This is a genomic window from Chryseobacterium rhizosphaerae (genome assembly GCF_003385455.1).
In the GTDB taxonomy this organism is placed as follows: domain Bacteria; phylum Bacteroidota; class Bacteroidia; order Flavobacteriales; family Weeksellaceae; genus Chryseobacterium; species Chryseobacterium rhizosphaerae.
The window spans coordinates 1-45,008 of record NZ_QNUF01000036.1 but is presented as its reverse complement, the minus strand read 5'-3'; the positions used below and the strand labels follow the sequence as shown (position 1 = coordinate 45,008).

The following is a 45,008-nucleotide window of genomic DNA, read 5'->3' as shown; positions in this document are numbered from 1 at the left end:
GGCGGTCCTGTTATTACGGATAAGAATATACTCAACACTACTCCGTTATGGGTGGACAGGGGCTATACCAGTCATGAGTATTTTCCGGAAATAGGGATTATCCATATGAATGGAAGGCTCTACGATCCAATGCTTAGAAGGTTTTTGAATGCTGATGAAAATATCCAGGCTCCATTTAATACCCAAAACTACAACAGGTATGGGTATGTGATGAATAATCCGATGATGTATAATGACCCGAATGGGGAGTTTGCCTGGATTATTGCAGGAGCTATAATGGGAGCTTATTTCACAGGCGTAAAAGCGAATGGCTCATGGAATCCTACCAAGTGGGACTGGGGAGCGACCTGGGGTAAAATTGCAATGGGCGGAGCCATAGGCGCGTTTACCGGAGGTGTAGGTGCTGCTGTAGGTGCTTCTGCCGCCACCGCTGCTGCTACAGTAGGAATACAGGGAGGTGTGTTAGGCGGAGCGATTGCCGGGGCTTCAGGAGGAGCTGTGGCAGGAGCCATCAACGGATTTGCTACCTCGGTGATGTTTGGTGAAGATGTAATAGAAGGCACCGTTATGGGAGGCTTATCCGGAGCAGCGCTGGGAGGTGCTCTAGGCGGGGTTGCAGGAGGAATACAGCAGATAGCCAAAAATATACAGGCTGCTAATATAGGCGCTCCGCAGCAAACAATCTTAAAAGGTGCTCAAATTCAGCCAGGTAGAACGCAATGGACGCTGAATAATACTCCGAAAACTACCACGGTAGGAGCAACGCCCAAAACAGGAACTTTAACAATTGGGGATGTTGATTTTGGAGTTGATGAAGTGGTCGGCTACAAACTTGTCAATGAGCAGTCTGTGCCAATATTGAAGGAGGGTGCTCCAACCACCTATAAGGGTGAGTATACGAAATCCAGCTTAAAACTTGGGAGAGCAATACACAATGAATATAAAGCTCAAGAAGCGGCTCAGGGCTTGGGGTATAAAGAATACAGATTACCTAGCGGAAAACGAATTGATTTTCTCAATATTAGCAAAGGAAAAATTTACGAATTAAAACCTCTTAATCCAACACAACTGAAAGCAGGAGAAAAGCAGTTACAAATGTATTTAGAAGAACTACAGTCTCCGGCAGCAATCAAAGCAAACCCTAGATTGAAAGATATTGAATGGAAAAAAATTTTAGAAGCCTATTATAAAAAGTAACTTATGAATAGTAAAGAATTTAAGAGCTTATTTGGCTCAATTGCTAAAGAGAATGATTATTTACAAGCCTTTGGTGGTTGGTATAAAGAAAGTCCAGAATGTATAGCAGTTCTGGAATTGCAAAAATCAAAATATGGCGATTATTATATGCTTAATATAAAAATTTTCATACAAGGTTCATTTGATACAATTTATTCTCCTACAAAAGAATTGATAAAAAGTCCTATGGGAGATATTGGCAAACAGATAATTGATGATGTTTTATCTTTTGATAAACCCATGCCTGATGAGCTAAGGAGAGAGCGGCTGAAGGAACTTTTTAGTAATACTATTATACCATTTGTCAGTAATCTCATGACAAAAGCCAATATCATTGACTTAGCAAGCAAAGGAGAAATAATGCTTCTTTCATCAGTGAAAAAAGAGCTTGAAAAGCTTATGAAATAAACAATTTATATTTCATAAGGGAGCTGTCCAAAAAATTGGGCAGCTCTTTCTAAAAAGATGAAAGCTTTAAAAACATATTATAAAGAGAATTATAAATAATAGTCAAATAATATTCTTGCGACTAAAACTGATATTATTTTTGTCATAGAAAACATTGAAGATGTTTTTTTTTAATAGATTATATCGTTTCGGAAATGTTTAATTCTAATGTCAGATTAAGACACAATTTTAAAAAACATATGATATGAAAAAACAATTACTAAGCTTATGCATAGCTATAGGAACTATGACATTCGCTCAATCTACAGACGGACCAAAATTTGGTATTAAAGCAGGAGGTAACCTTTCAAGCATAACAGGAGATGACACCAAATCAAAGTTTGGATTTTATGCCGGAGCATTGGTAAATGTCCCAATTTCTGAGGCATTCAGTATTCAACCGGAGGTTGTGTACAGCCAACAGGGGGCAAAGGCAAAAGACAATTATGAAATGGCAACCTATACAATCAAGAACATGCAGCAAAACCTTAGTTATATCAATGTTCCTGTAATGGTACAATACAATGCTACTCCTGAATTTTATCTGGAAGCAGGCCCTGAGTTTGGACTCCTTGTCAATGCGCAGGCGAAAGGAGACATTAATGGTCAAACTTATAAGGCTAATAATAAAGATTCATTAAGAACTTTTAATTTTGGAGCAGGGATTGGGCTAGGATACAGATTTACACCGAACATAGGAGCCAATGTCCGTTATATCGTCGGTTTAACTGACACCTTAAAATATGGACTTGGAGAAACTTCAAGAAATACTAATTTCCAGTTAGGTCTGAATTATTACTTTTAAGAGACTAGAAAAATCCATGATGTAAATAGTAGTAAAACTTTATACTTCATTAAAGAGCTGTCCGAAAATTTGGGCAGCTCTTTCTATAATAAACTCTTATAGGGTCTTTCAGGGGCTAAAGATAAAAAACCCGCTGATCAATCAACGGGTTATGATACAAAATAATTGAGTTGAATATGAAGAAAGATAATTTTTTATCTTGTCCTGCTTTTTATAGAGTCGGAAGCACCTTCAATATCTCTTACCTTTTTCACTTTTTGATTTCCGAAGTTATAGGTAAGACTTACAGTTAGGCTTCTAGGGTATTGATTTTGATGAATGTAGTTGTAATTTCCGTTAGCCTGAAAGTCTTCAATCTTAACAATATTAGTTCTTAAAACATCATTTACGTTAACTGCAAACGTCCATTCATTCCATGTTTTCTTGATGCTGAGATCCAGGCTCATTAAACTTTTTAACATACCAAGTTCAATCTGCTGCTTATCTACGTAGAAGAAATTCACACCTAAAAACCAGGTTTTCTTTTTATCCAGACGGATGGTATTGTTGGTTTGAATCAAAAGACTTGTAGAGCTCGTTTTATTGGTATATACGATATAGTCTCCTTCCTTATTTTTGAATCGGTCCCCGGTTGTAGGATCAGTATCGAGACTTCCGTTGTTAATATTATGCTGAACTCCAATATTGAAGTTGGTCGTCAAATATTGTTTGAAAAATGACTTCTGAATTCCTACCATGGCAGACATTTCCTGTTTATCCCCAAAATTGGTTCTGATATATCTTAATACAGGGTTTTCTCCAAGATTTCCATTAGGTGATTCAGGATATCCCTGTAATGGAACCTGGGTGATTGCATCTTTAAAAAATGAATGGCTAAGAATCAGGAAGTAGGAATTTTTATACATATAGGTCAGTTCCTGATTATATGTTGAAGATGCCTTTACAAAAGGGTTGTTTTGCGTGTAATTATCATCTGTCAGGATATTTCTTACCGGATTTATTTCCCAGAAACTAGGTCTTCTCATTCTGCTTGAAAAGGAATAGGAGAGGTTGTTTTTGTCATTAATAGCATAATTAAAACTTAGATAGGGAAGTATATTGTTATAATTTCTTTTTATCCTTTTAAGATCTTCTGTAGGTGCATTGTCTGAAGTTCCCAGGCTATTGGTGATTTCATATCGGGTTCCTATTTTTCCTGAGAACTTATCCGAGAATTTTTTTTCTGCAGTAATATAAACACCATATATGTTTTCATCATAAATAAAGTGATTAGGCGCTGATTTTGAACCTACGGGATCAAAAGAGTAAGTATCGCTTTTAGAATCGTTGTCTGTTTTGGTTTTATTATAATTTCCCCCTACTGAAATGGTAAGATCGTTTTTAAACTTCTGGATATAATCTACCATTCCTGAGAAATTATTAATGATCTGAGGGAGATCCTGAAATACCTGTGTAGTTTTATCTCCTATTTCTCCGTTGATACTAGAGGCATAGGTTCTGTTGTCCGTAAACTGAAATCTTTTATAATTCAGGTAAGCAGCATTTACATTTAATTTACTGCCCAGAGAATCGGTTTTTAACTCGTAATTTAAATTTAAAGAGTTGTTGTATGATCTCGCATCTTCTTTGTTTTTTGACCAGGTATATTTTGTTTTTCCTCCATTGGTTATGGTGTTGAACAAGCTTACTGTAGAGTTATAGCTTTTATTGGCCCAGGTATTCCAGGAAAGAGCAAGATTACTGTTGTCCGTTAGCTGGTAATCAATATTGAGATAACCACCTATGTTTTTGTTTGGATCATCGATATTTCCGGTAGATTCATTGGAAGTGTCAACAGTTCCGTTTCTTAAGGTATAAGTCTGAGCCTGGATATTTTCCCCGCCGTTGAGGTTGGCGCTGATGCCCAGTTTATTCTTTCTGTAATTGGCAGAAAAGCTGGTCTGGCTTGCATTATATTTACTTTGGGTATTTGAAAATCTCATATTCCCGCTGAGACCATCGCTCATCTTTTTCTTTAAAACAATATTAATGATCCCATCTGAAGATTCTACCTGATACTCACTTCCCGGAACCGTAATAACCTCTATTTTCTGAATATTCTCGGCAGGAGTGTTTTTAAGAAACTGGACCAATGATTCAGAATCCATATTGGTTTTTCTACCGTTGATGTAGATGAGTGCATTGTTTTTACCGGCTATCTTCAGTGTCTTATCATCTGTAGAAGACAAAAGCGGAGTCTGCTTCAACAGATCAAAAGTAGTATTTCCCTTAGCAACAGGAGAAGCTGCAACATCATATACAAAACGGTCACTTTGCTTTTTAAAAACCTGTTTTGTTATGGTAACCCCTTCAATGCTTTTTGTCTTTGTCGTGTCGGTTTTCTTTTCCTGAGCAAAGGCGAAAGTTCCGAATATAAGTGCGATGGATAAGAGAGTGCGTTTCATGTTTGTTTTCTTTAAGAGTGAGTGATGTATGGTCGTGTTAAAAGCTTATGTTCTTGATTTTACAGCATCGTTCGCTGATTTCATTTCCCTTGCTTTTTTCAGTTTCTGATTCCCGAAATTGTAGGTAACCCCGATACTCAGTAGTCTTGGATAGTTGAAGTTGGTTATATTATTATATGTTCCGTTAGGTTGTATTCCGTTAACTCTATAAAAACTTTGGTTAAAAAGGTCATTGACTTCCGCCATAACAGTCCAGTCACCAATAATTTTCTTCAGACTGATATCGAAACTTTGTCTTGCCCCAATCACACCACCTTCCATTGCCACTTTACTTGCGAAAAAGTAATTGACACCTAAGAACCAGTCTTTTTTGGAAGAAAGGCGAACCGTATTATTAAGGGTAGCAGACATATTGTAGTTTTTAACATCAATAATGTAAGGTTCAAGGACTTCTGTTTCTTCAGGAGTCGGTGCCGATGTAGGATCTTCCAGTACTGCACCTTTATAAGTAACATAGCCTAAGTTGACAGAATAATTGGTCGTCCATATGTCTTTGAACCATGATTTGTTCATACCAAGCGTTAAGCTAAGCTCCCTGTTGCTTCCATAATTGGTTCTTATATATCTCAGGAATTTTGTGGTTTCCATGATCTTATTACCATTATTGTCATATATGATGTTACCATTTTCATCTTTTTTAGGAGCGGTGACCGTTCCCTGCAACGGAAGCAGATCAGAAGCAGAAGCATCTTCTACCATATTAAAACTCAAATTAGCATAGTAGGCATTCTTATACATATAATTCAGTTCCTGGTTATAGAACTTTGAAGCCAATATAAATGGATTGTTCTGGGTATAATTTGTAGGAGTGAAATATGTTCTGGAAGGGTTCAGTTCCCAAAATCTCGGTCTTCGGATTCTGCTGGAAAAAGTATAGCTTAGATTATGGTCCGAATTGATAGCATAATTTAAATTCAGATAAGGCAACAGGTTATTATAATTTCTTTCAAATCCTGTTTTGTCAAGGATATCTCCTGTACTTCTGGTCATTTCGTAACGGGCTCCCACTTTTCCGGATAACTTTTCAGTCAGCTTTCTTTCATAGTTTAAATAAATTCCTAAAATATTCTCTTTATAAATGAAATGATTGGTCTGTTTGGGATCTACTACAAAATCATCATTTTTTAGTCTTTCCTGTCTGGTATCATTATCCGTATTTGTGTGATTGTAGCTGATCCCCATCAACCAGGTTGCACCTTTAGATGTTTTTTTCAGATAATCTATATTGGCTGCATAGTTGTTGATGATTTGCGGTACAGACTGATACAGGGCTGAATATTTGTTATCAGGATCACTGTCTAATGGGAAGCTTTCATTAAAGCTGGCTTTGTCTCTGTTGAACCAAAGATAAGATACATTAGAAGTAAGCTTACTGCCCAGAGAGTCTGTCTTTATTTCATAATTTAAATTAAACGTATGATTTCTGGTCTGTGCATCCTCATTATTTACAGTTCTGTCGGTTAAGACCCCATCCTGCCAATTGGTTATATCCAGAATAGAATGGAAACTTTTATTATATCTCATATTGTAAGAGAACCCGATGCTTTGTTTCTTATTGATCTCATAATCAATATTGAATCCTCCGCCGAAGTTTTTGTTGGGATCATCATTGTATCCGAAAGACTCATTTCTAAAACTAGGATCACCGTTAGACAAGGTATACTTCTGTCTCTCTGTCCAGCTTCCCATTCTGAAATTTGAGTTTCCGGACCACTTACCCTGTCTGAAATTAAAAGAGGCACCGGCTGATGGATTATTGTAATACCCCTGTTCGTTATTCATCTTCATGGTTCCATTGTAGCCATTATTTTTATTCTTTTTCATGACAATATTGATCACTCCTTCCTTAGATTCCACCTGGAATTCACTTCCCGGAACAGTAATCACCTCAATTTTCTGAATATCTTCTGATGGAGTAGACTTCAGCATTTCAATCAATGCCTCGGAATCCATATTTGATTTTTTGTTGTTGATATAAATAATCGCATCAGACTTTCCTAAGATCTTCAGTGTTTTTCCGTCTATACTGGAAATCATTGGAGTTTGCTTCAAAAGATTGAATGTATTGGTTCCTTTAGCGATAGGGGAAGATGCTACATCGTAAACAAGACGGTCTCCCTGTTTTTTGAAAACCTGCTTCTTGATATTGACCGCTTCAATATTCTTTACTTTCAGGCTATCCTTAGATTGCTGGGCACTAACGAATCCGCTGAAAAATAGGGCTGCAATTAGAATTTGAGTTTTCATGATCATTATTTTTTAATTGGTAATAGCTTGTATGGGTTATTATTTAACATTGCAAAGATATATAATAAAAACAGTATCATGCAATACAAAGTACTTAAAAATAATATTAAATAATTGTAAACAATTGATTGTCAGTTGATAAAATTTAAATTATTTTTTTTGTTGCTTCGCCTTTCTACATGATAAGACAACCATAACAATGATTTTGTTACAGGAAAATGTAAAATTTTATGAAAAATAAATTTATTCTCTGTCGAAACGGGCCAGCTTTTTGTCTATCCAAATCGTGGCAAAAGGAAAAAATGCGGCAATTAATGCGAAGACGCTGTCTTCATCATCCCATTCATATATTTTTCTTATGGCAGGTAAAAATATCAGGTACAGTGTAAAGAAAAATCCGTGAATACTGCCGATAGTACTGATGTACACAATTGGAAATACACCTTCGGGATCAATACGTATCCAAGTCATTGCTGTGAATAGAAAAAACCATGAAATAGCTTCAGCCAGACAGATCTGCTTAAACCATCTGATTACTTTTTCCTGAGGATATTTTGAGAAAATTTTTTCGAGAAATTCCATGTCTTAAGATATGAGTGATGAATAATAAGTAATGAATGAAAGCCTGAGCTCTAATTCCTAAATCTATTTCCTGAATTGCAAAATTACTTATAAAAACTGCTTCCGTCCAAATATTCAAAAACTTCAGGGGGCAGCATAGGCCTCACATTTTTTCCGTCTTTGAGCATATTTCGGATTTCTGTCGCCGAAAGTTCTATTACCGGAGCTTTGATCAGTGAAATATTTTCATGTTGCAGATACTCAGAATCTTTCTTTTCACCTTCAAAAACTCTTGGATAAACAATAATATGATGGTTTTTAATAAGGATATCAGAGTTTTTCCACTTGTGAAGGTTATCCAGATTATCCTCTCCCATAATAAGGCTGAAAGAATACTCCGGATACTTTTCATGAAGATAGGTAAGGGTATCAATGGTATAGCTTGGTTTGGGAAGAGAAAACTCAACATTAGAGGCTCTCATATTGGGGTAGTTTTTTACCGCAAGCTGTACCATATCCAGTCTGTTATGATCGTTCAGCAGAGTTTTTTTGTCTTTAAAAGGGTTTTGGGGGCTTACCACAAACCATAATTCATCCATATCAGAATTTTCCAAAATGTAATTGGCCAGAATAAGATGTCCGATATGTATGGGATTAAAAGATCCGAAAAATAAACCGATTTTTTTCATTTTTTAAAGTAACAGGTCGCAGATAATAGGTTATAGTAATAGAATTATCAATATAGTATTTAGACTCTTTTAGGTTTTGCAGGAAATTATTATATTTTGGTTTTCTGTTCCCTGATCATCTAATCCCTGCAACTTATTAGTCTCTAAACTTTACATCTTTTATATTCAGGTAATGGGTTACATTGCCTTTCCAGTGGTTTTCTTCCAACGTGAAGGCAAGGTCAAAATTTTTATGTTTAAAATCTTCCGCAAAAGGTCCCAACTTGAAGCCTACACATTCAATATTTCGGCCTGTGGTCTCTTGCTTGATATAGAACTTAAGGTGATTGTTATCTTTTCCCATAGTCTTTACATATCCGGCAAGTTTCTGATTGGTCAGGGTGAAAATAGGTTTCATATTATGAGGTCCAAAAGGAGCCAGTTTCCGGTGGAAATTGATAAACTCTCTGTTGATTTCATTAATGTTAATCTCACAATCAATACTAATGGAAGGCTCTTTTTGATGCTCCTGTATCTTTTCAGAAACAATTCTTTCAAATTTTTCCTTGAAAGCATCAAATTTATCTTTTTCCATAGAAAGTCCGGCTGCCGCATGATGGCCACCAAATTTCAGAAAATATTCAGAACACATATCAAGAGCTTCGTGGACATCAAAATCCGAAACAGATCTTGCTGAAGCTACCATTTCTCCATTGTTTCCGTTTGTAAATACCAAAGTCGGTTTATAGTAGGTTTCAATAAGCCTTGAAGCTACAATACCAATGACTCCCTTATTCCATTCAGGATGGTAAACAATGGTAGTATGTTTAGTTTCTTGCTGAGACTCAATGATTTGATTCAAAGCAGAAAGAGTAGAGTTCATATCCAGTTCTCGCCTTTCATCGTTCAGATCCATAATATCACTGACAATTTGATTGGCGTGCTTCAGATTGTCAGAAACCATAAGCTCTACTGCAGCTTTACCATGGGATATTCTCCCTGCAGCATTAATTTTAGGAGCAATTTCAAAAACAATATTTGAAATCTCAAAATGAGAAAGTTTATCTTCAGGAATGAGTAATCTTAACCCTAAATTTCTGGTTTTTCTGAGAATTTTTAGTCCCATTTTAGCCAGTACTCTGTTTTCTCCCGTCATAGATACTATGTCGGCAGCAATGGAAATAGCAAGAAGGTCAGTAAGTTCAAATAATTCTGCTTCCGGAAGTTTATAAATGGTGTTAAGACCCTGGCAAAGCTTAAATCCTACACCACATCCTGAAAGTTCTTTGAACGGATACCTGCAGTCATTTCTCTTAGGATCCAGAACAGCTACAGCATTGGGAATTTCTTCACCGGGAAGGTGATGGTCACAAATGATAAAATCAATACCAAGATCTTTGGCATATTGTATCATATCAATAGCCTTGATCCCGCAGTCTAATGCAATAATCAATGAAAATCCATTCTCTTTGGCAAAGTCTATTCCCTCCGTAGAAATTCCATATCCTTCAGAATTTCTGTCCGGAATATAATAATCCAGGTATTTTTTCTCTACAATTTTGCTGAGGTAAAGATACATCAGAGCTACTGCTGTAGTTCCATCTACATCGTAGTCTCCATATACCAATATCTTTTCTCCATTCTCAATAGCGGTTGCAATACGCTCTACAGCTTTTTGCATATCTGCCATTAAAAAAGGATTGTGTATATCGTTAAGGTTCGGTTTGAAAAATTCTCTGGCCTTTTGATAATTGTCAATTCCTCTTAGAACAAGAAGCTTAGATTCAAAAGTACCAAAACCAAGTGACGAACTTAGTCCGTCCACAACTTCCTCATTGGGTTCGGGTTTATAAATCCATTTTTGACTCATTTCACAAAAATAAGGAAAAAAAATAGCATTCTGAAATGATGGGAAGTGAAGTTTTTACATTAATGTTGTTAAAAATTGGCTACATTTGCTGTCCAAATTTTGAATAGTTATGAAAAAAATTACTTTATGTTTAATGTTTTTAGGAACAGCGTATTCTGTCAATGCCCAGAAAATTAACTTGGGAAAAGCAGCCGGAATAGTTTCTAATGGTGCAAAAGCTCTATCGTTTACCAACGAAGACGCAATCAAATTATCTAAAGAATCTGTAGATTGGATGGATAAAAATAATCAAGTAGCAGGACCGAAAGATCCATATACTGTAAGATTGAATAAATTATTTGGAAAGCACAAATCTCAGGACGGTCTGAATCTGAATTATAAGGTGTATAAAGTGAAAGATATCAATGCTTTTGCTTGTGCAGACGGAAGTGTACGTGTGTTTTCTTCATTAATGGATATCATGTCAGATAATGAATTATTAGCTGTAATCGGTCATGAAATCGGTCACGTGAAAAATCAGGATACAAAAGATGCTATGAAATCTGCCTATCTGAAAGCAGCTGCATTGGATGCCGCGTCTTCAGCATCTTCACAAGTTGCTACTCTTAATGATAGCCAGGTTGGAAAAATGGCTAATGCATTTTTAGATGCTTCTCACAGTAAGAAACAAGAATCTGAAGCCGATACCTATTCATATGACTTCATGAAGACCAATAAATATGATGTTGTAGGAGCATATACAGCTTTTAAGAAGCTAGCATTGCTTTCACAGGGAAGTACACAAACCGGTTTTGAAAAAATGTTCAACTCTCATCCTGATAGCGAAAAAAGAGCACAGGCCATTAAGAAAAAAGCAGAAAAAGACGGATTATGGAAAGATCCGGGAACGGTTTCCATTCCAACGACAAAACTGACGAAATAATTATTTTATTTATTGTTAAAAAAAATACCTCAAAGAATTACTTTGAGGTATTTTTATATCAACACGAGTGTTGTTTCAGATTAAGAATACATTTGTTCTCTTAATTCTTTTACTTTTTTATCACCAAGATACTCGTCATAAGTCATTTCTCTGTCGATAATTCCTTTAGGAGTCAACTCAATGATTCTGTTACAGACTGTTGAAAGCATCTCGTGGTCATGAGAAGACAACATGATATTTCCCTTAAAGTTGGATAAGGAGTTGTTTAATGTCGTAATACTTTCAAGGTCTAAGTGGTTTGTAGGTTCGTCCAATAAAAGAATATTTGCTTTCTGAAGCATCATTCTGCTGAACATACATCTCATTTTTTCCCCTCCTGAAAGTACTTTACAAGATTTCAACGCTTCATCACCTGAGAAAAGCATTCTTCCTAAGAATCCTCTTACGAACTCTTCATGACGCTCTTCATCATTCTTTGTGAATTGTCTTAACCAGTCAACTAAACTAAGATCTTCCTGAAAGAAATTGGTGTTGTCTAAAGGCATATGAGACTGAGTGGTAGTAACTCCCCAAGCCACAGCTCCTTTGTCAGCTTCAGTATTACCAGCTAAAATTTCAAAAAATTCCGTTATTGCTAAAGAGTTTTTTGAAAGTACCGCTACTTTATCACCTTTCTTAAGGTTTAAGTCAATATTGGAGAATAATAATTCGCCGTCTTTTGTTTTTTCAAGACCTTTTACATCTAAAATCTGATCTCCGGCTTCTCTTTCCATTTCGAAAATGATAGCAGGATATCTTCTTGAAGATGGTTTAATATCATCAATATTTAATTTATCGATCATTTTCTTTCTTGCTGTAGCTTGTTTAGCTTTAGCAACGTTTGAACTGAATCGGGCAATGAAATCCTGAAGTTCCTTTTTCTTCTCTTCCGCTTTCTTATTAGCCTGAGCTCTTTGTCTTGTAGCTAGCTGAGATGCCTGATACCAGAAAGAGTAGTTACCTGTATAAAGGTTAAGTTTGGCATAATCTAAATCTCCAATGTGCGTACAAACCGTATCCAGGAAGTGACGGTCGTGAGAAACCACAATTACTGTATTTTCGTAATCCGCAAGGAAATCTTCTAACCATGAAATGGTATCAATATCAAGGTCATTCGTAGGTTCATCCAGAATCAATACATCTGGGTTACCAAAAAGAGCCTGAGCCAAAAGAACCTTTACTTTGTCTTTGTTCTCAAGTTCACTCATCATTTGCCAGTGCATATCATCTTTAACACCTACATTGGAAAGCATGGTCTGTGCATCAGATTCAGCAGTCCATCCACCCATTTCGTCATAAATTACGCCCAGTTCCCCGGCCTTAATTCCGTCTTCATCAGAGAAATCTTCTTTTGCGTATAACGCATCCATTTCCTCCTTTATCTCAAATAATTTTTTGTTTCCTCTCAAAACAGCTTCCAGAACAGTATACTGATCATAAGCAAAGTGATCCTGCTCTAAAACTGACATTCTTTTTCCCGGCTCCAGAGATACATGTCCTGTTGTTGGATCTTGCTTTCCTGTTAATATTTTAAGGAATGTAGACTTTCCTGCACCGTTTGCTCCGATGATCCCGTAGCAGTTTCCTTTGGTAAACATAATATTTACCTCGTCAAAAAGAACTCTTTTCCCGAATTGTAAAGATAAGTTAGATACTGTTAACATATAGTTTTGTAAATTTGGCGCAAAATTACGAAAAGAATTTGGGTATTTTGTAATAATATAATAGTCAAGTTTTTAAATGTATCGTATTTTTTCTATATTTCATTAACGAAATTTTAAAATGATGAAGATTGAAAAAACAGTTAGCATATTAAATAGAAGAGCCCGTTTTGAATATGAAATTCTCGAAGAATATGAAGCGGGAATGGTTTTGACGGGTACAGAAATAAAATCTTTACGTTCTTCAAAAGCATCTATAACAGAATCCTTCTGTCAGTTTATTGATGGGGAGTTATACATCATTAATATGATGATTGATGAGTATAAATTGGGAACTTTTTACAACCACAAAACAAAAAGGGAACGGAAATTGCTCTTGCACAAAAAAGAATTGCAAAAACTTGAAAAAAAGTTAAAAGATGCAGGGAATACAATTATTCCATTAAAATTATATATCACTGACAGGGGGAAAGCAAAGGTGCTTATCGCGTTAGGTAGAGGGAAAAAACTCTTTGATAAAAGAGAGTCCATAAAAGATAGAGAAAATAAACGGAACCTGGACAGAATATTAAAGAAAAGTTAAAAATCATTTGAAAAACTTTGTATATAAAGAAAAATTATATTTATTTTGCATTATCAATTATTTAATCATTTAATTCTATGAAAAATCTAAAATTAGGAATTTCAGCATTGGCGCTTACTGTAGCCTCTACTGTTTTCGCGCAGACGACCAACAATCCGTGGTTAATCGGAGTTGGTGCTCATGCAGAAAACCATGTAGCAGCAAGAAGTAGCTTCGGTAATACGTTCTCTGCTAAAAATTTGACAAAGAGTATGTTCAATATGAACAACTTCTCTATTACACCTCCATTATCTAAGTTAACAGTTGCTAGAAACGTTGGAAAAGGTTTAGTGATTGACTGGCAAACTTCTGTTGGAAATGTTGAAAACAAAAGATTCAACATGGGGAAAGAATTTTTCTTGATGACAGGTCTTGGTTTCCAGGCTCACGCTGCAGGTCTTTTATGGAACGAAGAATCTTGGTTTGATCCATATTTAAGAGTTGGTGCTAACTACCTTAGACATGATTATACTGCACTTTCTTTCCCAAGAGTAAGCGTAGATGATAACGGTAACCCAATCGAAACTGTTTCAAACGGAAAAGATGGAAACGAGAATGGTAAAGCTAACCACTTTACTGTAGCTACAGGTGCTGGTGCTAACTTCTGGGTAACTAAGAACTTCGGTCTTGGTATCCAAGGTGATTATGTATCAACTCCAGGTGATAAATCTACTGTTGCTAACTTCTGGCAAGCTTCTGCATCTATCTTATTTAGATTCGGAAACAGAGATAGAGATAAGGATGGTATCTTAGATAAAGACGATCTTTGTCCAGATACTCCAGGTTTACCAGAATTCCAGGGATGTCCTGATACTGACGGTGACGGAGTTCCAGATAAAGACGATCAATGTCCAGATGTTGCTGGTCCAGTTGAAAACAATGGTTGTCCTTGGCCAGATACAGACGGTGACGGTGTAATCGACAAAGATGACGCTTGTCCTACTGTAGCAGGTCCTGCTGAAAACAACGGTTGTCCTTGGCCAGATACAGACGGTGACGGTATCTTAGATAAAGATGATGCTTGTCCTACTGTTCCAGGTCTTCCAGAATACAACGGATGTCCTAAGCCAGAAAAAGTAATCAGTGATGAAGCTACTGGTGCTCTTAAAGGAATCTTGTTCAACTTTAACAAGGCTACTATCAGACCAGAATCTAATGGTAAATTAGATGACGCTGCTAAGATCATTAAGCAATCTTCTAACGGTACTTTCTTAGTAACTGGTCACACAGATGCTAAAGGTGCTGCTGCTTACAACTTGAAACTTTCAAGAGAAAGAGCTGCTTCTGTAGTGGGTGCTCTTGAATCTAGAGGAGTTAACGCTAATCAGTTGAAATCTACTGGTGTTGGTTCTAGAGATGCTAAAGTTTCTGCTAAAGCTTCAGATGCTGACAGAATGGTTGACAGAAAAGTAGTTGTTGAAGCAGTAAATGGTGCTGCTTGGGACGCTCTTAAGAAGTCTGACCTAGAAGTTGTAGAGAAGAAGACTGTAGTGAAAAAAGCTAAAAAAGCTCCAGCTAAGAAAAAAGCTCCAGCTAAAAAGAAAAAATAATTAATTTTTCTAAATAATGAATACCTCCAATTTGATTGGAGGTATTTTTTTTTTGTTGACTTTTAGTTAATTTTGTTGAAAATTTAAAATTAAAATGGGAAGAGCATTTGAATATAGAAAAGCTTCTAAAATGGCCAGATGGGATAAGATGGCCAAAACATTCTCCAAAATAGGTAAAGATATTGCACTGGCTGTAAAAGCAGGTGGAACAGACCCTGAGGCTAATCCGGCCTTAAGAAGATGTATCCAGAATGCTAAAGGGGCTAATATGCCTAAAGATAATGTAGAGAGAGCTATTAAAAAAGCAAGTGGTGCTGATGCTGAAAACTATGAGGAGATCACTTACGAAGGTTACGGACAAGGAGGAGTTGCTTTCTTTGTAGAATGTACTACAAATAATACAACCAGAACGGTAGCTAATGTTAGAGCTATTTTCAATAAGTTTGACGGAAACCTTGGGAAGAATGGTGAATTAGCTTTCATTTTCGACAGAAAAGGAATCTTTACCCTTGATCTGGCTCAAGTGAAAATGGACTGGGATGATTTCGAAATGGAAATGATCGATGGGGGAGCTGAAGATGTAGAAAAAGATGAAGATGAAGTAATGATTACAACAGCGTTTGAAGATTTCGGTTCTTTATCTCATAAGTTGGATGAACTTGGAATTGAAGCTAAAAGTGCAGAACTTCAGAGAATTCCAAACAATACAAAAGAAGTAAACGAAGAGCAGTTCAAAGCCAATATGAAGATGCTTGACCGTTTCGAAGAGGATGATGATGTGCAGAACATTTACCATAATATGGAAATGACCGAAGAGCTGATGAACTCTTTATAAAAAATAATATAGCATTCATATACAGTTAACTTTCAATTAGTTTCTTTGTATAAAACTATGAAAAGAAACGTTGAATTAGTAGTTATATCGGATGTTCATTTGGGAACTTATGGATGTAAGGCTAAGGAATTGTTGAGATATCTCAATTCTATCCAACCCGAAACGCTAGTTTTGAATGGTGATATCATTGATATCTGGCAATTCAAAAAGTCTTACTTCCCTAAACCTCATTTGAAAGTGATCAGAAAAATCCTTTCATTTGCTACCAAAGACACAGATGTCTATTATATTACAGGCAATCATGATGAAATGTTCCGCAAGTTTACTGATTTTGAATTAGGAAAACTTAAGGTCTGCAATAAAATCTGCCTGGAAATTGACCAAAAAAAAACCTGGATCTTTCATGGTGATGTTTTCGATGCATCAGTCCAACATTCCAAATGGATTGCCAAGCTTGGAGGAAAAGGATACGATCTTTTAATTATCATCAATAACGTTGTCAATTGGTTTTTAGAAAAAATGGGTAAAGAAAAATATTCATTTTCAAAAAAAATCAAAAATAATGTGAAAAAAGCGATAAAGTATATCGGAGATTTTGAGCTTACCGCTTCTGAACTGGCTATAGATAATCATTACGACTATGTGGTCTGTGGTCATATTCATCAGCCTCAGATTCGTGAAGTTGTTACTAAAAAAGGATCCTGTACCTATCTGAATTCCGGTGATTGGATAGAAAATTTATCTGCATTGGAATATAATCAGAAAAAATGGAGTATCTTTTACTACGACGAGCATAAACATCTGCTGAAAGATGATGAAGCTGAAGAAATTCAGGAGATGGATAACTCTGACCTTTTAAAAATCGTAACCAATTTCACCTAAATGAAAGTTTTGTATGCATTTCAAGGAACCGGAAATGGTCATGTGGCCAGGGCGCAGGAAATAATTCCTATTCTTAAAAAATATGCTTCGGTAGATACACTCATTAGTGGTCATCAATCGCAATTAAAGGCTGATTTTGACATCAACTTCCAATACAGAGGCATTTCTCTGCTTTATAACAAAACAGGTGGTTTATCCTATCGCAAAACGTTTACCGAGAATAAATTTCTGGAGGCAGTCAAAACAATAAAAGAACTGGAGCTTTCTAAATATGATTTAATCATCAATGACTATGAACCTCTAACGGGATGGGCTTCCAAATTAAAGAAGTTACCCATGATAGAGCTGAGTCATCAGGCATCAATGAGTTTTGCGGAAACCCCAAAGCCTGAAAAGAAAGATTTTCTGGGAGAAATGATCCTGAAATATTATGTTCCCAGTGAAAGAAAGATAGGTTTTCATTTTGAAAACTATCACCCGCAAATCAAGAAACCGGTTATCAGAAAGAAAATCAGAAACCTGAATCCTTACAAACAGGGATATTATTTGGTTTATCTTCCCAGTTTTGCGGATGAAAATATTATTAAAGTTCTCAGAAAAATTCCTGTAGAGTGGAAGGTGTTTTCAAAATATAGCAAGGTACAGGTTAAAGTAAAAAACGTTGAAGTATTTCCAATAGACGAAAGCCAGTATCTGAAATATTTTGAAGGCTGCGAGGGAATTCTATGCAATGCAGGTTTTGAAACTCCGGCTGAAGCCCTTTTTATGGATAAAAAACTATTCGTAATCCCTATTCACAATCAATATGAGCAGGAATGTAATGCCTGTGCTTTAGATAAAATGGGAATTCCTAATTCTAAAGTTTTAAACCTACAGGAAATTATGGAATGGGTAGCTTCTGATCATCATTTAGAAGTACACTACCCAAACGATATTGAGGATATTCTGCTGAATGATGTTTTAATTCTTTAATAGAATATCATCTACATCATTCATTCTCATCATTACTGATCTTGCATACGAACAGTGGGGGTATACTTGCCAGCTATTTTCTCTGGCAAACTTGATGGCTTCTTCTACCAGATATTTCCCCATTCCTCTTCCTTCAAATTCAGGGTGAACCAATACGAAAGAAATAATCAGTTTATGATCTTCAGGGAAAATGGTATACGTAAGTCTTCCTACTTCCTTTATTTCATTGTTTAAAGTAAGCACTCCGCCGTTTCCGGATTTATTGTTTTCAAAATTCATGATGTAAGGCTTTATGACTAAAGATACAAAAATTGCACCACTGGGTAGTATGGGTAATGGATGATAAGTAATGGGTAATCGTAAAATAATCTCTGTCCTGAATTTTTACAGGATATTTCCAAATTGATCATTCCCTTAAGATGCAAATTAATGATTGCCGTATTGTTAAGTATCTTTCCCGGTGTAGTAGTTGTAATCTTTAATAATTACATTAATAAATTGTCTTTCCGTCATTTGGGTAGCATCTATTTCCAGTTTTAAAATACTTTTGATTTTATTGGAAAGCTTAGTGATGATCTGACGGTCATCTATTTTCAATGCCTTGGTATAATTGTCTTTAATAATTCTCATATCGTTATCACTTAATGCAATAACCTGAGGAAAAGAAGGAATGTAATCCTCGTGAATATTTTCGAGAATAGTATGAGAGATATTAATATTGTTTTTTAAAGAAATCACTGCTGTTCCGGAAGCGATATCTCCCAGGCGCTGATTGTTTTTAGTGATAATCATGGAAACCAAACCTACTACTCCTGCAAAAGACACATCAACGAGCCTGAAAACCCACCGGATCATATAATCTCCAAAGCTGGCCTGATAACCATCAATCTTTACCACTCTTATTTTCATCAGTTTTTTACCCGGAGTCTGACCTTCCGTTAAACTCTCAAACACAACAGGATAAATGTAAGTTGGAAATGTAAGCACAATATAAACGGCCATTACAGACCATTGATCGAGGCCACTCAATAGGTATCCCAAATCCAAAATATTAAAAAAAGTATAAAATACGATAACAACAAAAGCAACCCTTATCAAAAGGTCAATAATAAATGCAAGCATTCTTTCTCCTACACTGGCCGTATTGAAGTTAATATTTACATTTTGTGAAGTATTTATCGCAATTTGAGACATAATTTTTATTATTTTAGCCTTTACAATTATGAGAGAAGTTTATTTCATTAAACAAAATAAAGAAAAATGGTTGGGAATAGAACAGGTTATTCAAGGAAAAATTAAAAAAAATCCTGATGACCTGTCTTCATTGTATATTAATTTGATCAATGACCTGTCTTTTGCACAGACGTACTATCCCAAAAGCAATACAACCGTTTATTTAAACCACTTGTCTTCTCAGATTTTTCAGAAAATTTATAAAACAAAAAGAGTAGAAGAGAACCGGTTGATTTACTTTTTCCGGACAGAAGTTCCATTATTGGTTTATCAGTATAGAAGATACCTGATGTATGCTTTTCTTTTTTTTATTTTGTTTACTTCGATAGGTGTGCTTTCTGCTATCTATGATAAAGATTTCGCAAATATTATTCTTGGAGAAAGCTACGTAAATGAAACTATTGAAAATATAAAAAACAATAATGCTGTAGGAATCTATCAAAGCGGGTCTACATGGGGAAGTACTATAGGAATTATCTTTAATAACATCCAGGTAGGCGCCAAATTATACATGTATGGTATTGCAGGAGGAGTGGGAACCTTGTTTGCCCTTCTTTCCAACAGTGTCATGCTGGGTTCTTTTCAGTATTTTTTCTACGAGTATGGAGCTCTGAAAGAGAGTGCACGGGGAATATGGCTCCATGGAGTCTTTGAAATTTTTGCTATGGTGGTAGAAGCCATGTGTGGATTGATTTTGGGCGCTTCTATTTTGTTTCCCGGAACTTTTTCAAGGTTTAATTCTTTTAAGAGGGGATTTAAAGATTCATTTAAAATATTTTTGAGTACCATTCCATTCACTATTTGTGCAGGAATTATTGAAGGATATGTGACAAGACATGCTTTGAAAATGCCTTTGGCTTTAAACATAGTCATTATTTTCAGTTCACTTGCAATTATTGGGTTTTACTATTTTGTATATCCATCAATTGTCAATAAAAAAATTAATAACCAAATCAATGATACAGTTTTATAAAAAAAGAGATTTTGGAACTTTTATAAGTGACAGTTTCAATTTTTTCAAGTTATATGGGAAAAACTATTTCAAAAGTTATCTTTTGATCAATGGTTTATTGTTAATTCTCATGGTAACTGTGGTGGTTTTCGGATATAAAGAGCTTTTTTCCCAGCTTTTCGGATCCAATCTTGGTGGTGATACCTACTATTTTGAGCAATATTTTTCAGAAAATGGAGGAATGCTGATTGCTGTGGGATTACTTACATTTTTACTTTTTATGATTCTGGCCATCGTCAATTATCTGTTTCCTGTTTTCTATATGAAGAGAATTGCACAGGGGGCGGAACATATAAAAACAGATGAAATTCTGAGTGACTTTAAAAATAATGCTGGAAAAATAGCGAAGCTCTGTCTTGGAATTATTTTTATTGTAGCACCGCTGGCTATGTTTGTGATTGGGTTTTCCTATCTCCTGATATTCGTTGTAATTGGTTTTTTTCTTATATTTCTTGTGTATCCCACGATATTTAATGTCACTACATTTCTGATGTATGATTATTTTAATTCGTCCAGAGGTTTTTTTGAAAGTTTGAGCTACTCGATGAGGGCACAGTTTTCCTATCCGAACGGAAGTGAAAAATCTCCATACTGGAAGTATTGGGGAGCGGCGTTTGTGATGGTTATTATTATTTCTATTGTCGCTTCATTTTTTACCTATATCCCGATGATATTTTTTTACGGATCAATCCTTACTACTGCTCCGGATGCAAACTTTGAACAAAATCCTTTTACCGGGGCGTTAGGTATCGCTTTTTTTGTATTTTATGGTATTTCAATGCTTCTCTCATTCTTTCTTTCCAATCTGATGTATATCAATGGAGGATTGATGTATTATGATAGCAGAACAGATCTTCATCAAAAAGTAGAACTTGAAGAAATAGACACGATAGGTAGTCATGAATAAATTTTTGTTTTTCATACTGTTTTTTCTGTCCCTGGAATTGGTTAATGCTCAGGAGAATAATCCCGTGGATGATTATTTGGGTGATTCTTTGAGCACAAGTCATTACCACAGTATGCTGCGTGCAGATTCTGTATTGATGAAAAATCCGGTATCTGAAAATAGGGTGTATTCAAAGGAGTTCAAAGAGAATATCCCTGAAAGATATAAAGGTAAAGAATATGATTATTCTGTAACGAAACCAAGAGAATCTTTCTGGCAGAAGCTAATGAGAAAAGTTGGACAGCTTTTACAGAGTATTTTTGGAGAAACAGCTCTTTCCAAATCTGCGGAACTGACAACGGTTCTCATCCGTTTATTTGCCATTATCCTGGTAGGGTTTCTTCTCTACTTTATCATCAGATATATGCTCGGAAAAGACGGAAGCTTTATTTTTGGCAGAAAGAATAAAAAAATAAATATTAATGTTGAAGAGCTTCATGAAAATATCCATGAGATTAATTTTCCTGAAAGCATTGCAAAGTTTGAACATGCAGGAGATTACCGTTCTGCGGTGCGTTATCAGTTCTTATTTATTCTTAAAAAATTAAGTGATAAAAAACTGATCAATTGGAATCCTGAAAAAACGAATAAAGATTATACAATGGAGTTAAAAGCTCCGCATCTGAAAAATGAATTTTCAAATCTTGCCCATATCTTCGATTATGTATGGTATGGAGAATTCAATATTGAAGAACAGAGCTATAGAAAATTTAAAAATCAGTATCAGGAGTTTAAACCATAATTAAAGATGAACCATGAATAAAACTTTCAAAATATATGCTGTAATTTTCATCGTTGTGATGGTTATTCTGGCGTTGCTTGAAGTTAACAAAAAAGAAACTACAAACTGGCGCAAAAACTTCGATATTAATGAGAAATCTCCTTTTGGGCTGTTTGTTTTTAATAATGAAGCAAAGGACCTCTTTAAAAATAAACTCAAAAAAATTGAGCAGACACCTTACGAGTATTATAATCAGCATAAAAAAGGTATCCATAACATTGTTGTCATTGAAAATAAGATCGACAAAGAGTCATGGAAGAAAATTCTGGATCAGGTATCCAATGGTTCTGATGCAATGTTGATTATGGAGCGCAGTATGCCCAAAGAAATATCAGACAGTATTGGTTATTATGACTCAGATATTTCTTTTGAAGAAGAGAATGTACTGAAGCTCACCGATAAAAAATATCAGAACGATTTTATTAAACTGGATAAATTTCCGTCTGGAAGAGGTTTTTCATTTATTAAGCCCCAGATCGAAATACTCGGTAAGACTGTAGAAAGAAAGAATACAGATCAGGCCAATTTTATTAAAGTGAAATTTGGAAAAGGAAACATCTATGCTCACTGTGAGCCACTTTTCCTCACCAATTACTATCTTCTGAAACCCGGAAATGTAAAATATACACAGGATGTTTTTTCTTATCTTCAGGATAGAGAAACGGTTTGGTTTGTACCCAGCAATACAAAAGCATCACGATTCTTTATGAGATTTGTATTGTCAAATCCTGCTTTGAAATATGCCTGGTGGGTTCTTCTGGGTGGACTTACCCTGTTTATTTTCTTTAATGCTAAAAGAAAGCAGAGAGTGGTAGCCGTTATAGAGCCATTGAGAAATACCTCCTTAGATTTTGTAAAAAGCATAGGAAATCTTTATCTTCAGGAAGGTGATTTTCACGATATGATGGCCAAAAAAGCCCAGTACTTTTTAAATAAAGTGAGAATGGACCTGCTGATTGATACCCAGCAATTAGATTCGGAATTTGCTAAAAAACTGCAATTGAAAACCGGAAAAACAATAGAGATGATAGATGAGGCAATAGTACTTATAAAAAAAGCACAGGATCCTTATGCAAGTGTCATGAAAGAAGACCTGGCAAGGATCAATAAACTCCTTGATGAGATCCTGAAATAAAGTAAAATCCTTGCGGATAATTTAAGATAGAACGAAGCCTGTCAAAAAACCAAAGATAAAAATTATGGAAAACCTTGATAACGAAAACATAGAAAATCAAAGCGCTATAAACCTGAATAAAAGCGAAGACCAGTTTCAGTCCAGAATAGATATGATTGAGCTTCGCGCAAGCCTTGATAAAGTAAAATCTGAAATTGGAAAAGTAATTGTAGGGCAGGAGAATATGATAGAGCATCTTTTGGCTGCTCTGCTCTCAAACGGTCATGTTTTGATTGAAGGTGTTCCCGGAGTTGCCAAAACAATTACGGCAAAGCTACTGGCGAAAACGATTGATGTAGGTTTCAGCAGAATTCAGTTTACACCGGATCTTATGCCTTCCGATATTTTAGGAACTTCGGTTTTCAGTGTGAAAAATTCTGAATTTGAATTTAAAAAAGGACCTATTTTCTCCAATTTCATATTAATTGATGAGATCAACAGATCGCCTGCAAAAACGCAGGCAGCTCTTTTTGAGGTGATGGAAGAAAGACAGATTACAATGGATGGTACCCGCTATATAATGGATGAACCGTTCCTTGTGGTAGCGACCCAAAACCCAATAGAACATGAGGGAACATACAGGCTTCCTGAAGCTCAGCTGGACCGTTTCCTATTCAAAATCAATGTAGGATACCCTAATCTTGAGCAGGAAATTGCCATCATCAGGAATCAGCATGAAAGTAAAAAAGAAGATAAAACCGAAGGCGTAAATCATGTAATTACAGCAGAACAGCTGAAGAGCTATCAGCATTTGGTAAAAGAAATCATTGTGGAAACACAGTTGATGGAATATATTGCTAAAATTATCATCAATACCAGAGAAAACCAGTTTTTATATCTGGGGGCTTCTCCAAGAGCTTCACTGGCACTTCTTACAGCTTCAAAAGCATTTGCGGCATTGAGAGGAAGAGATTTTGTAACTCCTGAAGATATTAAAGAAGCAAGTTATGCTGTTTTACGACACAGAGTAATCGTTTCTCCGGAAAGAGAAATGGAAGGTCTTACAGCAGATGAAATTATCCGTCAAATTTTAGAGGGAATAGAAATTCCGAGATAGGGAAAGAAGGGATTGAAGCTTATAAAATTAGTCTTTAATCTCTAAATCCTAATCCCTTATAACCTAAACAATGAAAAACTTATACATCAACACACGTTTCTTCTTTACGCTCATTGGAGTGGGTGTTCTGTATGTTTTGGCATTTTTCTTCCCGGCATTGATGTGGGCTGCCCACATGGTATTGCTGCTTTGTTTTCTTGCAGTAATGGTTGATTATCTACTTCTCTTTAATCAGAAAAATGCCTTACAGGCCCAAAGAATATTACCGGAGAAATTGTCCAATGGCGACGAAAACTTTGTAAAAATTGATATCAAAAACAATTACAGTTTTAAGATTACTACCAAAATTATTGATGAAATACCTTTCCAGTTTCAGAAAAGAGATTTTTTAATTGAAAAACATATTCATTCCGGGACAAATACTTTTTTCCAATATGCACTGGAACCTAAAGAAAGAGGAGAATATCATTTTGGAAGTCTGAATGTATATGCCTCTTCACCATTGGGATTGGTTTCCAAAAGATTTAGTTTTCAGAAGGATGCGATCTTACCTTCCTATCCATCCTTTATCCATCTCAGAAAATATGAATTGATGGCCTTGCAGAGCGAATTTATGCTGGGAGGAATTAAGAAAGTCCGAAAGTTGGGACATACTATGGAGTTTGAACAAATCAAGGATTATGTTCCTGGAGATGATATCAGAACCATCAACTGGAAAGCAACGTCCAAAGCCAATCGTTTAATGGTTAACCAATTTCAGGATGAAAAATCGCAACGTATTTTTATACTGATTGATAAAGGCAGAACAATGAAAATGCCCTTCAATGGATTAAGTCTGCTGGACTATTCTATTAATGCTGCCATGGCATTGTCTCATATTATTCTGAGAAAAGGAGACCGTGCGGGAATGATGACCTTTTCAAAAAAAGCAGAAAATAAAATTGCTGCTGATAATAAGTCCGGACAATTGAAAAAAATATCAGAAGCCCTGTACAATATTAAAACAGACTTTTTTGAAAGTGATTTCAACCGGTTGTATCAGGATGTAAAATACTCACTCAACCAAAGAAGCTTAATTTTACTTTTTACCAATTTTGAGACGCTGGACGGATTAAACCGTCAGCTGAAATATCTTCGTGGGATTGCTAAAAATCACTTGCTGGTAGTTGTATTTTTTAAAAATGCAGAACTACAGACTTTGAGTAATAAAAATCCTGAAAATATGCAGGAAATATATGATGAGATCGTCGCTGAAAAATTTGAATTTGAAAAGAAACTAATTATTCAGGAGCTTCGTAAATATGGAATTTATACCGTATATACCCTTCCTGAAAACTTGAACATTGATGTTATCAATAAATATTTGGAGATAAAAGCGAGAGGAATTTTATAAAAATAATTTAAAGACAAATTAAAAAGATAAAATGGAACTAAAAGAAAAAGCAGGTGCACTGTTGAAAATAGCAGCACTAAATGAAGGCGCAAAAGAATATATTCTTAACAATCCTGAGCTCTTTAAACTCCTACTGAAAGCAGCTAAAAGATATATCGGAGGTGAAAAGATGGAAGAAGCTTTAGCGACTGCTAAAAGAATTAATGATAAAGGACTTCCCACTTCCCTAGAGTTTATGGGGGAAAGTACCCGTTCAGTGGAAGAATCAGAATTGGTAACTCAACATTTCCTTGATTTAATTAATAAGGTGAAAGAAGAGAAGATTAATTCTATCGTTTCTTTGGATTTATCACATATCGGGCTTGCAATAGATAAGGAGCTTGCTTATAATAATTTAGTGTTATTAGCGGAATCAGCTCATAAAAAAGATATTGAAATAGTGATTAGCGCAGAAGGAGTTGATAGAACTGATGATATTATTAATACCTATTGTAAAATATCACCTGATTTTTCAAATGTGGGAGTTACCCTTCAGGCTTATTTAAACCGTACTCCAAAAGACCTTGAACGAGTATTGAATGAAACACAAGGGAAAATAAGAATTGTAAAAGGTGCTTTTGCTGTTCCTCCAGGACATGCTGTAGAGAGAGGAAAACATTTAGAAGACCTATACATTAATTATATTGAAACTCTTTTCCTTAAAAACAGAAGATGTTCTATTGCTACGCACCATAATAAAATTCAAAATAGAGTTAAAGAGCTTATTGAGCAATATGACGTTCCAAAATCTAAGTATGAATTTGAAATGTTACTGGGAATACAGGAAGATCTGCTGAATGAAACCTATAAAGAAGGCTACTCATGCAGACAGTATATTGTATATGGTGATGAATGGTATTTGTATATGTGTAACCGGATTGCAGAAAATCCGGATAATCTTTTTCAGGCTATGGTTGATATCATGTCTTAGCCTAAGGTTTAATCCTTAAAGTTTTTTATATTTGAATAAGAATATTAAAAAACCTGAAATATAAATCCGTACAATGAAAATAACACTCAACAGAATAAACGACGACTTTTTATTTGAATGTACAAACTCCCAAGGAAACTCTATCCTTCTGGACAATACTTCCCAGCCGGGAGCTAAGGGAGTATCACCAATGGAAAGTGTACTGATGGCTGTAGCTGGCTGCAGTGGAATAGATGTGGTTTCTATATTGAAGAAGCAGCGTCAGGATATTAAAAGTTTTCAGGCAGAAGTGGAAGGGGAGAGAGTGCAGGTAGATGATGCAAAACCTTTTAAATCTATTAAAGTAAAATTCCTTTTGGAAGGAGAAATTGATCCTAAGAAAGCATTAAAAGCGGCAGAATTATCTTTTGAAAAATACTGTTCCGTATCAAAAACTTTAGAGCCGAATGTAGAAATCGGGTACGAAGTTTTTGTTAATGGAGATAAAATTTAATTCTATTTTCTTTAAAAAATAAGAAAAACCGGATGTTTCATCCGGTTTTTTTATGCAGTATAGCGTTTTCTTTAAAATGTAAGTCTGGGTTTAATAAGTTTGGCTACAGTAGCTGTCCATCCTGTCTGATGAGAAGCTCCTACTCCACGGCCATTGTCTCCATGGAAATATTCAAAGAAGGTGATATAATCTCTAAAGTGTTCATCATAATTAAACTTAGGATTTCCACCGTTGAAAGCGCGTTGGCCATGTTCATCCTTTAAAAAGATGGAGCAAAGTCTCTTGCTGATATTTTGAGCCACTTCATCAAGGTTCTTCTTATCTCCACTTCCTGTTGGAAACTCTACTTTAAGACTGTTTCCATAATAGTAATGGAAACGCTGTAAGCTTTCTACAATCAGAAAATTGATAGGAAACCAGATAGGGCCACGCCAGTTGCTGTTTCCTCCAAACATTCTGCTGTCACTTTCTGCAGGAGTATAATAAACCATATTTTCCCTTCCGTGAACAGAGAATACAAATGGATTCTCTTCATATACTTTAGACATGGCACGGATCCCATAAGAACTCAAAAATTCTTTTTCATCCAGCATTCTCGTTAAAACTTTTGTCAGTCTGTTTTTACGGAGGATGCTCATTAAGTGCTTTCTTCCATGACCTTCCTCATCCCAATGAGAGACAAGTTTAGTGAGTTCAGGTTTGTTTTTGAGTATCCATTCCATTCTGCTTCTGAAATTCGGCATCTTTTCCAGCAATCTGTGGTCTACAATTTCTACAGCAAAAAGAGGTATTAATCCTACAATACTTCTTAACCTTAAAGATACGCTGTCTCCGTTTCCAAGCTGAAGAACATCATAGAAAAAACCGTCTTCCTCATTCCACAGGCCTTTGGTACCTTCACCTAGGTTTTCCATCGCTTCTGCGATATAAAGATAATGTTCAAAAAACTTGATAGCCATATCCTCATATACCTGGTAATATTGGGCCAGCTCCATGGCAATACGCATCATATTTAGTGCGTACATAGCCATCCAGCTCGTTCCGTCGGCTTGTTCAAGATGTTGCCCGTCTTTTAAATCCATATTCCGGTCAAAAGCACCAATATTATCAAGCCCGAGGAAACCGCCTCCGAAGATATTCTTTCCATTTTTATCCTTTCTGTTCACCCACCAGGTAAAGTTCAGGAGAAGCTTCTGGAATACCTTTTCCAGGAATAAAAGATCCGGTTTTCCGTTATTTTTTTCATCAATTTTAAAAACCCTGAAGCAGGACCATGCATGTACAGGTGGATTTACATCACTCATATTCCATTCATAGGCAGGAAGCTGTCCGTTAGGATGCATATACCATTCCTTGGTCAATAGCAAAAGCTGGCCCTTGGCAAATTCTGCATCTATCATAGACAAGGGTACGCAGTGAAATGCCAGATCCCAGGTAGCATACCACGGATATTCCCACTTATCGGGCATGGAAATAATGTCCTTATTGTGAAGATGATTCCATTCTGTATTTCTTACATATTCATTAAAGTTTCTGGGGGCTTCAAAATTAGGATCACCTTTCAGCCATTTTCCAATATTGTAATGATAAAACTGTTTATTCCAGAGAAGTCCGGCAAAGGCCTGTCTTTGGACATTTCTTTCATCTTCATCCGTGGTGTCATTTTGAATTTCGTGGTAAAATTCTTCAGCTTCAGTTTTTCGGATATTGAAGATCTCATCGAAACTTTGAAAAGGCTCATCAGTTTCATCAGGACATAATCTGAATTCAAAAATCTTACATTCTCCGGATTCAATAAATTCGTCAATCAGAAAAGAAGCTTTTGTTCCTCTCCTCTCAGGATTTACAGTGTCTCCCTGGTGAATAATGAAATCATTAATACCATCTTTGAAATAAGTATTTTCAGTTTTGGGAGCTCCATAAAGCTTAGAAGTATTGGTTTCATTATCACAAAATACACTTTGTGCATTTCCGTTTCTGGAGTATAGCTTTTTAATTGAAATACTGTCATGACCAATACTAATACTTCCATCATGAGAAGTATGCATTTCACCTCTATAAGTATTGTATCCCCATTTCCAATTGTTTCTAAACCAAGCTGTTGGTGCTACTACAATAGGGGCAGCGTGCTGACTTCGGTTACATACCGTAACCCTTGCCAAGATGTCATTATGGTCAGCCTTACAGTATTCAATGAAAATATCAAAATATTCATCGTTGTTGAAGATTCCGGTATCAAAAATTTCATATTCCGGTTCCTTTTTGCTGCGTCTGCCGTTTTCTGTGACAAGATCATCATAAGGAAATGCATTGATCGGATATTTGTAAACCATTTTCATATAGCTATGAGTAGGAGTATTATCCAGATAATAAAATATTTCTTTGATGTCTTCACCATGGTTTCCCTGGGGATTGCTCAGTCCAAAGAATCGCTCTTTTACAATTTTATCTTTCTTGTTCCAAAATGAAAATGCAAAACAGAACAGCTGCTTAACATCGGAAATACCGGCAATACCTTCTTCTCCCCAACGGTAAGCATAGCTCTCCGCATTGTTATGATTGGTAAAGTTCCAGGCATTTCCATTTGAGCTGTAATCTTCACGTACATTTCCCCATTGCCGGTTGCTAACGTAAGGTCCCCAGTTTTTCCATTTGGAATCTTGTAATCTTTCTTTTTCGGAGGTCATATATCATCATTTTCCATACGAAGTTAGTTTTTTTGAAAAGTAATTCCAATTCCTATCATCTGAATAATTCTTAATATAGGCTTGAAACACTTGTATTTATGGGGATATTAAAATATTAAATTAATTTTTTTTTGAAATTAAAAGAAAAAAACTACCTTTGCACCATTCGTTCATTCAAATATTGAAAATGTTATCAAGAAAGGTTGAGGGATTAGACCCTATGAAACCTTAGCAACCCTTTGTGCAAGCAAAGAAGGTGCTACGTTCTACCAAAATTATTTTGGACAGATAACTTACTGAAGTTCTTTTCAGCCATTTCCTGTGGCATTTTCAATTGTATTAAAAATAATAGAATTGAAAACAGAACTAAACTATATTAATCTTTCGTATCAAACCCATTCCAAAAAGGAATACCATATCCCGTTGAGCTATGAGCTTTTCGGGAAAGACTTGTTCACTGCACCTATTATTTTAATCAATCATGCGTTGACTGGAAACTCAAATGTATCCGGAGAAAAAGGCTGGTGGAAACAATTAATTGGCGACGGTCAGATAGTTGATACGAAAAAGTACACAGTTCTGTGTTTTAATATTCCCGGAAACGGCTACGATAATTTTTTAATTGAAGACTATGAAGATTTCACTCCTTCAGATATTGCCAATATCTTTTTGAAAGGACTGGAAATTTTACATATCGAAACCTTATATGCCATTATTGGAGGCTCCTTAGGAGGAGGGATTGCTTGGGAAATGCTTTCCAAGAAGCCTGATCTTGCAGAAGTATTTATCCCTATCGCCTGTGATTTTAAAACTCATGACTGGCTTCATGCACAATGCCTTGTTCAGAAATTTTTACTGAATGATAAAGATGAACCTCTGCAAAAAGCCAGAATCCATGCCATGTTGTGCTATCGGACTCCACAATCACTTAATGACAGATTTCAAAATAAATACAATAAGGATAAACAACGCTTAGAATCGGAAGACTGGCTGGTTTATCACGGAAATGCTTTAAACGATAGATTTAGTTTAAAAGCGTACAGGCTGATGAATCATCTATTAATGAATATCAATACAGAAGAAGCTATGCTGGAGAAAATCCAGGCCCGAATGCACATGATCTCCGTTGATACAGATTTATTCTTTCCTGCTTCTGAAATCCGAATGTGTTTTGAAAGACTGACAGAGAAAAATAAGAATGTTTCTTATCACGAGATCCAATCAATACATGGGCATGATGCCTTCCTAATGGAATACCAACAATTAAATACTATCATAAAAAATATTTTATAGACTCATGAAAAATGCTAACGAAATAAAATTTTTGAAGAACAGATCAATCATTAAATTTGAAGGAGAAGATTTCCTTGGAGAAATCGGAATTGACGGACGAATTTTTAAAGCGCTTACTTTAGCGCGTATCAGTGTGGGAGTGATTTCCCAACAAGCTATAGAAAACGGAATCTCTATTTTGGTTCAGGAAAATGATGCAGAAAAAGCAGTAGCTTGCCTTATCGATGAATTTGAAGCAGAAAGAAAATCAGGGAAAGTTTCCCAAATCTACAGTATCAATAATGTTTCTGTACTTGGATTTGTAGCAGAAGATTTCAATAAAGTTCTTGCTGAGCTGGCCAGAAATAATGTCTTCCCATTGCTTTTAAACCAGGTATCAGGAGAAAACAGGGTAAACATCGTTGTAACCTCTTCACAGGACGAAAAAACCAGAAATATTTTAGAATCTGAAATATTCAAAAAACCAAAGACTGTTCATCTGGCTATTATCGGTCACGGAAATGTGGGGAAAACACTCATTGAGCAGGTTCTTCAATCTTCAGAAGAAATTAAAAGACGTAAGAAAATAGATCTTAAAGTAGTTGCAGTAGCCAATTCAAAGAAGATTGCATTCAATAAAAAAGGTTTTGATGCGAATTGGAATGATGAGGTTTTGACTGCAGAGCACTCCTCAAATGTACAGGAACTCATCAGATTCTCTAACGAAAATCAATTGGAAAATCTGATTGTTGTGGATAATACGGCAAGTAAAGATTTTGTGAAAAACTACCATGCCCTGGCAGAAAACGGATTTGACCTGGTTTCTTCCAATAAGATCTTCAACACACTTCCTATTGAAGAATATCGTAAACTAAGATATACGTTGAGTAAAAACAACAGACGATATTTGTATGAAACAAATGTAGGAGCGGGTCTTCCGTTAATTGATACCATCAAATTACTACACCTTTCAGGAGAAAATATCACCAGAATCAAAGGTGTATTCTCAGGTTCGCTGAGCTATATCTTCAATAACTTCTCTGTAAGAAATGATAAGTTTTCTACAATTATAGGAGAGGCAATGGAAAAAGGATACACAGAACCGGATCCGCGTGAAGACCTTTCAGGAAATGATGTAGCAAGAAAATTACTGATTTTGGCAAGAGAGCTGGATCTGATCAACGAATTCCAGGATATTAATATTCAAAATCTAATTCCTGAAAATCTTCTTTCCGTAGAAAAAAATGAATTTATCTCAAGACTGGAAGAACTGGATGAAGAATATCAGAAGATCAAAGAAAACCAAGAGCCCGGTCATGTATTGCGTTACGTAGGAGATCTGCATGGGAATCTTCAGGAAGAAAAAGGACAGCTTGATGTGAAATTGGTGTCCGTACCGGGAAGTTCAGCATTAGGACAGTTAAAAGGTTCTGATTCAATCTTTGAGATTTATACAGAAAGCTACGGTGAAAATCCAATTGTTATTATGGGAGCCGGAGCCGGAGCGCAGGTTACTGCCAGAGGTGTTTTCGGAGATATTTTAAGAGTAAGTGAAATAAAATAAAATTAATGTAACAATCTGACAATTTAACAGTTTACCAATACTTGTAAATTACCATTCTGAGCATTGCGAAGAATCTCATTATTAAATTGTTAGACTGCTATATTGGTAAATTAATTAAAACTATATGGAGAATTTTGAAACATCAGCAATAAGAACCCAAACTGAAAGAACTCAGTTTGACGAGCATTCCACACCATTATACCTTACATCCAGCTTTATTTTTCAGGATGCCGAAGATATGAGGGCGAGTTTTGCCGAAGAAAAGCCTAAAAATCTATACAGCCGTTTCTCTAATCCGAATGTAACGGAATTCACAGATAAAATTGCAAAAATGGAAGGTGCAGAAGCAGGATATGCATTTGCTACAGGAATGGCTGCAATTTATTCCACATTTGCGGCACTATTGAATGCCGGAGATCATATTGTAAGCTGCCAGTCGGTTTTTGGATCTACCCATACCTTGTTCACCAAATATTTCCCGAAATGGAATATTGAAACTACTTATTTCAAGGCCGGTGATGCTGAAAATGTTGAAAAATATATTCAACCGAATACAAAGATTCTGTACCTGGAAACTCCTACTAATCCTGCTATTGAAATTCTGGATCTGGAGTTTTTTGGAAAAATTGCAAAAAAACACAATCTGATTTTTATTGTAGATAATTGTTTTGCAACACCTTATCTTCAGCAGCCAATTAAATATGGTGCAGATGTTGTTGTACATTCAGCCACGAAATTGATTGACGGACAGGGAAGAGTCTTAGGAGGAATTGCAGTAGGAAAAGAAGACCTGATCAGAGAAATTTATCTTTTCGCAAGAAATACAGGTCCTGCATTATCTCCTTTTAATGCATGGGTATTATCAAAAAGTCTGGAGACATTGGCAATCCGTGTTGAAAAACATTGTGAAAATGCATTGAAAGTAGCCGAGTTTTTAGAAAGCCATCCTAATGTGGAATTGGCTAAATATCCATTCCTGAAATCCCATCCGAGCTATGAAGTTGCCAAAAAACAAATGAAACTGGGAGGAAATATCGTTGCTTTTGAAATAAAAGGAGGAATAGAGGGTGGAAGAAATTTCTTAGATAAGATACAAATGTGTTCACTTTCTGCCAACTTAGGTGATACAAGAACGATCGTTACTCACCCGGCTTCTACAACTCATTCCAAACTGTCTGACGAAGAAAGAAATGAAGTAGGAATTACAGCAGGTCTGGTACGTTGTTCTGTAGGCTTGGAAAATGTAGAAGATATCATTGCAGATTTAAAACAAGCTTTAGATTAGTTGAGGGTTTAGGGTTGACAGTTTATAGATAAAAAATGAGTAAAGATTATACAGAATTAGAGGTTTGGATTGAAGGACGAAAATTGGTTAACCTAACTTATATTTTGACCACAAATTTTCCTAAAGAAGAAGTATCTGCTTTAACCAGTCAAATAAGAAGAGCCGCTATTTCAGTCCGATCAAATATAGCAGAAGGATGTGGAAGAAGAATATCTAAAGATACATTACACTTTTTGCATATTGCCAGAGGATCTCTTTACGAACTGGAAACCCAATTTTATCTGGCTTTAGACCAAGTATATATTTCTAAAGATGATTTTGAAATTGTAAATAGAAAAATCCTTTTATGTAAAAAGCTTATCAGCGGATTTATAAATTATTACAAAAAAATAGAAAATGAAAAATAGCATACAAGACTTTCAACTCTCAGCTCTCAACTCTCAACTCCAAAAGCGCATCCTCATCCTTGACGGAGCTATGGGAACCATGCTTCAGCGTTATAAGTTTGAAGAAGAAGATTATCGTGGAGAACGCTTCAAAGACTGGGAACATCCGGTTAAGGGAAACAATGATTTGCTTTCTTTGACTCAGCCCCATGCTATTGAAGAAGTTCACAAAAAATACCTGGAAGCAGGGGCTGATATTATTGAAACGAATACATTTTCAGGAACTACCATCGCTATGGCAGATTATCATATGGAAGAACTGGTGTATGAGCTGAACTATGAGTCTGCAAGAATTGCCAGAAAAGCCTGTGATGAATACACCGCAAAAAATCCTGATAAACCGAGATTTGTGGCGGGATCTATAGGTCCTACAAACAGAACGGCAAGTTTAAGCCCTGATGTTAACGATCCTGGATACAGAGCAATTACTTTCGAAGAATTGAGAGTAGCTTACAGACAGCAGTGTGAAGCATTATTAGACGGAGGATCAGATATTCTATTGGTAGAAACCATCTTTGATACGTTGAATGCCAAAGCAGCTTTGTTTGCTATCGATGAGCTGCAGGATGAAAGAGGAATTAAAATTCCAATCATGGTTTCAGGAACCATTACAGATGCTTCAGGAAGAACATTGAGCGGGCAGACAGCAGAAGCTTTTCTGATTTCAGTTTCTCATTTGAACCTGTTAAGTGTTGGATTCAACTGTGCTTTAGGAGCGGATCAGCTGACGCCTTACCTGGAGACGTTGGCCCATAATTCAGAATTCTATGTTTCAGCCTATCCGAACGCAGGTTTACCGAATGCCTTTGGAAAATATGATGAGACACCGGAAGATATGGCCAGACAAATCAAGGAATATGTAGAAAAAGGATTGATCAATATTATCGGAGGATGCTGCGGTACTACTCCGGAACATATCAAAGCGATTGCTGATCTTGTAGAAAAATATCCGCCAAGAAAATTGAAAGAATTTGTATGATTTGATAGATTTTTTTAATTAAAATCAATAATGTAGGCTGGATTATAAATATTAACTTTAAATAAACCATAAAGTTTAATATAATGGAAAAGCCGAGTTATTTCAAAGATTCTGACGATGCGAAACTGTTTAATGAACTAAGGAAGAAAGTGAACCAACGGGTAGAAGAAATTCCCGGGAACAGAGATATTTATATCCAGGTGAAGGCGGTTATTCTGCCGTTGATCTATATAAGTTTATACTTTGTTGCTGTTCTCAATGCAGAGGTCCCCTGGTTGTATGTACTAAGTTTTGTTGTCATGGGAGTTTTTCTGGTCTTGATTTATTTAAATCTTATCCATGAAGCAGCTCATAACAACATTTATAAAAGTAAAAGACTAAACTTTCTGGTGTTACACATTTTTGATTTTGTGGGAGCTAATTCCTACATCTGGAAAAAAAGACATATAGCGAGTCATCATGCCTATCCTAATGTGGATGGCTGGGATACGGATATTGAGCAGAGTGGTTTGCTGCTAATCGTTCCCTGGATCAAAGCAAAAGGGGTACAGAAATACCAGGATAAGTTTTTCTTTTTAGTATATCCGTTGTATTTATTCAACTGGATGTTTATAAGAGATTTTAGAGATTTCTTTGATAAGGAAAGAGTGATATTAAAAACCCAGGGAAGAATACCCGTAATAGAGAAAGTGAAAATGATAGGGTATAAACTGTTCTACTTTTTTTATCAGATTGTAGTTCCGGTGGTGTTCTTTAAAGTATCAGTAGGATTAGCGTTGGGAGCATGGTTTTTACAGGTGATTTCAGCAAGCATTTTTGCTTTGTTTGTTTTATTGCCTTTACATCCGCTGCCCGATAATGCTTTTCCAAGATTGGACAGGAACAATGGGCTTCCATTTAGCTGGCTTCGTCACCAGTTTGAAGTGACGAATGATTTAAAAGAAAATAATTGGCTGGTGAGAAATGTGTTGGGGAATTTTAATTTCCATGTTGCCCATCACTTATTTCCAAACTACAGCTATATGTATTATAACGAAATCACAGAGGAGATAGAAAAATTTGCTAAAGAGCATGGTTTAGCATACAAGAGATTTCCACTGATCACTGCTTTAGCTAAGCATAGAGATTTATTAAGGCAGAATGCAAATAATGCCTATTATATTTTAGAAGAATAAAATTAGATGAAGTATTTAAGATTATCAGGCCTTGAGCCTCTTATCATAACACCGGAAAGTAATTTCATCAATGTTGGTGAAAGGACAAATGTTGCCGGCTCCAAAAAATTTTTAAGACTAATTAAAGAGGAGAAATTCTCTGAAGCATTAGATATTGCCCGCCATCAGGTGGAAGGCGGAGCACAAATTCTCGATGTCAATTTTGATGATGGATTGATTGACGGAAAAGCGTCCATGATCAAGTTCCTGAACTTAATTGCCTCCGAACCGGATATCGCAAGAATCCCCATCATGGTTGATTCTTCCAAATGGGAAATCTTAGAAGCCGGTCTTCAGGTAGCACAGGGAAAATGTGTGGTAAACTCCATTAGTTTAAAAGAAGGAGAAGAAGAATTTATCAAACATGCAAAAGCGATCAAAAGATATGGTGCTGCAGTAATTGTAATGGCATTTGATGAGGTAGGGCAGGCAGATAATCTTGAACGACGAATTGAAATCTCAAAACGGTCTTATGATATTTTGGTGAACCAGATTGGTTTTCCTGCTGAAGATATCATTTTCGACTTGAATATTTTCCCGGTAGCTACAGGGATGGATGAGCACAGGAAAAATGCCATCGACTTTATAGAAGCTACCCGATGGGTGAGACAAAACCTTCCTTATGCTTCTGTAAGTGGAGGAGTGAGTAATGTTTCTTTCTCATTCCGTGGAAATGATACCGTAAGGGAGGCTATGCATTCAGTATTTCTTTATCATGCCATCCAGGCAGGAATGAACATTGGAATTGTAAACCCTGCAATGCTGGAAGTGTATGATGAAATCAATAAAGAACTTCTGGAGCTTGTAGAAGATGTTATTCTTGATAAGAGAGAAGATGCTACAGAAAGACTTCTTGATTATTCCGAAAAACATAAGTCGGTAAAAAAAGAAAAAACAGAAGATTTAGAATGGAGAAACAATCCTTTGCAGGAAAGAATTACGTATGCATTGGTAAAAGGGATTGACCGTTTTATTGAAGAAGATGTAGAAGAAGCAAGACAGGCAGCTGAAAAACCCCTTCATGTCATAGAAATTAATCTGATGACAGGAATGGGAGTGGTAGGAGATTTATTTGGAAGTGGAAAAATGTTCCTTCCGCAAGTAGTAAAGTCAGCAAGGGTAATGAAAAAAGCAGTTGCTTATTTACAACCTTATATTGAAGCTGAAAAAGATGGTTCAAGACCAGCCAATGGAAAGATTCTAATGGCAACAGTAAAAGGAGACGTTCATGATATAGGTAAAAATATTGTAAGCGTAGTGTTAGGCTGTAACAATTATGAAATCGTTGATCTTGGAGTGATGGTACCTGCCGAAAAGATTATCCAGACAGCCATTGCAGAAAAAGTAGATGTCATCGGACTAAGTGGGTTAATCACCCCAAGTTTGGATGAAATGGTGTATATCGCTTCTGAATTAGAAAGGCAAAACTTGGATTTTCCTTTATTGATTGGGGGAGCTACTACATCAAAAGCACATACTGCCGTGAAAATCGATTTAAAATATAAAAATGCAGTTGTTCACGTGAATGATGCCTCAAGAGCTGTGAATGTAGTAAGTTCATTGTTGGGTGACCGGAATAAAGAATATGTTTCAGATTTAAAGAATGATTATTCAGATTTCAGGGAAAAGTTTCTGAACAGACAGGTTGATAAAGACTATGTATCAATTGAAGAAGCAAGACAAAGTCATTTTACCATTGATTGGGAGAATGAAGAAATTTTCACACCGAATAACTTAGGTATAAGAGTTTTTGAAAACCAGGATTTGAATGAGCTTCTTCCTTTTATAGACTGGTCGCCGTTTTTCAGAAGCTGGGACCTACATGGGAAATATCCGAATATTTTAGAAGATGAGGTAGTAGGGGTTCAGGCTAAAGAATTATTTAAAGATGCTCAGGTTATTTTAAAAAGAATTTTAGATGAAAAACTATTAACGGCAAAAGCGATCTTCGGAATTTTTAAAGCCAACTCCAATGAGTCCGACGATATCTTAATCTTTGATGAGAATAATAATGAGCAGGCTAAATTTTTAACTTTAAGACAGCAGGCCCAAAGATCAAAAGGAAAAGAATATCTGGCTTTAAGTGATTTTATTGCTCCTCAAAGTTCGGGAAAGACAGACTATGTGGGAGCCTTTTGTGTGACTACAGGCTTTGGAACAGATGAATTGTCTGCTGAATATGAAAAAGCCAATGATGATTATAATTCCATCATGGTAAAAGCATTGGCTGACCGTTTTGCAGAAGCCTATGCCGAATTTTTACATAAAAAAGTAAGAACAGAGTACTGGGGCTATGCCAACCAGGAAAGCTTAAGCAATGAAGATCTGATTGCCGAAAAATACAAAGGAGTTCGTCCGGCACCCGGATATCCGGCTTGCCCTGACCATTTGGAAAAGAAAACAATCTGGGATCTTTTAAAAGTAGAAGAAAATATTGGCGTTTACCTTACTGAAAGTTTAGCCATGTTTCCTACAGCTGCTGTTTCCGGATACTATTTCGGAAGCCCGCATGCAAAATATTTCGGTTTAGGAAAAATTACAGAAGACCAGCTTAAAGACTATGCTGCAAGAAGAGGTTGTAGCATTCAGGAAGCAAGAAAATGGTTGTCACCCAACTTAGCAGATTAAAAAAAGTTTATAGTTCATGGGTGAGAGTTGATAGTTTGTTTACAAATCAAAACTCTTAGCTATCAACTATCAACCAACAACTAAAATATAACATGAAGATAACAGAACACATTAAAAACGCAAATGGAAAAACTTTATTCTCCTTAGAAGTTGTTCCACCACAGAAAGGAATCGGTATTGAAGATCTGTATACAAACATAGATCCGCTGATGGAATTCAAACCTCCGTTCATTGATGTTACCACTTCAAGAGAGGAATATATCTATCTCGATAAAGGAAATGGCCTGATGGAACGTCGTATTACAAGAATGCGACCTGGAACATTGGGAATCTGTGCAGCTATTCAGCATAAATATAATGTAGATACCGTGCCACATTTATTGTGTGGAGGATTTACAAAAGAAGAAACAGAATATCTTTTGGTAGACTGTATGTATCTTGGAATAGATAATGTTATGGCATTGAGGGGAGATGCAATGAAAGGACATCAGTATTTTGAACCTACCCAGGGAGGGCATGCCAGTGCTATGGATCTCGTGAACCAGATTAATAACCTGGGAAGAGGGAAGTACCTTCATGATGAAGATCAGATTTGTGATGAACTTAATAAATTCTGCATAGGAGTGGCTGGTTATCCCGAAAAACATATGGAGGCACCTTCCATGAATTATGATCTGAAGTGGCTCAAGCAGAAAGTAGATGCCGGAGCAGATTATATTGTAACTCAAATGTTCTTTGACAATAAAAAGTATATTGAATTCGTTCAGAAAGCAAGAGAAATGGGAATTACCGTTCCTATTATTCCGGGAATTAAACCTATTGCAACAAAGAAACATCTGAAAATTCTCCCGCAGGTATTTAAAATAGACCTTCCGGAAGAACTGATCACAGCTGTGGAAAATGCCAAGAATAATGAAGCTGTAAAGCAGATAGGAGTAGAATGGGCAATTGCCCAATGCAGAGAACTGCTGGATTTTGGAGTTCCTGTTTTACACTTTTACTCAATGGGAAAAAGTGATAATATTAAAAAAGTAGCAGGTGAGCTATTCTAATAAAAGTACCAAAATGAAAGGAACCCTGTCTGTAAGGCAGGGTTTTTATTTTTAATATGAAGCAAAACTGAACCTTTGGTCTTCAATAACTTCCATTTTTCATACCTAGACTTCCTCATTTTAAAGGATAGGATGCCTTTCAAATTCTTTATTTCTATCAAATAGATACCGGTAAGTTGCCAGTTTTCTGGTCACTGTTGTATCAAGAGCTTCTGCAATTTTGATCATCTTTGGATTAAAATCACCAATCCACTGCAGTTCAGTAGTTGTAAAATCTGTATGCTCTCTCAAATGTTGTGTTCCCTTCCAGATCATATAGCCATCAATCCCTTTTTTCTGCCATTCAGGGACTATGCCGAAAACCAGGCCAACCATTTTTTCATTCTTTTTAAATTCCTTTAACCATAAAAATTTAATCTTTTCAAAAAATCCGAATTTTCCATTGAGATATTTAAACCATTGGTTAAGGTCCGGAAGATTGATCCACATGGCAATTGGTTTTTCATTTTCATAGACAAACCATGAGATATGTTCATTGATAATAGGTTTCATGGTATTAAACATTTTCAAAACCTTAGCTTCCTCTATATGTTTTCCTTCACCATGGGAAGCCCAGGCTTTATTGTACACCTCCGTAAAATCTTTGGCAAATTTTTTCAGGTTATTCTTTTTCATAGGCTGGGCGGAAATAGCAGGATTTCTCCTGTTTCTCTCATACGCAATAGTGAAAACCCGTGAAACCTCTGCGAAAATGGGTCTTGTAAAACAAAATTGTTCAAAATAAATCTGAAAACCATAATTTTCAAAAAGCTCCTTATAATAAGGGGGATTATAATTCATTCCAAACAAAGGCTCCGTAAAACCTTCAATCAAAAGACCCCAAAATTTATCTCTTTCGCCAAAATTGATAGGGCCATCCATTGCTTCCATTCCTTTTTCCTGAAGCCAATTTTTACAGTGGTCAAAAATAAAATTAGCCGTTTGCTGATCATCAATACAGTCGAAAAAACCAAAACCTCCTGTTGGTTGCTTTTGTTCATAGCAGGTGTTGATAAAAACAGCGACTTTACCTACAGTTTTATGATTCTTTTTAAATAAAAATCTTTTACACGTTCCATATTTGAAAAACTTGCTCTTTTGAGGATCAAAAATTTCTTCGATATGTTTATTTAAAGGGCGTATATAATGTTTGTCGTGGAGATAAAGTTGTGCAGGGAATTCTAGAAATTCCTTTTTATGTTTTTCATTTTGTACTTCTTCGACAATAATCATAGGTTATTTTAATAAGACTAGTTATAAAAGATAATATTTTTCGGTCCAATTTGAAATAGATGAATTAATATTATCCGTATTTTTGCTGCAAATTAAATAAAAATGGTTGATTTTACTGATAACGACGATGATATTTTCACAGGAAAAGAACATACGCCTATAAGGGAAAATGCTTTTGATAAATCGCCACAGGAAAAAATAGAAAAAATTACTGAGCTGTTTGGAGAAATTATGGAAACCCTGGGATTAGACATGACAGACGACTCTTTAAAAGATTCCCCAAAGCGTGTTGCCAAAATGTATGTGAATGAGATTTTCGGAGGCCTTCTTCCGGAAAACAAACCTGGGATTTCTACCTTTTCCAATAAATATAAATACCGCCAGATGTTGGTGGAAAAAGATATTACCGTATATTCTTTCTGTGAACATCACTTCTTACCGATTATCGGAAGAGCACACGTAGCCTATATCTCAAATGGAGAAGTAATCGGTCTTTCAAAAATTAACAGAATTGTTGATTATTATGCAAAAAGACCACAGGTTCAGGAAAGACTGACTATGCAGATTGTGGACGCCCTGAAAGAAGCTTTAGGAACAAAAGATGTAGCCTGCATCATTGATGCCAAGCATCTTTGTGTAAACTGCCGAGGAATTAAAGATACGGCAAGCTCTACCATCACGGCAGAATTAAGCGGTATTTTTAGAACAAACCCTATTACAAGACAGGAGTTCTTACATTATGTAGGAAGCCATGCAAAACTAGATTACTAGCAATGAATTATCAGGTTCTTAAAAATATTATTGATGCCGAACTGCAGAGATTTCAGACAATTTCTGAAGAAGAATGGATCTATAAGGCCACATCAGAAAAATGGTCTAAAAAAGAAATTATAGGCCATCTTTGTGATAGTGCTTTTACAAATATCCGTAGATTTGTAGTCACTCAATATAAGGAGAACGAGAATATTGTATACGATCAAAATGAATGGGTGAAAATCCAGAACTATCAGAATATTCCTACTGATGAGGTCATCGACCTTTGGAAGGCTTTGAATTATCAGATAGTTCGTATTGTTGAAAATATTCCTGATGAGGCACTACAGAGAACCTGTGATACCACCAAAACAGAACCTCGGGTTTTTACCTTGGAATTTATTATCAATGATTATGTAGACCATCTGCAGCATCATTTAAAAGCGATTTAATTATGATAAAATTTAAAAAAGTTTCAGATAAAATTTATATCACAACAATTATTTGTTGTGACAGAATATTATTTTAACTAATTTTTGAATCTTAAACTATTGAATCTTTTAATAAAAAATAAATGCAACTAAAAATATATAACTCGCTTACAGCAGAAAAAGAAATATTCAAACCTATTTTAGAAGGTAACATCGGAATGTATGTCTGTGGACCTACCGTTTACAGTAATGTACACCTGGGAAATGTAAGAACTTTCCTTTCTTTCGATTTTATCTACCGTACCCTGATGCATTTAGGGTATAAAGTGAGATATGTAAGAAACATTACCGACGCCGGACACCTTACCGACGATGGGAACGTAGATAATGACAGATTTGTAAAACAGACCAGGCTTGAAAAGCTGGAGCCCATGGAAATCGTACAGAAATATACAGTGGATTTTCATAAAGTTTTACAGATGTTTAATTTGCTTCCTCCCAATATTGAACCTACAGCCACAGGTCATATTGTAGAACAGATCGAACTGACTCAAAAGCTGATTGAAAGAGGTTTTGCCTACGAAAGCAACGGTTCAGTATACTTCGATGTATTGGAATACAATAAAAGAGGACTGAATTATGGTGAGCTTTCAAAACGTAATATAGAAGAGCTCTTTGCCAATACCCGTGATCTTGACGGACAAGGTGAGAAAAAGAACCCACAGGATTTTGCCCTTTGGAAAAAAGCTTCTCCCGCTCACATTATGAGATGGAACTCTCCCTGGGGAGAAGGGTTCCCGGGATGGCACCTTGAATGTACAGCGATGAGTACAAAATATCTTGGGGAAACTTTTGATATTCATGGAGGAGGAATGGATTTGAAATTCCCACACCACGAATGTGAAATTGCACAAGGAAAAGCTTGCAATGACGCTGCTCCGGTAAATTACTGGATGCATGCCAATATGTTGACGATGAATTCCCAGCGTATGAGTAAATCTACAGGGAACTATATTCTTCCTATGCAGTTGGTGACAGGAGATAACGACTTCTTTGAGAAGCCTTTCCATCCTTCAATTGTTCGTTTCTGCTTCCTGCAGGCACATTATAGAAGTGTTCTAGATATTTCCAATGATGCGATGATAGCCAGCGAAAAAGGATTTATCAGATTGATGGAGGCTGTGAAAGTATTAAACTCAATCACTCCTGACGATAATAAGCAATCCGGGTTCAGTCTTAAAGAATGGAAAAACAAATGTTATGAAGCGTTAACCGATGATTTCAACTCTCCAATTCTGATTGCTCATTTATTTGAAGCCGTAAAATATATCTTTGCTTTAAATGATGCCAAAGAAACAATCTCTACAGAAGACCTTGAAGATTTAAAGTCAACCTTGAATGCCTTTATCTTTGATGTACTGGGATTACAGGCTGTGGAAGAAAATAACAATGAAAAACTTGATCAGACATTGAAAGTTTTAATTGAACTTAGAAATCAGGCAAGAAAATCCAAGAACTTTGACCTTTCAGATCAGATCAGAGACAAACTACTGGCTGAAGGCATCGAATTAAAAGACGGAAGAGACGGGACATCCTATGTTCTGAATTAAAATATATAACTTCAATTTATACTCATTCCGTGGGAGTCTTTAACAGCTAAGATTTCCACGGAATGTTTTTTTTTTTTCACCCCTCAACTCCCAACCTCTCACTCTCATTCTCTCAACTCCCAAATTCTAGAACCCACCAATTCTCAGACTCTCCAACCCTCAGACTCTCTAACACCATTAGCTTTTTCCCGCTATCCACTCATACTCCTCGCGCCAAGGCTTTCCAGGGCTGTAATCCTTACGTGTTCCGACCTGTGCTGTGGGGTATCCGTTTCTATCGGGGCTAGGGGAGTAGATATAGAATATAAATATAGGCTGATGAATAACTGGTAGTCAATAGTCAACATAGCCAGCCATCAGTCGCTAGCTGCCAATAGCCAGCTGCCAATCAATTCTTTTTGGAAATGCATATTCAATAGGAGTGGGCTTTAGCCCGCTCAAATAAAATCAGCCTCTGCCCTGGCTTTAGCCCAACCATAATTGAGATACTCTATCCTATAAAAGAATACCCTACTATATATATGTATAACTTCCATCACTTATCACTTATCACTTATCACTTATCACTCATCACTCATCACTCCTCATCTCAGCTCCCTCCTACGCTCCAATGCGTTGCTTCAAACATTTGTTTAAAATTTTCTCCCTTGCCTACCAGTAGGTTAGGATAAAATATGAATATAATATGAATTTAAAGTTAAATAAACTTGTTTGGTATAGGTAAGTTGGCTTACCTTTGCCCCACTGAAAAACGAAAGATATTCAGTAAGCGCAGAAGAGCTTTTAGATAAGCAGAAACGATATACTTTAAAAGATAATAATTCTAAAAAACGTGATCAAAACTTTTTAAAAATAAAAGTTGCGAAAGTGAAAAAGATTTGTATCTTTGCAGTCCCAATATGGGAGCGCAGGAGTAGATGGATTGAGGGTTTAGA

38 protein-coding genes and 1 riboswitch are annotated in these 45,008 nt (G+C 36.0%); of the genes, 28 read left to right on the top strand and 10 right to left on the bottom strand.

The genetic code is table 11. From position 1 onward, the window contains the following. The 3 genes from DRF57_RS21290 to DRF57_RS21280 all read left to right on the top strand — a co-directional run. Positions 1-1,197, top strand: a 1,197-nt coding sequence (locus DRF57_RS21290) for an RHS repeat-associated core domain-containing protein (protein ID WP_317126115.1), incomplete at its 5' end; no start/stop codon positions are given. A gap of 3 nt (positions 1,198-1,200) precedes the next feature. Then, positions 1,201-1,644 carry a DUF4304 domain-containing protein gene (locus DRF57_RS21285; RefSeq protein WP_115920734.1) on the top strand — a complete coding sequence of 148 codons (444 nt, stop codon included), beginning with the start codon at positions 1,201-1,203 and terminating at the stop codon, positions 1,642-1,644. Positions 1,645-1,888: 244 nt separating this feature from the next. After that, positions 1,889-2,488, top strand: a complete 600-nt coding sequence (locus DRF57_RS21280; protein WP_115920732.1) for a porin family protein — start codon at positions 1,889-1,891, stop codon at positions 2,486-2,488. Between the two features lie 194 nt (positions 2,489-2,682). Here DRF57_RS21280 and DRF57_RS21275 read toward each other — a convergent pair whose 3' ends face one another. From DRF57_RS21275 to recJ, 5 genes are all read right to left on the bottom strand, one after another. Continuing rightward, on the bottom strand, positions 2,683-4,932 hold the full coding sequence (locus DRF57_RS21275) for an outer membrane beta-barrel family protein (RefSeq protein WP_047491532.1): 2,250 nt from the start codon (positions 4,930-4,932) through the stop codon (positions 2,683-2,685). Between the two features lie 45 nt (positions 4,933-4,977). Beyond that, positions 4,978-7,239 carry an outer membrane beta-barrel family protein gene (locus DRF57_RS21270; RefSeq protein WP_115920730.1) on the bottom strand — a complete coding sequence of 754 codons (2,262 nt, stop codon included), beginning with the start codon at positions 7,237-7,239 and terminating at the stop codon, positions 4,978-4,980. Between the two features lie 243 nt (positions 7,240-7,482). Continuing rightward, positions 7,483-7,821, bottom strand: a complete 339-nt coding sequence (locus DRF57_RS21265) for a DUF3817 domain-containing protein (protein ID WP_047491535.1) — start codon at positions 7,819-7,821, stop codon at positions 7,483-7,485. An 83-nt stretch (positions 7,822-7,904) separates the two neighbouring features. Then, positions 7,905-8,489: a nicotinate (nicotinamide) nucleotide adenylyltransferase gene (nadD, locus tag DRF57_RS21260; protein WP_115920728.1), complete on the bottom strand. Its 585-nt coding sequence runs from the start codon at positions 8,487-8,489 to the stop codon at positions 7,905-7,907. A 136-nt stretch (positions 8,490-8,625) separates the two neighbouring features. Further along, on the bottom strand, positions 8,626-10,338 hold the full coding sequence (gene recJ / locus DRF57_RS21255; RefSeq protein ID WP_115920726.1) for a single-stranded-DNA-specific exonuclease RecJ: 1,713 nt from the start codon (positions 10,336-10,338) through the stop codon (positions 8,626-8,628). Positions 10,339-10,447: 109 nt separating this feature from the next. Between recJ and DRF57_RS21250 the strand changes: the two genes are divergently transcribed. Next, complete coding sequence (locus tag DRF57_RS21250; RefSeq protein WP_047491542.1) at positions 10,448-11,260, top strand: M48 family metalloprotease; 813 nt, start codon at positions 10,448-10,450, stop codon at positions 11,258-11,260. 80 nt (positions 11,261-11,340) lie between these two features. Here the strand turns inward: DRF57_RS21250 and DRF57_RS21245 are convergent, their stop codons facing one another. Next, entirely contained in the window at positions 11,341-12,963 is a 1,623-nt protein-coding gene (locus DRF57_RS21245) for an ABC-F family ATP-binding cassette domain-containing protein (protein WP_047491545.1), read from the bottom strand. A 121-nt stretch (positions 12,964-13,084) separates the two neighbouring features. On the opposite strand from DRF57_RS21245, the gene smpB reads away from it, so the two are divergent. The 5 genes from smpB to DRF57_RS21220 all read left to right on the top strand — a co-directional run bounded on the left by smpB (position 13,085) and on the right by DRF57_RS21220 (position 17,821). Next, entirely contained in the window at positions 13,085-13,543 is a 459-nt protein-coding gene (smpB, locus tag DRF57_RS21240) for an SsrA-binding protein SmpB (protein WP_047491663.1), read from the top strand. Positions 13,544-13,620: 77 nt separating this feature from the next. Next, the gene (locus DRF57_RS21235; RefSeq protein ID WP_115920724.1) at positions 13,621-15,132 is read left to right on the top strand and encodes an OmpA family protein; all 1,512 of its coding nucleotides are present in this window, start codon (positions 13,621-13,623) and stop codon (positions 15,130-15,132) included. A 94-nt stretch (positions 15,133-15,226) separates the two neighbouring features. Continuing rightward, positions 15,227-15,967 (top strand): YebC/PmpR family DNA-binding transcriptional regulator, encoded by a 741-nt coding sequence (locus tag DRF57_RS21230; protein ID WP_047491550.1) that lies wholly within the window; start codon positions 15,227-15,229, stop codon positions 15,965-15,967. A gap of 57 nt (positions 15,968-16,024) precedes the next feature. Further along, a complete protein-coding gene (locus DRF57_RS21225) occupies positions 16,025-16,849 on the top strand; it encodes a UDP-2,3-diacylglucosamine diphosphatase (RefSeq protein ID WP_047491555.1) in 825 nt (274 codons plus the stop codon). Beyond that, positions 16,850-17,821, top strand: a complete 972-nt coding sequence (locus tag DRF57_RS21220) for a glycosyltransferase family protein (RefSeq protein ID WP_047491558.1) — start codon at positions 16,850-16,852, stop codon at positions 17,819-17,821. On the opposite strand, the gene DRF57_RS21215 is transcribed toward DRF57_RS21220, so the two are convergent. Both DRF57_RS21215 and DRF57_RS21210 read right to left on the bottom strand, forming a co-directional pair. Beyond that, positions 17,810-18,100, bottom strand: coding sequence for a GNAT family N-acetyltransferase (locus DRF57_RS21215; RefSeq protein WP_084086596.1), 291 nt, complete (start codon positions 18,098-18,100; stop codon positions 17,810-17,812). The two genes, DRF57_RS21220 and DRF57_RS21215, sit on opposite strands and share 12 nt — an antisense overlap. Before the next feature lie 165 nt (positions 18,101-18,265). Next, positions 18,266-19,015, bottom strand: a complete 750-nt coding sequence (locus tag DRF57_RS21210) for an RDD family protein (protein WP_047491563.1) — start codon at positions 19,013-19,015, stop codon at positions 18,266-18,268. Positions 19,016-19,043: 28 nt separating this feature from the next. Between DRF57_RS21210 and DRF57_RS21205 the strand changes: the two genes are divergently transcribed. The 8 genes from DRF57_RS21205 to DRF57_RS21170 all read left to right on the top strand — a co-directional run bounded on the left by DRF57_RS21205 (position 19,044) and on the right by DRF57_RS21170 (position 26,880). Beyond that, positions 19,044-20,027, top strand: coding sequence for a stage II sporulation protein M (locus DRF57_RS21205; protein ID WP_047491566.1), 984 nt, complete (start codon positions 19,044-19,046; stop codon positions 20,025-20,027). Then, positions 20,011-20,973: a DUF4013 domain-containing protein gene (locus DRF57_RS21200; protein ID WP_084086598.1), complete on the top strand. Its 963-nt coding sequence runs from the start codon at positions 20,011-20,013 to the stop codon at positions 20,971-20,973. The genes DRF57_RS21205 and DRF57_RS21200 overlap by 17 nt, the downstream gene beginning before the upstream one ends. Further along, the gene (locus DRF57_RS21195; RefSeq protein ID WP_115920722.1) at positions 20,966-21,754 is read left to right on the top strand and encodes a DUF4129 domain-containing protein; all 789 of its coding nucleotides are present in this window, start codon (positions 20,966-20,968) and stop codon (positions 21,752-21,754) included. Before DRF57_RS21200 ends, DRF57_RS21195 begins: the two co-directional genes overlap by 8 nt. 13 nt (positions 21,755-21,767) lie before the next feature. Further along, entirely contained in the window at positions 21,768-22,928 is a 1,161-nt protein-coding gene (locus DRF57_RS21190; protein WP_084086600.1) for a hypothetical protein, read from the top strand. 64 nt (positions 22,929-22,992) lie between these two features. Further along, a complete protein-coding gene (locus DRF57_RS21185; RefSeq protein WP_047491582.1) occupies positions 22,993-24,024 on the top strand; it encodes an AAA family ATPase in 1,032 nt (343 codons plus the stop codon). A gap of 70 nt (positions 24,025-24,094) precedes the next feature. Then, entirely contained in the window at positions 24,095-25,417 is a 1,323-nt protein-coding gene (locus tag DRF57_RS21180) for a DUF58 domain-containing protein (RefSeq protein WP_047491585.1), read from the top strand. Positions 25,418-25,448: 31 nt separating this feature from the next. After that, on the top strand, positions 25,449-26,387 hold the full coding sequence (locus DRF57_RS21175) for a proline dehydrogenase family protein (protein ID WP_115920720.1): 939 nt from the start codon (positions 25,449-25,451) through the stop codon (positions 26,385-26,387). Between the two features lie 73 nt (positions 26,388-26,460). Continuing rightward, positions 26,461-26,880, top strand: a complete 420-nt coding sequence (locus tag DRF57_RS21170; RefSeq protein WP_084086605.1) for an OsmC family protein — start codon at positions 26,461-26,463, stop codon at positions 26,878-26,880. Positions 26,881-26,951: 71 nt separating this feature from the next. On the opposite strand, the gene DRF57_RS21165 is transcribed toward DRF57_RS21170, so the two are convergent. Then, the gene (locus tag DRF57_RS21165) at positions 26,952-29,567 is read right to left on the bottom strand and encodes an MGH1-like glycoside hydrolase domain-containing protein (protein ID WP_047491594.1); all 2,616 of its coding nucleotides are present in this window, start codon (positions 29,565-29,567) and stop codon (positions 26,952-26,954) included. Positions 29,568-29,754: 187 nt separating this feature from the next. Then, positions 29,755-29,862, top strand: a riboswitch (SAM riboswitch). Positions 29,863-29,921: 59 nt separating this feature from the next. On the opposite strand from DRF57_RS21165, the gene DRF57_RS21160 reads away from it, so the two are divergent. The 8 genes from DRF57_RS21160 to metF all read left to right on the top strand — a co-directional run bounded on the left by DRF57_RS21160 (position 29,922) and on the right by metF (position 40,007). Further along, positions 29,922-30,860, top strand: coding sequence for an alpha/beta fold hydrolase (locus tag DRF57_RS21160; protein WP_084086607.1), 939 nt, complete (start codon positions 29,922-29,924; stop codon positions 30,858-30,860). Between the two features lie 4 nt (positions 30,861-30,864). Further along, on the top strand, positions 30,865-32,403 hold the full coding sequence (locus DRF57_RS21155) for an ACT domain-containing protein (RefSeq protein WP_115920718.1): 1,539 nt from the start codon (positions 30,865-30,867) through the stop codon (positions 32,401-32,403). Positions 32,404-32,527: 124 nt separating this feature from the next. After that, complete coding sequence (locus DRF57_RS21150) at positions 32,528-33,688, top strand: O-succinylhomoserine sulfhydrylase (RefSeq protein ID WP_115920716.1); 1,161 nt, start codon at positions 32,528-32,530, stop codon at positions 33,686-33,688. 35 nt (positions 33,689-33,723) lie between these two features. Continuing rightward, entirely contained in the window at positions 33,724-34,095 is a 372-nt protein-coding gene (locus DRF57_RS21145; RefSeq protein WP_084086610.1) for a four helix bundle protein, read from the top strand. After that, positions 34,085-35,113: a homocysteine S-methyltransferase family protein gene (locus DRF57_RS21140; RefSeq protein ID WP_115920714.1), complete on the top strand. Its 1,029-nt coding sequence runs from the start codon at positions 34,085-34,087 to the stop codon at positions 35,111-35,113. Before DRF57_RS21145 ends, DRF57_RS21140 begins: the two co-directional genes overlap by 11 nt. Positions 35,114-35,196: 83 nt before the next feature. Then, positions 35,197-36,288, top strand: coding sequence for a fatty acid desaturase family protein (locus DRF57_RS21135; protein WP_047491610.1), 1,092 nt, complete (start codon positions 35,197-35,199; stop codon positions 36,286-36,288). A 6-nt stretch (positions 36,289-36,294) separates the two neighbouring features. Beyond that, on the top strand, positions 36,295-38,955 hold the full coding sequence (gene metH, locus DRF57_RS21130) for a methionine synthase (protein WP_084086613.1): 2,661 nt from the start codon (positions 36,295-36,297) through the stop codon (positions 38,953-38,955). Between the two features lie 92 nt (positions 38,956-39,047). Further along, positions 39,048-40,007, top strand: a complete 960-nt coding sequence (metF, locus tag DRF57_RS21125; protein WP_047491613.1) for a methylenetetrahydrofolate reductase [NAD(P)H] — start codon at positions 39,048-39,050, stop codon at positions 40,005-40,007. Between the two features lie 120 nt (positions 40,008-40,127). On the opposite strand, the gene DRF57_RS21120 is transcribed toward metF, so the two are convergent. Then, on the bottom strand, positions 40,128-41,279 hold the full coding sequence (locus tag DRF57_RS21120) for a hypothetical protein (protein WP_115920712.1): 1,152 nt from the start codon (positions 41,277-41,279) through the stop codon (positions 40,128-40,130). Between the two features lie 102 nt (positions 41,280-41,381). Here DRF57_RS21120 and folE point away from each other — a divergent pair, with 102 nt between their 5' ends. The 3 genes from folE to cysS all read left to right on the top strand — a co-directional run bounded on the left by folE (position 41,382) and on the right by cysS (position 44,073). Next, complete coding sequence (gene folE / locus DRF57_RS21115; protein ID WP_047491620.1) at positions 41,382-42,050, top strand: GTP cyclohydrolase I FolE; 669 nt, start codon at positions 41,382-41,384, stop codon at positions 42,048-42,050. Positions 42,051-42,052: 2 nt separating this feature from the next. Continuing rightward, a complete protein-coding gene (locus DRF57_RS21110) occupies positions 42,053-42,484 on the top strand; it encodes a DinB family protein (RefSeq protein ID WP_084086616.1) in 432 nt (143 codons plus the stop codon). Between the two features lie 122 nt (positions 42,485-42,606). Next, positions 42,607-44,073: a cysteine--tRNA ligase gene (gene cysS, locus DRF57_RS21105; protein WP_047491624.1), complete on the top strand. Its 1,467-nt coding sequence runs from the start codon at positions 42,607-42,609 to the stop codon at positions 44,071-44,073. Positions 44,074-45,008 lie beyond the last annotated feature (935 nt).

Bases quoted from the DNA above. Each gene is read 5' to 3' on its own strand.
- DRF57_RS21275 (WP_047491532.1), bottom strand. From the start codon at position 4,932: ATGAAACGCACTCTCTTATCCATCGCACTTATATTCGGAACTTTCGCC.
- DRF57_RS21270 (WP_115920730.1), bottom strand. From the start codon at position 7,239: ATGAAAACTCAAATTCTAATTGCAGCCCTATTTTTCAGCGGATTCGTT.
- DRF57_RS21150 (WP_115920716.1), top strand. From the start codon at position 32,528: ATGGAGAATTTTGAAACATCAGCAATAAGAACCCAAACTGAAAGAACT.
- DRF57_RS21285 (WP_115920734.1), top strand. From the start codon at position 1,201: ATGAATAGTAAAGAATTTAAGAGCTTATTTGGCTCAATTGCTAAAGAG.
- nadD (WP_115920728.1), bottom strand. From the start codon at position 8,489: ATGAAAAAAATCGGTTTATTTTTCGGATCTTTTAATCCCATACATATC.
- DRF57_RS21175 (WP_115920720.1), top strand. From the start codon at position 25,449: ATGGAACTAAAAGAAAAAGCAGGTGCACTGTTGAAAATAGCAGCACTA.
- DRF57_RS21220 (WP_047491558.1), top strand. From the start codon at position 16,850: ATGAAAGTTTTGTATGCATTTCAAGGAACCGGAAATGGTCATGTGGCC.
- DRF57_RS21225 (WP_047491555.1), top strand. From the start codon at position 16,025: ATGAAAAGAAACGTTGAATTAGTAGTTATATCGGATGTTCATTTGGGA.
- DRF57_RS21155 (WP_115920718.1), top strand. From the start codon at position 30,865: ATGAAAAATGCTAACGAAATAAAATTTTTGAAGAACAGATCAATCATT.
- DRF57_RS21135 (WP_047491610.1), top strand. From the start codon at position 35,197: ATGGAAAAGCCGAGTTATTTCAAAGATTCTGACGATGCGAAACTGTTT.
- DRF57_RS21145 (WP_084086610.1), top strand. From the start codon at position 33,724: ATGAGTAAAGATTATACAGAATTAGAGGTTTGGATTGAAGGACGAAAA.
- DRF57_RS21195 (WP_115920722.1), top strand. From the start codon at position 20,966: ATGAATAAATTTTTGTTTTTCATACTGTTTTTTCTGTCCCTGGAATTG.
- DRF57_RS21185 (WP_047491582.1), top strand. From the start codon at position 22,993: ATGGAAAACCTTGATAACGAAAACATAGAAAATCAAAGCGCTATAAAC.
- DRF57_RS21250 (WP_047491542.1), top strand. From the start codon at position 10,448: ATGAAAAAAATTACTTTATGTTTAATGTTTTTAGGAACAGCGTATTCT.
- DRF57_RS21120 (WP_115920712.1), bottom strand. From the start codon at position 41,279: ATGATTATTGTCGAAGAAGTACAAAATGAAAAACATAAAAAGGAATTT.
- smpB (WP_047491663.1), top strand. From the start codon at position 13,085: ATGAAGATTGAAAAAACAGTTAGCATATTAAATAGAAGAGCCCGTTTT.
- DRF57_RS21110 (WP_084086616.1), top strand. From the start codon at position 42,053: ATGAATTATCAGGTTCTTAAAAATATTATTGATGCCGAACTGCAGAGA.
- DRF57_RS21235 (WP_115920724.1), top strand. From the start codon at position 13,621: ATGAAAAATCTAAAATTAGGAATTTCAGCATTGGCGCTTACTGTAGCC.
- DRF57_RS21140 (WP_115920714.1), top strand. From the start codon at position 34,085: ATGAAAAATAGCATACAAGACTTTCAACTCTCAGCTCTCAACTCTCAA.
- DRF57_RS21170 (WP_084086605.1), top strand. From the start codon at position 26,461: ATGAAAATAACACTCAACAGAATAAACGACGACTTTTTATTTGAATGT.
- metH (WP_084086613.1), top strand. From the start codon at position 36,295: ATGAAGTATTTAAGATTATCAGGCCTTGAGCCTCTTATCATAACACCG.
- DRF57_RS21205 (WP_047491566.1), top strand. From the start codon at position 19,044: ATGAGAGAAGTTTATTTCATTAAACAAAATAAAGAAAAATGGTTGGGA.
- cysS (WP_047491624.1), top strand. From the start codon at position 42,607: ATGCAACTAAAAATATATAACTCGCTTACAGCAGAAAAAGAAATATTC.
- DRF57_RS21200 (WP_084086598.1), top strand. From the start codon at position 20,011: ATGATACAGTTTTATAAAAAAAGAGATTTTGGAACTTTTATAAGTGAC.
- DRF57_RS21165 (WP_047491594.1), bottom strand. From the start codon at position 29,567: ATGACCTCCGAAAAAGAAAGATTACAAGATTCCAAATGGAAAAACTGG.
- metF (WP_047491613.1), top strand. From the start codon at position 39,048: ATGAAGATAACAGAACACATTAAAAACGCAAATGGAAAAACTTTATTC.
- recJ (WP_115920726.1), bottom strand. From the start codon at position 10,338: ATGAGTCAAAAATGGATTTATAAACCCGAACCCAATGAGGAAGTTGTG.
- folE (WP_047491620.1), top strand. From the start codon at position 41,382: ATGGTTGATTTTACTGATAACGACGATGATATTTTCACAGGAAAAGAA.
- DRF57_RS21245 (WP_047491545.1), bottom strand. From the start codon at position 12,963: ATGTTAACAGTATCTAACTTATCTTTACAATTCGGGAAAAGAGTTCTT.
- DRF57_RS21280 (WP_115920732.1), top strand. From the start codon at position 1,889: ATGAAAAAACAATTACTAAGCTTATGCATAGCTATAGGAACTATGACA.
- DRF57_RS21215 (WP_084086596.1), bottom strand. From the start codon at position 18,100: ATGAATTTTGAAAACAATAAATCCGGAAACGGCGGAGTGCTTACTTTA.
- DRF57_RS21230 (WP_047491550.1), top strand. From the start codon at position 15,227: ATGGGAAGAGCATTTGAATATAGAAAAGCTTCTAAAATGGCCAGATGG.
- DRF57_RS21210 (WP_047491563.1), bottom strand. From the start codon at position 19,015: ATGTCTCAAATTGCGATAAATACTTCACAAAATGTAAATATTAACTTC.
- DRF57_RS21190 (WP_084086600.1), top strand. From the start codon at position 21,768: ATGAATAAAACTTTCAAAATATATGCTGTAATTTTCATCGTTGTGATG.
- DRF57_RS21180 (WP_047491585.1), top strand. From the start codon at position 24,095: ATGAAAAACTTATACATCAACACACGTTTCTTCTTTACGCTCATTGGA.
- DRF57_RS21265 (WP_047491535.1), bottom strand. From the start codon at position 7,821: ATGGAATTTCTCGAAAAAATTTTCTCAAAATATCCTCAGGAAAAAGTA.